Below are 57,671 nucleotides of genomic sequence, written 5' to 3'. Positions count from 1 at the left end.
CCTTGTCGCCGACCGCTAGGTCGCGGCGGGCCAGCTTGTGGCCGACACCGACGTCGGCGTCGGCAGGCACGGACCGGCCGTCGATGGTCAGGACCTGGCCCGCGCGCACCGGCGCGCTGAGCACCAGCACGTTGTCGTCGGGATGGAGCAGGATCAGGCTCATCGTGTCTCTCGGGGTGTCGGCGCGTCCGGATGCAACAGGTCCTGGGCGCGGAGGTCGTCCCACAGGGCGTCGGGGATGGGGTGCGCGGCCCAGGCCAGGGCCTGGCGCACCTGCGCCGGGCTGGACATTCCGGGGATCACGCTGACGACCTGCGGGTGGGCCAGCGGAAAGCGCAAGGCCGCCGCGGCCAGGGGCGTGGCGTGGGCCCGGCAGACGGCCTCCAGCCTGCGGACCCGGTCCAGGATCTCCGCAGAAGCCGGGCCGTAGTCGTAGTGGGCGCCGGCCCTCACGCCCTCGACCAGCACGCCGGAATTGAACGGGCCGCCGACGATGATCGACACGTCGCGGGCGGCGCAGCGCGGCAGGAAGCGGTCCAGCGCCGTCTGCTCCAGAAGGGTGTAGCGGCCGGCCAGCAGGAAGACGTCGAACTCGGCCTCGTCGAGCGCCGCGTCGCAGATCTCCCACTCGTTGACGCCCAGGCCGATGGCGTCGACGGCGCCGCCGTCGCGCAGGGCCCGCATGGCCTTGTAGCCGCCGTCGAAGAACTGGCGACGCCGCGCCGCGTCATCGACGCCGTGTGTGACCTGGCCCAGATCGTGGGCCAGCAGCACCTCGACATGGTCGCGATTCAGGCGCTCCAGGCTGGCCTCGAACGACCGCATGACCCCGTCGTAGGAATAGTCGAACACCGGCTCGAACGGGGCGGCGGCGACGAACCCGTGGCGTTCGGCGGCGGGATCGACGTCCGGCACCGGACACAGCACCCGACCCACCTTGGTGGAGACCTTGACCTTCGGCGGCAGGACCGCGCCCAGGCGGGTCTCGCTGAGGCCAAAGCCGTAGTGGGGCGCGGTGTCGAAATAGGCGAGGCCGCCGGCCAGGGCCGCCTCGATGGTCTCGCGCGCCGCGTCGTCGCTCATGGCGGCGTAGAGATTGCCGATCGCCGCCGCGCCGAAGCCCAGCGGCGGCAGGTTCAGCCGTTCGCGGGAGGCGGGCGGCCGCGCGGCGTCGGGTAAGGTCACTGGAACTGGCCTCCGAGTTCCCCGGAGATCTCGTCGGCCGCCGCCCGGATGGCGGCGATCGTGTCGATCACGCTGATCGCCGTGAGGGTTTCGACATAGGGCGAGGTCAGGGCGGCGGCCACGCCGTCGGGTCCGAAGATGGGCGCGGAGAGGTCGACGACCAGGCGGGTCACGTCGCTGGGCGCCAGGACGTGCTGGTCGGCCCGGGCCTTCTTCGCTCTGGCTTCGAAGGCGGTCCAGACGGCCGGGTCGACGGTCGGCTCCAGCCGCGCGCGCCACTCGGCCCGAACCGGCTCGGGCTGGAAGGCGTAGAGCACCAGGCCCGAGGTCGCCTCGACGATGGCCCGGTGATAGCCGACGCGCACCGAGAAGCCCTGGTTGCCGGGCGCCTCGATCCGCGCCACCACCACCATCTGGTCGGCGCTGGCCACCACCAGGTGACAGGACTGGCCGGTCGCCTCGGACAGGCGTCGCATCACGGGCAAGGCCGTCTCGAGCAGGGTCTTGGCGGGAGCCCGCGTCATGCCCAGCGAGAACAGCTTGTTGGTCAGGACCAGGCCGTCGCCCTCCGGGGTGTTGGCGACATAGCCCCGGTGCTCCAGGACCTGGACCATCCGGAACAGCTCGCTGACCGAGCGGTTCAGCGCCGCGGCGATCTGGACCATGCCCATCGGCGCGCCGCGCGCCGCCAGCAGTTCCAGCACGTCCAGGCCCTTTTCGAGGGCCGGGGCGCGGTATTTGGAGAGGGTTTCTTCGCGCTCGATCATCGCCCTAGATCCGATAGAAACGACGGCATGTCCCGCCGAACAGGGCCGCCAGATCGGCGGGATCGGTCAGGCCGCTCAGGGACTTGGCCAGGACCAGCCAGCCGCCGTAGTCGCCGGCCAGGTCGAGCACCGGCCAGTCGCTGCCCCACATCAGGCGGTCGGGTCCGAACGCCGAGACCAGCCGCCGCACATAGGGCGCCAGGGCGTCGGGCGCCTGGCTCGGCGAGGCCTCGGTCAGCAGTCCGGACAGCTTGCAGAACACCTGGGGCAGGGCGGCCAGGGCGTCGACGCCGCGCGTCCAGGCCTCGGCCTGCTCGCCGGTCGCGATCGGCGGCTTGGCGCCGTGGTCGATGACGATGGCCAGGTCCGGCCGACGCCGGGCCAGGGTCAGCAGATGCGGCAGGTGAGGCGTCAGGACCAGGGCGTCCAGCGACAGGCCGTGGGCGATCATCGCGTCGAGCGCGGGGTCCAGGCTGGGCCTGACGATCCAGGCGTCGTCGTCCAGGTTCTGCAGCATCGGCCGAAGACCGCGAAGCTTGGGGCGCCGCGCCAGCTCGGCGATGCGGGCCGGCGCGCCGGGCGCGCCTAGGTCGGCCCAGCCCACGACGCCCAGGACCAGCGGCTCGTCGGCGGCGAGCTCCAGCAGCCAGTCGGTGTCGCGGTCGTCGGCCTGGGACTGCACCAGCACCGAACCGGCCAGGCCAAGGCGGGCGCCGATCGCCTCAAGATCGGCGGGGCCGAAGTCGCGGTGGATCGCCGCCAGGTCGGGCGTGGGCCAGGCAAAGCCGTTCCGGCCGACCCGCCAGAAGTGCTGGTGGGCGTCGATCAGCACGACACGATCGCCTTGATGACGCCCGCCCGGGGCTCCATCCAGCCGGGCAGGACCTCGGGCAACTGAGCCAAGGTGGCGGCGTGGGTGTTCAGAGCCTTGGTCGGGACCTTGCCGGCCCGCATCGCCTCGACCACGGCGTCGAAGTCCTCGGGGGTGGCGTTGCGGCTGCCCAGCAGGGTCGTCTCGCGCTTGTGGAACTCTGGATCCGAAAAGGTGATGTCGGCGCCGACCACCGAGATCAGCACATAGGTCCCGCCGTGGCCGACATAGGCGAAGCCCGCCTCCATGGCCTTGGCGTTGCCCGTGGCGTCGAACACGACGTCGAAGAAGTCGCCGCCGGTGAGGTCGGACAAAGCCCGGCGGGTGTCGTCGTTCAGGGAGACGATATGATCCGCGCCGAGATGGTCACGGCAAAAGTCCAGTCGATCCTGGCGGCTGTCCAGCGCCGTGACCACGCCGCCCTGAAGCTTGGCGAACAGCGCGGCGGCGATGCCGATCGGCCCGGCACCGACCACCAGGACCGATTGTCCTGGCGCGATCCGCGCCCGACGCACGGCATGGGCGCCGATGGCCAGGAACTCGATCATGGCCGCCTCGTCCAGGCTGACGCCCTCGGCCTTGCGGACGAAGCCCTCGGGCACGGCCAGATATTCGGCCATGCCCCCGTCGCGGTGGACGCCCAGAACCTGGATGTTCATGCAGCAGTTGGGCTTGGCCTTGCGGCAGGCGGCGCAGGTTCCGCACGACATGTAGGGCATGACATAGACCGGATCGCCGGGCGCCAGGTCGCTGCCCGCCGGCGCCCGGGCCACCTCGCCGGCCAGCTCGTGGCCCATGACGCGCGGATAGGCCAGGAAGGGCTGGGTTCCCCGGAAGATGTGCATGTCGGTGCCGCAGACGCCCACGCGCCGCACCCGGATCAGCACCTCGTCGCCGGCCGGCGTCGGGATGGGGCGGCGTTCCAGGATCAGTCGGCCGGGCGCGGCGCAGATCAGGGCGTCCATCATGACCTAATGAGCTCCCGCGGGGGCGGCCTTGAGGTCCGCGCTGTTGGCGCGGCCGGCGGTGAAGCCGAACAGGCCCACCACGGCGAAGCAGGCGCAGGGCACCAGGATGGCGACATTGATGGCGCTGGCGTCCGAGATCGCGCCCATCAGCGTTGTCAGGATCGCGCCGCCGATGATGCTCATCACCAGGAAGGACGAGCCGGTCTTGGTCAGCGGACCCAGGCCCTTCAGCGAACTGGCGAAGATGGTCGGGAACATGATCGACATGAAGAAGCTGGTGGCGGCCAGGGCGTAGAGCCCGACCTTACCGCCGACCACGACCGCGACCAGGGTCAGACCGACATTGATCGCCGCGAACAGGCCCATCAGCCGCGAGGGGCTGACGCGGCTCATGGCGGCCGTGCCGATGAAGCGCCCGGCCATGAACCCGACCAGGGACCACGACAGATAGGCCGCCGCCGCCTTTTCACCCATGCCCGGCACCTCGTGCTGGGCGTAGCGGATCATGTAGCTCCAGACGCCGACCTGGGCGCCGACATAGAAGAACTGGGCCGCCACGCCGAACAGGAACCGGGGCCGCGCCAGCAGGGCGGGGATCGCCTGGGCGGCGGGCAGGCCGGCGTCGGCCTCATCGGGGTCGGGACGTCCCGCCTGATGGGGAAACCTGGTGAGGGCCACCAGCAGCGCCCAGGCCAGCACCACGGCGGCGATGATCAGGTAGGGAGCCTGGGTGGAATGGGCTTCCGTGGTCTGGAACGCCTGCAGCTGCGCCGGCGTCATGGCGGCGAACTGCGCCTTCGTCGGCTCGACGCCCGACAGGATGAACTGGCGTCCGACCACCACGGCGGTGATCGAGCCTAGCGGGTTGAAGGCCTGGGCGAAGTTGAGCCGCTGCTCGGCCTTGGCCGGGTCGCCCAGCACGGTGATCAGCGGATTGGCCGAGGTCTCCAGGAAGGCCAGGCCCGAGGCCAGCACGAACAGGGCGGCCAGGAACCAGGAATATTGCCGGACCTCGGCGGCGGGATAGAACAGCAGGGCGCCCAGGCCGAACAGCAGCAGGCCGACGATCACCGCGGCCTTGTAGCCGTAGCGGCGCATCACGACGCTGGCCGGCAGGGCCAGGAAGAAATAGCCCAGATAGAAGGCCATCTGCACCAGACCCGACTGCAGGTCATTGAGGAAGAAGGCCTTTTTCAAGTGCGGGATCAGGACGTCGTTGAGATTGTTGGCGACGCCCCAGAGAAAGAACAGGGCGACGATCAGAACCAGCGGTGCGAACGCCGTCCTTGCCGATGGGGTTTTTTCCAAGGTGCGTTCCTCCCTTGAGGCCGGTTGACCCGTCCCCGTTTGTCTGGAACGAAAGCATCACGTGTGACGTGTCGCGTCAAATATGAAAATAACAACGGCGCGGGAGAGGGAGCTTCCAATGCGGCATTGCCTGGCGCTGGACCTGCATGACGATCCCGAGACGATCGCCGCCTATGTGCGCTGGCATGCGCCTGGCGGACCGCCGCCGGCGGTGACCCGGTCGATCCGGGCGGCGGGGATACTGGAGATGCAGATCTGGCTGACCGGCTCGCGGCTGTTCATGATCATGGAGACCGGACCCGACTTCTCTCCGGAGGCCAAGGCCGCCGCGGACGCCGCCGATCCGGACGTGCAAGCCTGGGAGGCGATGATGGGCGCTCTCCAGAAGACCCTGCCCTGGGCCGCCCCGGGCGAGAAATGGACGCCGGCGGCCCGCATCTACGATCTGGCCGAGCATCTCGCCGACGCGGACCAACAGGGCTGATCCGCCGACCGGCCCGGCGCCCGGTGGATGACGAAGGGGGTTGGGTAGTTCACCGGATATCGCCTCCCGGGAGCGGAGGCATAGCCTCGCTGAGATCTTCGGCGAGGTTGAAGCAATGTCCGAACCGGCTGCGGTCAGTCGCCCCACTGGAAACACGACTGGGAACACCAAGCCCAATACGCCCCCGCCCGTCCCACCGAAGGGACCGGCCCCCCGGCCGAAGTCGCGGCGTCCGCTGCTGATCGGCGTGGCGGCGGTGGTGGTGATCGGCGCCGGAGTCTGGGCCTATATCTACCTGACGCGGCCGGACCTGCCGCCGGGCTTCGCCGGAGGCAACGGCCGGCTTGAGGCCAACGAGGTCTATGTCGCCAGCAAGTATTCCGGCCGGGTCAAGGACGTGTTGGTCGACGAGGGCGACACCGTCGAGATCGGTCAGGTGGTCGCCCGAATGGACACCTCGGCCCTCGAGGCCCAACTGCGCCAGGCCGAGGCCGAGATCGCCGCCGCCGAGGACGCCCGCCGCGTCGCGGTCGCCCAGGTGGCGGTGCGGCGCGCCGAGTACAACTTCGCCGCCTTGCAGAACACCCGCTCCAGGCAACTGGTCAAGAGCGGCGCGGTCAGCAGCCGCGAAGCCGAGACCGACACCGCCAGCATGCTCTCGGGTCAGGCTGAACTGACCGGCGCCCAGGCCCAGGTGGTGCAGGCGAGCTCGACGATCGACGCGGCGCGGGCCACGGCCGACCGGCTGCGGGCCGAGATCGCCGACGCGGTGCTGATCGCCCCGATCCGCGGGCGGGTCGAAACCCGCCTGGCCGAGCCTGGCGAGGTGCTGCCCGCGGGCGGACGGGCCTTGTCGCTGCTCGATCTGGCCGACGTCTACATGTACATCTTCCTGCCCGAGAAGGTCACCGGCAAGGTCCGCCTGGGCTCGGAGGCGCGCATCGTGCTCGACGCCGCCCAGCAGTATCCCATCCGGGCCGTCGTCTCCTATGTGTCGCCCGCCGCGCAGTTCACGCCCAAGACGGTGGAGACGGCCGAGGAGCGCCACAACCTGACCTTCCGGGTCAAGCTGCAGGTGCCCAAGGAGCGGCTGCGCCAGTACGAGCCGCTGGTGAAGTCGGGCCTGCCCGGCATGGGCTATGTGCGTTACGATGAAAAAGCTCCCTGGCCCGAACGGATCCAGGGAACCGCCGTGCCGCCGACCAACCTCTGGCAAAGCACGGGCGCGGCGCCGGCGGGCCAGAAATGAACGCCGCGGTTCTGGAACACGTCGCCAGCATCCGGAATCTCACTCACAAGTACGGCAAGGTGACGTCGCTGGACGGGGTCAGCCTCGACATCCCGGCCCAGAAGACCATCGGCCTGATCGGTCCGGACGGCGTGGGCAAGTCGACCCTGCTGGCGATCCTGGCCGGGGTTCGCAAGATGCAGTCCGGCGAGGTCGAGGTGCTGGGCGGCGACATCGACGACGCGCATTTCCGCAACAGCGTCGCGGCGCGGATCGCCTACCTGCCCCAGGGCCTGGGCAAGAACCTCTATCCGACCCTGTCCATCTACGAGAACATCGACTTCTTCGGCCGCCTGTTCGGCCAGTCCGCCGAGGAGCGGGCCTGGCGGATCGACGATCTGCTGTGGAGCACCGACCTGACCTCGTTCCGCGACCGGCCGGCGGGCAAGCTGTCGGGCGGGATGAAGCAGAAGCTGGGTCTGTGCTGCTCGCTGATCCACGACCCCGACCTGCTGATCCTGGACGAGCCGACGACGGGGGTCGATCCCCTGGCGCGCCGCCAGTTCTGGGAGCTGATCGAACGCATCCGCGGCCGCCGTCCGCAGATGAGCGTCATGGTGGCCACCGCCTATATGGACGAGGCCGAGGGTTTCGAATGGCTGGTGGCGATGAACGCCGGCCAGGTGATGGCCACCGGCACGGCCGAGGAGCTGCGCCAGCAGACCGGCCAGGACACCCTGGAGCGGGCCTTCGTCCGCCTGCTGCCCGAGGAACAGACGCGCGGCCACAAGGAGCCGGTGATCACCCCGTGGGTGTCCTCCGAAGGCCCGCCGGCCATCGAGTCCCACGGCCTGACCCAGAAGTTCGGGACCTTCACCGCCGTCGATCACGTCAATTTCCGCATCGAGCAGGGCGAGATCTTCGGATTCCTCGGCTCCAACGGCTGCGGCAAGACCACGACCATGAAGATGCTGACCGGCCTGTTGCCGCCCAGCGAGGGCGAGGCCCTGCTGTTCGGCAAGCCGGTGAAGGGCGGCGACATCGAGTCCCGCCGCCGCGTCGGCTTCATGTCGCAGGCCTTCTCGCTCTACACCGAGCTTACCGTGCGGCAGAACCTGATGCTGCACGCCCACCTGTTCGACCTGCCGCCGGACAAGGGCGAGGCGCGGGTCGCCGAACTGATCGACGACTTCGGGCTGGAGGACATGGCCGACACCCTGGCCGAGAGCCTGCCGCTGGGCATCCGCCAGCGCCTGTCCCTGGCGGTGGCGGTGCTGCACGAACCAGAGGTGCTGATCCTCGACGAGCCGACGTCCGGCGTCGATCCGGTCGCCCGCGACGGCTTCTGGGAGCTGCTGATCCGCCTGTCGCGCGAGCGCGGCGTGACCATCTTCCTGTCGACCCACTTCATGAACGAGGCCGAACGCTGCGACCGCATGTCGATGATGCACCGGGGCAAGGTGCTGGCCCAGGGTCGGCCCGCCGACCTGGTCGCCGAACGGGGCGCGCCCAATCTGGAAGCGGCGTTCATCGGCTATCTGGAGGAGGCCGCCGAGGATCTGGGCGGCGCGGCCGACGCCTCGGCCGGGCCGACCTCGGAGCCGCCGGCGGACCTTGGCCATTCGGTCCCGCCCAAGGGCTTCAGCGTCGGCCGGGTCTGGGCCTTCGCCCGCCGCGAGGCGATCGAGCTGCAGCATGACGCGGTGCGGCTGATCTTCGCCGTCGCTGGGCCGATCCTGCTGATGATCGTGTTCGGCTACGGCATCTCGCTGGATGTCGACAAGCTGGCCTTCTCGGTGCTCGACTACGACAACACCCCGGCCAGCCGGGCCTATGCGGACACCTATCGCGGCTCGGTCTATTTCGACGAGAAGGCGCCGCTCTACAGTTACGCCGAGCGCGACCGGCGGCTGCGCAACGGCGAGCTGCGCTTCGCCCTGGAGATCCCCTCGGGCTTCCAGCGCGACGTCCAGCAGGGACGCCAGCCGACCGTGCAGGCCCAGATCGACGCCGCCGTGCCGTTCCGCGCCGAGACCACGCGCGGCTACATCGAGGCCGCGCACAAGGCCCACGACGCCGAGGTGCGCAAGGACCGGGGCCTGCCCGCCGCCCAGAGCGCGGTGAAGATCAACGCCCGCGCCCTCTACAACCAGGCCTTCCTGAGCGTCTACGCCATGGTGCCCGGCGACATCATGCTGCTGATCATGCTGATCCCCAGCATGCTGACGGCCCTGGCCGTGGTGCGCGAGAAGGAGCTCGGCTCGATCGCCAACTTCTACGCCGCCCCCGCCAGCCGGACCGAATTCCTGCTGGGCAAGCAACTGCCCTATGTGGCGGTCTCGCTGGTCCAGTTCATCACGCTGGTGGGGCTGGCGGTCTTCCTGTTCGGGGTGCCGATCAAGGGCAGCATCGCCGTCCTGGCGCTGGGCGGCCTGCTCTATGTGCTGGCCAGCACCGGCTTTGGCCTGCTGATCTCGGTCTTCGCCGCCACCCAGACCGCCGCCATCTTCGCGGCCGCCATCATCACCATCCTGCCGGCGGTGCAGTTCTCGGGCATGTTCGTGCCGGTCTCGTCGCTGACCGGCGGGGCGGCCATCGCGGCCAAGATCTTCCCCTCGACCTATTTCCAGGCCGTCAGCGTCGGCACGTTCACCAAGGCCCTGGGCTTCGCCGCGCTCTGGCCCAACGTCCTGGCGCTGGGACTGATCGCCCTGATCTATTTCGGGCTGTCGGTTCTCCTCCTGAAGAAGCAGGAGGCCTGAGCGCCATGCGCAGCGTGGGTCACATCTTCCAGCTCGGCCTGAAGGAGCTGCTCAGCCTGGCGCGGGACCCGGTGCTGCTGTTCCTGATCGGCTACGTGTTCACCTTCTCGGTCTACACGCCGGCCAAGAGCGCGGTGATGGACGTGATCAACGCCTCGATCGCCATCGTCAACGAGGACGACTCCAAGACCTCGCGGCTGATCGGCGACGCCATGCTGCCGCCGCTGTTCCTGCCCGCCCAGGAGATCGGCTTCGGCGACATCAACCGCGTGATGGACCGCGGGCAATACACCTTCGTCGTCGACATCCCGCCCAACTTCGAGGCCGACATCGTCGCCAACAACCCGCCCACCGTCCAGGTGGTGACCGACGCCACCGCCATGAGCCAGGCGGGCCGGGGACCGTCCTACATCCAGCAGATCATCGAGGGGGCGGTGCAGAACCTGTGGCCCGGCCGCACCGATCCGGCCAACCAGCCGCTGGTCGGCCTGGAGACCCGGGCCCGCTTCAATCCCAACATGCAGCAAAGCTGGTTCGTCGCGGTCAACCAGGTGATCAACAACATCTCGGTGCTGGCCATCTTCCTGACCGGGGCGGCGGTTCTGCGCGAGCGCGAGCACGGCAATATCGAACACCTGCTGGTCATGCCGTTGCGGCCCTTCGAGCTGATGTTCGCCAAGATCTGGGCCAACGGCATGGTCGTGGTCCTGGCCGCCATGGCCTCGCTGTTCCTGGTCGTGAAGGGCGCGATCGGCGTGCCCATCGCCGGCTCGATCTCGCTCTTCGCCCTGGGCCTGTGCGTCTATCTGTTCTCGGTCACGGCGCTGGGCATCATGCTGGCGACGATCGTCAATTCGATGCCGCAGTTCGGGTTGCTGGCCTTCCCGGTCTTCATTGTCATGAGCCTGCTCTCGGGCGGACAGACGCCGCTCGAGAGCATGCCGGTGCTGCTGCAGAACATCATGCAGTTCGTGCCCTCGACCCATTTCGTCAGCTTCTCGCAGGCGGTGCTGTTTCGCGACGCGACGCCGGCGATGGTCTGGCCGGCGCTGCTGAAGATGTTCCTGATCGGCGGCGCCTACAGCATCTACACCCTGTCGCGGTTCAGAAAAATGCTGGCCGCGGTCAAGTGAGAAGGGTCTTCCCAAGATGAGCCCGCTCCGCAAAAGCGCAACCTTCGCCCTCGTCGCCGGCCTCCTGGCGACGACTGGATGCAAGACCGTGGGGCCCGACTATGTCCGGCCCGAGGTCAGCCTGCCGCCCGCCTATCGCGACGCGCCGGTCCAGACCTCCGCCTCGGTGGCCGACCTGCCCTGGTGGGCGGTGTTCGACGATCCCACCCTGCAGGGGCTGATCAGCCAGACCCTGGCCAACAACCTGGATCTGCAGGTCTCGGTCGCCCGCATCGCCCAGGCCCGGGCCCTGGTTGGCGTCTCGGCCTCCCAGAGCAGGCCGCAGGTGGGTTACCGCGGCAACGTCGGCGCGGAGTCCAGCTTCTCGCCGGACGACAACGGCGGGCCCGACACCGTCGGCCTGGGCAGCCTGGGCGCGGCCCTCGACTTCTCCTGGGAGTTCGACCTGTGGGGTCGGATCAAGCGCTCGAACGAGGCGGCCCAGGCCAGCCTGCTGCAACAGGAAGAGGTCCGGCGCGGGATCCTGCTGACCCTGACCAGCGACGTGGCGGAAGGCTATTTCCGCCTGCTGGAGCTGGACCGCGAGATCGCCATCGCCCAGGAGAGCACGCGGGTCTACGGCGCGACCTTCGACATCTTCAACCAGCGCTTCGAGGCGGGCCGCGACAGCCGTCTGCCGGTGGAGCGCACCCGCGCCAACCGCGACGCGTCCGAGGCGCGGATCGAGGAGATCCGGCGGCGGATCGCCGTGCAGGAGAACGCCCTCAGCGTCCTGATGGGCGCCCCGCCCGGACGGATTCCACGCGGCCGGGCGCTGGAGGCCCAGGCCCTGCCCGCCGCGCCGGTGGGCGCGACGACCGACCTTCTGCAGCGCCGTCCCGACATCCGGGCGGCCGAGCAGGGGATGATGCGGGCCAACGCCGAGATGGGCGTGGCGGTGGCCAACAAGTTCCCCAGGCTGGGGCTTTCGGCCCTGGCCGGCCTGCTCGGCGCCGACGTCAGCGGCGACAGCGGGGTCTTCGGCGTCGGCTCGGTGGGTCTTGGCCTGGCGGGCCCGATCTTCACCGGCGGCCGGCTGGAGGAGATCTATAACAACCGCAAGGCCTATTGGGACGAGACCGTCGCTCAGTATCGCCGGACCGCCCTGGTCGCCCTGGGCGAGACGGCCGACGCCCTGGCCGCCCAGACGACGCTCAGCGCCCGCCGCGCGGCGCTGGAGCGACAGGTGGTCTCGCTGCGCCGGTCGGTCGACCTGGCCCAGATCCGCTACGACACCGGCCGCGCCGGCTATTTCGAGGTCCTGGAGGCCCAGCAGCAGCTGTTCCCGGCCGAGGACGCCCTGGCCCAGACCCAGCGCGACCAGCTGATCGCCGTGGTCAATCTCTACAAGGCCCTCGGCGGCGGCTGGCAGCTGACCGACGACCAATGGATCACGCCACAGAGCGTCGCGGCGGCGACAGGGAGGTGAGATGTCGCGCGACGCCGCCGCCGAGCTGACCCAGGACCACGCCCGCCTGGGGCGCCGCTCGCGCGCCGAGGTCAAGGCCCTGATCACCGAGCAGTTCCTGCCGCTGGGTCTGGACGAGGAACGGGCGGTGGCGGCCATTCCGCGACTTCCGCCCGCCGCCTTCGAGGAACGGCATGCTATCCTCGAGACGTTGCACGCGGTGATCGACGCGCCCGGTCCTCTGTCGCCGGAGGCGCGGATCCGGCTCTCGCGCATCAACGCCCTGTTCGACGCCCCCAAGACCGCCCAGGAGACCGCTCGTGCCTGACACACTCGAAGCCCAGAAGGCCGAAGCCGGCGGCGGCCGCAAGCATGAGAAATTCGAGCGCCTGCTGGCCCGCGCCCAGCGGCATCCGCCCCTGGTCACCGCCGTGGTCCATCCCTGCGACCATGCCTCGCTGGACAGCGTGGTCGAGGCGGCGCGGCTGAAGCTGATCGCGCCGATCCTGGTGGGCCCCGCCGCGCGCATCAGGGATGTGGCCGCGGCCGGCAAGCTGGACATCACGCCGTTCGAGCTGGTCGACTCCGAGCACAGCCACGACAGCGCCGCCAAGGCCGTGGCCCTGGTCCGGGCCGGGCGCGCCGAGGCCCTGATGAAGGGCAGTCTGCATACGGACGAACTTATGGGAGCGGTGGTCGCCCGCGACACCGGGATCCGCACCGCCCGGCGGATCAGCCACTGCTTCATCATGGACGTGCCCGGCCATCCGACGCCGCTGGTGGTGACCGACGCGGCGGTGAACATCATCCCGACGCTCAAGGACAAGATCGACATCGTCCAGAACGCCATCGACATGACCCACATCCTGATCCAGCAGGAAGGCGACGGGCTGGTGCGGGTGGCGATCCTCAGCGCCATGGAGACGGTCAATCCCGACGTCCCGTCGACCCTGGAGGCGGCGGCCCTGTGCAAGATGGCCGATCGCGGCCAGATCAAGGGCGCCCTGCTCGAGGGCCCGCTGGCGCTGGACAACGCCATCAGCCCCGAAGCGGCCGCCATCAAGGGCATCGTCTCGCCGGTGGCCGGCCACGCCAACGTGTTGGTGGTGCCGGACCTGGAGGCGGGCAACATGCTGGCCAAGTGCATGTCCTTCCTGGCCGGCGCCGACGCGGCGGGGATCGTGCTGGGCGCGCGGGTGCCGATCATCCTGACCAGCCGCGCCGACGCCAAGCTGACGCGCCTGGCCTCCTGCGCCGTGGCCTCCCTGCTGGGGGCCGCGCGCCGGACCTCGGCCGGCATCGTCTGACGGGAGAAGCCTTTCGATGAGCGCCTGTCTCGCCGTCCTCAACGCCGGCTCGTCGAGCCTGAAGTTCGCCGTTTACGAGGCCGCGCCCGGCGAGCCCTTGCTGTTCAAGGGTCAGCTGGACGGGATCGGCGTGTCGCCGCGCCTGGTGCTGAAGGACGCCGAGGGGCAGCCGCTGGAGGAGCGAACCTGGCCGGCCGAGGGCTTCGACCACGCCGCCGCGACGCACGAGGTGCTCAACACCGTGATCCAGCGGATCGACGGCCGGCCGGTGCTGGGCGTCGGCCATCGGGTGGTGCACGGCGGCCGGACCTACGCCCAGCCGGTGCGGATCGACGCCTCGGTGATCGCCGCCCTGCGTGAACTGGAGCCCCTGGCGCCCTTGCACCAGCCGCACAACCTGGCGCCGATCGAGGCGATCGCGCAGGGGGCGCCCCACATCGCCCAAGTCGCCTGTTTCGACACCGCCTTCCACCGCGGCCAGCCGCCGATGGCCCAGATGTTCGCCCTGCCGCGCCGGTTCCACGAGGCGGGCGTCCAGCGCTACGGCTTTCACGGCCTGTCCTACGAATTCGTCGCGTCGCGCCTGCGCGAGCTGGCGCCCGAACTGGCCTCGGGCCGGGTGATCGTCGCCCATCTGGGCAACGGCGCCAGCCTGTGCGCGATCCAGGACGGGCGCAGCATGGCCAGCACCATGGGCTTCACCGCCGTGGACGGGCTGATGATGGGCACGCGGTCGGGAAGTCTCGACCCCGGCGTGCTGATCCACCTGATGGACGCCTACGGCATGGACGCGCGGGCCTTGGAGGATCTGGTCTACAAGCGCTCGGGCCTGCTGGGCGTCTCCGGCGTCTCGTCCGACATGCGCGCGCTCAGGTCTTCGCCCGACCCCCACGCGGCGGAGGCCGTCGGCCTGTTCCTCTATCGCGTGGTGCGCGAGATCGGCTCGATGGCCGCCGCCCTGGGCGGGATCGACGGGCTCGTGTTCACCGGCGGCATCGGCGAGAACGACGCCCAGGCGCGCGAGGACATCGTCCGAAGCTGCCGCTGGCTGGGGTTGGAGCTGGACGAGGCCGCCAACCGCCCCGGGGGCGCGGCGCGCCGGATCAGCCGCGACGGCTCGGCGGCGGTCGCCTGGGTGGTGCCGACCGACGAGGAGCGGATGATCGCCCGCCACACCGCGTCGCTGCTGAGCACGGCGCCGGCGTCGGCCTGACACCCCGTACGCATCGCTCCCGAGGGTTCGCCAAGGGCGATCTCGGGTCTTACCCGGATGGCATGGCCGCAAGCGCGGCCGGACACTGCCGCCGCACAAGACCAAGGACGGGCGCCTTCGACGCCCCCTGCGAAAGGGAAGACGATGGACAGGATGGCGGAGGGGGCGATCGTCCCCGAACTCGACATGCGCGAACCCCCGGCCGGATCGGACCGCCGCGCCTTCATGATGCGCAGCGCCATGGCGCTGTCGATCGGCGCCCTGACCGGCTGCAAGCCCAAGGACGTGTCCAACATCCCGGCTCAGTCGCCCGGCGCCAAGGGCGGCGCGCAGGCTCAGCTGGACCCCAATCTGAATGTGGTCAAGAAGTCCAAGGGCCCGGTGATGACCACGGCCGAGGAGTTCTACAAGGTCGGGCCCGGCCCGTCCTCGTCCCACACCATCGGCCCGATGCGGATCACCTACGACTTCTACAAGCGCGCCATCAAGCTGCCGGCCGAGCAACTGGCCACGGCCACCGCCCTGAAGGTCAACCTGTTCGGCAGCCTCAGCGCCACGGGCAAGGGCCACGGCACCGAACGGGCCTCCCTGGCCGGGCTGATCGGCATGGAGCCGGCAACGGTCGATCCGGCCTTCCTCGACGGCCTGGCGGCCAATCCCAACCAGACCTTCCCGGTGACGCTGGGCGCCAAGACCATCAACGTGTCGCTGAAGGACGTCATCTATGACGCCACCAAGGGCGACTTCCACCATCCCAACACCATGACCTGCAAGCTGCTGGCCGGCGACAAGGTGCTGCTGGAGCAGGAATATTATTCGGTCGGCGGCGGTTTCATCGAATGGAAGGGCTATACGCCGCCCAAGAAGAACCCGCCGAAATACCCCTATGCCCGGATCAGCGAGGCCCTGGCCCACTGCAAGCGCGACAACATCTCGCTGGCCCAGCTGGCCATGGCCAACGAGGTGGCCATCACCGGCAACAGCGAGGCCGAGGTCAACGCCTTCCTCGACAAGATCCTGGGAGCCATGGACGCCACGGTGAAGACCGGCCTGGCCGCCCCGACCTCGACCCTGCCCGGACCGATCAAGCTGAAGACCAAGGCCCACGACGTCTATGTCAGCGCCCAGGGCCAGGAAGGCACGGCGCGCCGGGCCATCGCCCTGGTCTCGGCCTACGCCCTGGCCGGCTCGGAGGAGAACGCCCGCGGCCACCTGGTCATCACCGCCCCGACCGGCGGCTCGGCCGGGGTCCTGCCGGCCGTGATCTACTCGCTGGGTCCGGCGGGGGCCAAGATGTCCAAGGACAAGCTGCGCGAGGCCCTGCTGGCCGGCCTGGTCATCGGCTATCTGTGCAAGCACAACGCCACCCTGGCGGCGGCCGAGGGCGGCTGCCAGGCCGAGATCGGCGTGGCCTCGGCCATGGGCGCGGCGGCCATCGCCCAGGCCTATGGCGACCCGCCCCAGGTGGCGGCCAACGCCGCCGAGGGCGCGCTGGAGCACCATCTGGGCATGACCTGCGACCCGCTGGCGGGCTTCGTCCAGGTGCCCTGCATCGAGCGCTGCGCGTTCGGGGCGGTCAAGGCCTGGACCGGCTACCTGATCGCCACCAACGAAGTGCCGGTCAACCGCCGCGTCGACTTCGACAGCACCGTGGACGCCATGGCCCTGACCGCCAAGGAGATGAACCCCAAGTACAAGGAGACCTCCGAAGGCGGTCTCGCCGTCTCCGTCACCCTCTGCTGAGGCGGCGATGGCGCGACGGATCGCCAGTTCGGGCGGCGTGGGCGGCGTGATCGTCGTCGCCTGGCTGGCGGCCTCGATCTTCTATTTCTACCAGTACATCCTGCGCTCGGCGCCGGCGGTGATGATGCCGCAGCTGTCCGACGCCCTGGGCCTGTCGACGGCGGGGCTCGCCACGCTGGTGGGCCTCTTCTACTACGGCTACGCGCCGTTCAGCCTGGTGGCCGGCGTGGCCATGGACCAGCTGGGCGCGCGCCGCGTGGTCCCGCTGGGCTGCGCGATCGTGGCGGTGGGCGCTCTGCTGTTCGCCACCGGCGACAGCAACCTGGCGGCGGTCGGACGGCTGCTGCAGGGGGTGGGCGGGGTCTTCGCCCTGATCGGCGCGGCCTATATCGCCACCACCAACTTCCCCGCCTCGCGCGCGGCGACCCTGATCGGCGTGACCCAGATGTTCGGCATGGCCGGCGGCTCGGCGGGTCAGTTCCTGGTGGGGCCGGCGATCGCCGGCGGCGTCCATTGGAGCTGGTTCTGGACGGCGATGGGCGCGGCGGGCGCGGCCATCGCCGTCGTGCTGTTCCTGGTGATGCCGCCCGGCCGCAAGTCCGGCAACCGCGACTGGGTCGGGGCGGCGGCCTCGGCCCTCTGGGCGGTGGCGTCCAACCCGCAGTCGATCCTGTGCGGCCTGATCTCCGGCCTGTTCTTCATCCCGACCACCATCTTCGACATGGTCTGGGGCGTGCGCTTCCTGCAGGAGGCGCACGACATGCCCTACGGCATGGCGGTCCTGCGCTCGGCCTCGGTGCCGTTCGGCTGGATCATCGGCTGCCCGCTGGTCGGCATGCTCTCGGACCGGATGGGACGCCGCAAGCCGGTGATCGTCGGTTCGGGCCTGCTGCTGGCCGCCTGCCTGGCGATGATCCTCTACGGACCCGCGGGCGTCTTCCCGCCCTTCGTGCTGGGGCTGGCCACGGGCATCGCCTCGGGCGCGGCCATGCTGCCCTACACGGTGATCAAGGAAGCCAATCGCCCCGAGCACAGCGGCACCGCCACGGGGGTGGTCAACTTCATCAACTTCTCGTTCTCGGCCCTGCTGGGGCCGGTGTTCGGCGGCCTGTTGCTCAAGGCCTCGGGCGGCGGTTCGCGACAGCTGGAACACTATCAGGCGGCCTTCTCGCCGCTGCTCTACGGCGTCGCCCTGGCGGTGCTGCTGGCCCTGCTTCTGAAGGAGACCGGGACCAGGGTCCGATCCGCGACGCCGCCGCCCGTCATTCCAAGCCACGCCTGATCCAGTTCCCCGGAGGAGCGCATGACCGAGTCCCGTTTGAAGCCCTCTCCCGCGACGACCGAACAGAAGCTGCCGCCCTTCGCGCCGGGCCTGTGGTCCCGCGAGATCGACGTGCGGGACTTCATCCAGCAGCACGTCACGCCCTACCATGGCGACGAAGCCTTCCTGGCGGGGCCGACCGAGCGCACCAACGCCCTCTGGGCCCATCTGCAGCTGCTGTTCGCCAAGGAGCGCGAGAAGGGCGTCCTCGATATCTCGCGGATCCCGAGCACGATCGTCGCCCATGACGCCGGCTATATCGACAAGGACCTGGAGGTCATCGTCGGCCTCCAGACCGAGGCGCCGCTGAAGCGGGCGATCATGCCCAACGGCGGCTTCCGCATGGTGCTGACCTCGCTGAAGACCTACGGCTACAAGCCGGACCCGGCGGTGGTCGAGACCTTCACCAAGTATCGCAAGACCCATAACGAGGGGGTGTTCGACGCCTATACCGACGCCGTCCGGCGCTGCCGGTCCTCGCACATCCTGACCGGCCTGCCGGACGCCTACGGGCGCGGGCGGATCATCGGCGACTACCGGCGCGTGGCGCTGTACGGCGTCGACCGGCTGATCGCGGCCAAGAAGGCGGAGAAGGCCGGCCTCGACGACGCCTGGTCCACCGACGAGATCATCCGCGACCGCGAGGAGCTGTCGGAGCAGATCCGCGCCCTGGGCGAACTGAAGGTGATGGCGGCCAAGTACGGCTATGACATCTCCGGCCCGGCGACCACCGCCCGCGAGGCGGTGCAGTGGCTGTATTTCGGCTATCTGGCGGGGGTGAAGGAGCAGAACGGCGCGGCCATGTCGCTGGGCCGCACCTCGACCTTCCTGGACATCTATTTCGAGCGCGACCTGGCGTCCGGCGCCCTGACCGAAAGCCAGGCCCAGGAGATCGTCGACGACTTCGTGATCAAGCTGCGGATCGTCCGCTTCCTGCGCACGCCGGAATATGACGACCTGTTTTCGGGCGATCCCACCTGGGTGACCGAGTCGATCGGCGGCCTGGGCGACGACGGGCGGTCGCTGGTCACCAAGACCAGCTTCCGCTTCCTGCAGACCCTCTACAACCTGGGTCCGGCGCCCGAGCCCAACCTGACCATCTGGTACTCGCCGCGCCTGCCCGAGGGGTTCCGCCGCTTCACCGCCAAGGTGGCGATCGACACCAGTTCGATCCAGTTCGAGAGCGACGAGATCATGCGTCGCGAGTGGGGCGACGACGGAGCCATCGCCTGCTGCGTCTCGCCCATGCGCATGGGCCGGCAGATGCAGTTCTTCGGCGCGCGCGCCAACCTCGCCAAGTGTCTGCTCTACGCGATCAACGGCGGCCGCGACGAGGTCAGCGGCGAGCAGATCGGCCCGCCCTTCGAGCCTGTCCAGGGCGACTATCTCGACTTCGACGACGTGCTGGACCGCTACGAGCGGATGATGGACTGGCTGGCCGAGACCTATGTCAGCGCCATGAACGTCATCCACTACATGCATGACAAATACGCCTACGAGCGGATCGAGATGGCGCTGCACGACTATGCGCCGTTCAGGACGATGGCGTTCGGCGTGGCCGGCATGTCGGTGGTCTCCGACAGCCTTTCGGCGATCAAGTACGCCAAGGTGAAGGTCGTCCGCGACGAGACCGGCCTGGTCGTCGATTATGTGACCGAGGGCGCGTTCCCGGTGTTCGGCAACAACGACAACCGCGTGGACCACCTGGCGGCCTGGCTGATCAGCACCTTCATGGAGAAGCTGCGCAAGCATCCGACCTACCGCAACGCCAAGCACACCCAGTCGGTGCTGACCATCACCTCGAACGTGGTCTACGGCCGGGCGACCGGCAACACGCCCGACGGACGGCGCCTGGGCGAGCCCTTCGCGCCAGGGGCCAATCCCATGCATGGGCGCGACAGCCACGGCATCCACGCCTCGGCGGCCTCGGTGGCCAAGATCCCCTACCGCGACGCCGAGGACGGCATCTCCCTGACCACCAGCATCGTGCCCGCCGGTCTGGGCCGGACGCGCGACGACCAGATCACCAATCTGACGGCGATCCTCGACGCCTTCTTCGGATCGACCGGGTACCACATGAACGTCAACGTCCTGAACCGCGACACGCTGATCGACGCCATGGACCATCCCGAGAAGTATCCCAGCCTGACGATCCGGGTCTCGGGCTACGCCGTGAACTTCGTCAGGCTGACGCGCGAGCAGCAACTGGACGTCATCAACCGCACCTTCCATGGAACCTGACATGACAGCGCCCGGCGATGCGGTCGGCCAGGACGGCGCGCCCGCCCTGGAGGCCAAGAACGAGTTCGAGTTGCGCGTCGGCCTCAGCCGGAACGTGCCGGAGATGACCATCCGCACGGGCCTGGCCACGGGCGAGATCGGCTTCCTGCACTCGTTCACCACCGGTTCGGCGGTGGACGGGCCCGGGATCCGGCTGGTGGCCTGGACGGCCGGCTGCATGTTCCGCTGCCGATTCTGCCACAACCCCGACACCTGGACGATGACCAACGGCCTGCCCGTGCCGTTCGAGCGGGCCGTGGAGGAGCTCAGGACCTACGCCCACGGCCTGAGGGTGATGGGCGGCGGGTTGACCCTGTCCGGCGGCGAGCCGCTGATGCAGGCGCGCTTCGCCGCCCGCCTGTTCGCCGCAGCCAAGGCGATGCGCGTGCACACGGCGATCGAGACGAACGGCTTCTACTCAGACCGCCTGTCCGACGCGGAGCTCCAGGACATCGACCTGGTCCTGCTGGACATGAAGGGCTTCACGCCGGAGCAGCACGAGCAGGTCAGCGGCGTGCGCGACAATCAACGCGTCATGGCTTTCGGTGAGCGTCTGGCCAGGCTGCGGCGGCCGATGTGGCTGCGCTTCGTGCTGGTTCCCGGCCTGACGGGCATTCCAGAGGAGATGGCCAAGCTGGCCGAATACGCCGCCGGCCTGGGCGTCGTTGAACGGGTCGAGGTGCTGCCCTTCCACCAGATGGGCGCCTACAAGTGGGCCCGGCTGGGGATCGACTACAGCCTGGAAGCGGCCCAGCCGCCCTCGGCCGAGCAGGTCGAGGCGGCGGTGAGCATCTTCCGCGCCGCGGGGCTGAACGCCTGCTAGCTCCCGCCCTCAGCCCGGCGTCTGGCCCGGCTTTTCGCGTTCGGCGGCGCAGGGACCGCTGGTCTTCTTCAGGCCCGAGGCGCCGACCGTCTTCCAGGACCCCTGGCCGCTGGGCCGATCGACGCGGAGCGTCAGGATCAGCGAGGCCGAGGTCATGACGCCCTCGAGCCGGTCGCGATCGGCCGTGCAGCTGAAGACCTCGCACAGATTGGGCCCGAACTGCTTGTCTGCCGGCCGCCATTCCTGCAGCAGGCGGGGCGCGACGCGAAAGGTCCGCACGGTCTGGGTCGTGGGGTCGATCTGGCAGCGCAGGATCCAGGTGTCGCTCTTCGGGGCCTCCGCGAGGCCGGGGGCCAGAAAGGCGATGAACAGGCCGGCCATGAGCATGGGAAACCTCCGAATTCGGCCCATCATGCGCCCCGTGAACCCGCTCGCCTCTTAGGTGATCGCCTGAGAAGGGCTGGATGTTTAGCCCGATGGCGCCCCAAGCCCTTCGGGTGTCTGCTGGCCCAATCGAAACGAGCAGTTGGGCGCTGTTTGGGGCGGGGCAAGTCCCTCGGACGGGGGGCGAACGATCAAGAAAAACCCTCGTCCTAGTCCAAGGGTTGGCGTTTGGGGGCCTGGTTGCCGAAGGCGACCGCGTAAGCGGACCTGTCCCCTGTCCCGCCGACGGTCGTGCACGGCCATGTCCGGGCTCGACGCGTGTCCACAGGGAGAGGGGCGAAATGCTGCGTATTCTGATTGCCGACGACCACGACATGGTCCGCCGGGGCGTTCGAAACGTCATCGAGGACCATCCGGGCTGGATGGTCTGCGCCGAAGCCTCCGACGGACAGCAGGCCCTGGAGATGGCCCTCCGCGAAAAGCCGGACGTCGCCATTCTGGACGTGTCGCTGCCGATCCTGAACGGCGTCGCCCTGACCCGTCTCCTGCAGAAGGAATGCCCGAAGATCCGCGTCCTGCTGTTCACGATGCACGACGACGACGAGACGGTCAGCAGCGCGCTGGCGGCGGGCGCCCGGGGCTACGTCCTGAAGTCCGACACCGGGACGAACCTGGAGGGGGCGATCTCTGCGCTGCACGTCAACCGGCTCTACTTCTCCTCGCCGGTTTCGGAGCTGCTGCTCTACGCCGCGCTCAACGAGCGCAAGAAGTCCCGGCTGGAAAGCTTCACGACCCGCGAACTCGAGGTCGCCCAGCTGATCGCCGAGGGCAAGGTCAATAAGGAGATCGCCCGACAGCTCAAGATCAGCATCAAGACCGTGGAGAGCCACCGGGCGGCGGGGATGCGCAAGGCCGGCGTGCGGACCGCGGCGGCGTTCGTCCGCTTCGCGATAAAGCACAAAATGATCCAGGCCTAGGTCGGGAACGTGGTCGGCTCCGGGTTCGGCCTGATACCCCCGCTGTCGCGATCCCGGAACACTCCGTGTGTTCGGAGGCCCGCGGTGACCAAGCAGATTTTCAAGCAAAGAGGCCAGAACACGACCCGAGCGGTCGCGGCCAACGTCTTTTCGCTCTGTTTTCCGCTGTTCCTGGTCGATGCGGTGCGGCGCGCCCATCCGATGGCGCTGCAGCAGTTCCACCTGCTGCCGCCGGACGGGGCGGACCTGGCGCCGGGCCTGCTGGAGGACGATCCCTGCATCGTCATCGCCAGCGCCTGGATCGACCTGACCGAAGGGCCCGTGGTGCTGCATCTGCCGCACACCCATGGGCGTCATTTCGACCTCACCCTGATCGACACCGCCGGCGAGCCGTTCGCCAGTCTCGGGACCCGCACCGACAACGACGGGGGCGTCGATGTCGCCGTCGTCGGGCCGCGCTGGAGCGGCGAGACCCCGCACACGCACCTGGCCCGCCGGTCGCCGAGCGACGCCTGCTGGGCGGTCAGCCGCATCCACGCCCATTCGCCGCTCGACCGCCCCGAGGCCTTGGCCATCGCCAAGAACCAGTGCCTCAGTTCGATGGGGCGGCGGCCCGATCTGCATCACACCGACCACGTCACCAGCCTGGAGCCGCCGGCCGTGTCGAGCCTGCGGCAGGTGATCGAGCTGGGCCCGGCCGTGTTCTTCCATCGGCTGGACGCGGTGCTGGACCGCGCGCCGATCAGTTTCGAGCGGTCGATGCGGCCGCTGCTGGACCAGTTCCGCCGCGACCTGGACGGACCGCCGCCGGCCGCCAACTGGTCGCCGGACCTGGCCGAGGCGCTGGAGCTGGGTTTCGCGGACGGCCTGGCGGCGATCCGGGCGGCCACGGCCGCGATTTCCGAAACCCGGGGCGTCGGCTGGCACGCGGTGGCCGTGCCGCAGCACGACGAGTCCGGCGCCTCGCTGGCCCAGGCGGGACGCGCCTATTCCAGCCTGGGGGCCCCCGCGCGCGAGGAGCTGCTGACCCTGGTCTGCGAGCATGACGGCCACGGCCGCCCGCTGCGCGGCGATCGCTGTTCGCGCCTTCGCTTCCCGGCCGACGGTCTGCCGCCGGTGCGCGGCTTCTGGCGCCTCTACACGCGGCCGACCGCCTCGGTGGACAAGCGGCACGGGATCGGCAACCGCAACGACCTGAGCCTCGACGACGACGGCTCGCTGGACCTGATCATCCACGACAGGCCGTTCGGCGGCGGCGACCTGGCCAACTGGCTGCCCGCGCCCCACGGCGAGATGTGTCTGGTCATGCGGCTCTACGCGCCCCGCGCCGCGGCCCTCTCCGGCGTCTGGCGCATGCCGGCGATCGAGATCGTGGATCTGGACGTCGAAGGCCCTAGGTCGCGTTCGGGATCTTCAGAAAGCAAGCCAAACAGGAGGACTCCGTCGTGAGACCACTGCCCCTCGTCGCCTGTTGCGTCCTCAACGTCGCGGCGGCCGCGACCTTCCCATCCCTAGCGCTGGCCCAGACCGCGCCCGCCGCGTCCACGGCGCCGGCGACCGCCCCCGGCGAGGGCCTCGTGGCCCCCATAGTGGAGCCCGAGGCCCGTCAGGCCCTGGAGCGGATGAGCGCTTATCTGGGCACGCTCAAGACCTTCGAGATCCGGACCCAGACCAGCCTGGACATCGTCACCGAGACCGGACAGCGGGTGCAGATCGACGGCACGGCCCACTACAAGGTGCGCAAGCCCGACGGCTTCGTCATCGAGGTCGTCACCGACCTGAAGAAGCGGACCTTCTTCTACGACGGCGAGAAGTTCACGGTGTTCTCGCCCGAGCACGAGTTCTACTCCACGGTCGAGGCGCCGCCGACCACGCTGAAGGTGCTGGACCTGCTGTGGTATCAATACGGCCTCGCCCTGCCGCTCGAGGACCTGTTCCGCTGGAACGAGCTCAAGAGCCGGCGTCCGGACGAGCTCACGGGCGCCTTCCTGGTGGGACCCGCCACGATCGACGGCGTGCTCACCAACCAGTACGCCTTCCGCCAGGGCGATGTGGACTGGTCGGTGTGGATCGAGCAGGGCGCGCGCCCGCTGCCGCGCAAGCTGATGATCGTCGATCGATCCCAACCCGAGCAGCCCGCCTATGTCGCGCGGCTGACCTGGACCCTGAACCCGACCTTCCCGGCCGACGCCTTCACCTTCCACGCCGGCCCCAAGGCCAAGTCCATCCGTATGAGTACGCTCGATCCCACCGGGAGCACGCCATGAAAGTCCGTATCCCCCACGTGATCGCCATCAGCGCCGGAGTCTTCGCGTCGATGGTCATCTATGTCGACTCCGTCGACGCCCAGCGAGGCGGCGGCCGCGGCGGCGGGGCCCGCGGCGGCGGCATGAGCAGCATGAGCCGGGGCGGCGGCGGCGGCTTCAGCAGCAGCCGCGGCTCCTCGATGGGCGGCAGCCGCTCCAGCTACAACCGCGGCTCGTCGAGCTTCAGCCGTCCGTCGACCCAGCCCAGCCGGCCTTCCACGGGCGGCGGCGGCTTGGGCGGCGGCGCATCCGCCAGTCGTCCCAGCGCCGGTACGGGCGCCGTCGGGGGCGGAGCTGGAGCCGGGGCCGGCGCGCGGCCCTCCGGCGGAGGCCGGGACACGGCCAGCACCCGGCCTTCCGGCGGCAATCGCGGAGACACCGGCAATCGTGGCGACGGAAGCCGGGGGGACGGAAACCGCGGCGATGGAAGCCGCGGCGACCGCGAGCGCAACACCAACATCAACAACAACACCAACATCAACATCGATGACGGCTGGGGCGGCTGGGACGATCACTTCCATCACCCGATCGCGGCCGGGATGGTGATCGGCGCCACCGCCGCCGTCACCGCGGCGGCCCTGAGCCCCTACTATTACGGGGCGGCCTACTATTCGCTGCCGACGGGGTGCGGAGGTTATCCGTACTACGGCTACTCCTACTACCGCTGCGACGGCTACTATCTGGAGCCGCGCTACGAGGGCGACACGATCGTCTACATCACCGTGCCGGATCCCGCCTCGGCGGAGGGGAAGGCGGCCGCCCAGCAGAAGGGCGCGACCTCCACGACGCCGGTCCCCTCCACGCCGCCGGCCGCGCCGGTCCCGACCACGCCGCCCCAGCCGTAAGGGGGAAGCGACCCAAAATTGTCATCCCGGATCTGCGCCCGGTTTGCGCCGACCCTGTCCGGGATGACAATCGATTTTGGGACGCAGGTGCGGACCCTAGCGGCGCGGGGCGATCGCCGGCGGCGATCCAAGGGGGTTGCTCAGCGAGAACTGGCCCAGCGACATCGTCGGGATGGCCAGCAGCAACTGCAGGCCGATCAGCCAGGTGACGATCGCCACGGCGGCGAGGGTGAAGCGCACCGAGATCTGGCGGAACACCTGTCCGATTCCGCCGAAGAACATCGCCGTGGCCAGCACGACGCCCGCGCGATTATAGGAATAGGAGGTGCGGCTGGCCTCCTCGCCCAGAGCGAACTGGGTCTCGGCCTCCCTCTCGGCCCGTTCGGCCTCGGCGAAGCCGGGAGGCGTATAGCCTTTCATGGCGAACGGGGTCGGGGGCGCCTTGGGATCGTCCAGTGGACGCGTGGCCAGCCAGGCCTCGAACGGGGCCTGGAAATTCTCCGGCATGCGGGTGCGGTAGAACTGGGCCAGCGTCTCATTTCCACGGCTCTTGGCCTCGATCCAGTCGCTGAACAGGTCGATCTGCACGGCGCGGACCATGTCGCCTTCGAACCTGGCCCGCGAGGCCGCGCCGCGTTCGAAGTTCGCGCGGCCGAAATGGACGGTCTGCATGCCGTTCCACATCGCGCCCTGATGGCTGGCCCAGGAGGCCATCAGTCCGGCGACGGACAGGACGACGGCGGTCACCGTCTCGATCAGGCTGGCCCTGGCCGCGGCGGCCGCGGCGGCCGCGCTGTCGTTGGCGTCGGTCCTACGGAACAATTCTTCCTCCGCGGGTTCCATTCAAAGAAGGGCCCCGCACGGATGCGGGGCCAGTCACGAAGGCCTGGAAACCTCCTAGTCCGCCGTCTGGGGGGAGGAGGGCGGACGATCCAAACTCGCGCCTAGCGACGGTCGCGGCGATCCGTGATTACCCTGACGTCGGGGACGGAGACGCCGGGGTTGGCCGGTCCGGGGCGACGAAGACGCCGGGCGGACGACGCCGGGCCCGACGGGCAGGGCGACCACGACGACCGTGCCGAGCCCGGGGCAGGAGATCTCGACCCGCCCCTTCAGCTGGGCCGCCCGGGTGCGCATGCCCGCGATGCCGACCCCGGATTCGAGGTTCGCCGGTTCACCTCTCAGCAGGGCCGCGACGCCCTTGCCGTCATCGCTCACCCGCGCGGTCAGGACGCCGCCCTCGCTGATCAGCTCCACATCCGCGCGCCGGGCGTCCGCGTGCCGGTAGACGTTGGAGAGCGCTTCCTGAACGATGCGGTAGGCCGCGTGCTGCACCTCCTGCGGCGCGGTGTCGACCGGACCGCGGGTCACGAAGCTGGTGGCTAGGCCGGTGCGGGCGCCGAAGCCGTTGACGAATCCGCGCACCACGCGCGTCAGTCCGTTCTGCTCCAGCCCGGCGGGCTTGATCAGGTAGGAGAGGACACGGATCTCCTTGATCACCTCGCCGATCGAGATCGACATGTCCGCGAGCACGTCATTGGCCTTGTCGCCCTCGACCAGCGGCCGCAGCCGCCCCATGGACAGGTTGAGCGCCGCCAGGTGCTGGCAGGTGGAATCATGCAGCTCCATGGCGATGCGCGCCCGCTCCTCCTCCTGGGCCTCCAGCAGATCGCAGGCCCGAGCGGCGGACGGCCGTCCCTTTCCGGTCGGCTTGGGCAGGTCGTCGTGCACCACCACGAACACGGGCCGGGGGCTGAGGGGCAGGGGGGTGATCCGCACGTGCCGCCGCTGCGACGGTTCGCTGTCGGCCACCGTATAGCGATGGACGAAGGACTCGCTGCGGCCGGCCAGCAGCTCCTGGACGCCATGGCGGAACGCCGGCCGTCCCAGGGCCGGATAGATCCGGGCGCAGAGGTCCACATAGGACTCGCCGAGCCCGGCGCGCCGCGACGTGCCCGCGCGCCGCGCGGCCGCCCGCCAGGCGGGATTGACGGCGATCACCACGCCGGCTTCGTTGATCAGGGCCGTTTCCTGCACGAGCGCCTTGGAGACGGCGGCCAGCAGCTTGGTGGCGGCGCGGCCAGCGGGCTTCAGAACGGGCGCCGGGACAAGGATCGCGTCCGACGGCGCGAGGGCCGACCGGGCCCGGCGGAGGATCCCGGCCACCGACGGGCCGAGGCCGGCGGGCAGCAGCGACGGCGTCGGTTCGCCGGGGTCGCCGAACAAGGGCAGGGCCCATGCCGGCGCCGTTAGAGTCTGGTCGAGCCGATGGGACATCTCGAACGTCCTTCTGCTGGCGTCTCCCGACAGAAAAGCAAACTTAGGGCCCACGACGGCGTTTGGGGCCCCGCAACACACAGGGAGGTTAGGGCGCGGTCCCCGCGAAACGCCCGGTGTCGTCGATCGGCGCGCGGGTCTTCAGCTCGTTGAGGCCGCGAATGCTCAGCTCGGCCCACCGCTCGACCAGCCGACGGAAGTCCATGCGGTTGGTGACGCGGTTGCGCTGCCCGACCGTATTGTCGCCCGCCAGGCGCCGGTCGACGGCGCGGCCCAGCAGGGCGCCGGTCAGAGAGTCCCGCACCTCCACGAAATAGGTCGCCTCGCCAGCGTCGTTGGCGAAGGTGTAGGTGCGGCCCGCCTCGAAGGTGTCCGGCGCCGAGACCCGGACGTCGAGCACGCCGGTTCGCAGCCACAGCACGTCGGGACCCGGCTCGGTCACCACAGGATAGCCGCCCTTGGTGAATTCCTCGACGAAGATGTTTCCGGCGGCGGCGACGCCCTCGGTGATGGCCTTCTTGACGTCCTTTTCCGAGATGTCGCGGGACACGCCCATGCCTTGCTGGTTGTAGTCGCGGCGCCAGTTCTTTTCGAAACTGATCTCCGTGGGGTCGAGCATGACCTTGGTGTAGCCGGTGAAGGTCGCACCCGGCGCCAGGTACACCAGGTCGAAGCGCTTGGACTTGACCTGCAGCAGGCCGTCCCAGGTGGTGGGGGGCTTGGCGGCCAAGGTCGGCGTCGCGGCCGTGGCTGCAAGGACAAGCGACAGGAGCGCCGCTCGGAAGAGCTGTCGATGATCCATTTTTTCCGGCCTCGATCTGCTGAGCTAAGCATCGCCATGCCGGCGAGGACCACCATCGGGGAAAACCCTCGACCGGCCGCCGTACACCCCGAGGTTGGAACGTCAGGTTCCGCCTACTAGAAGGAATAGCGGAGCCGCAGAGCCAGGATGTCCAGGGTTTGCCCGATCTGCACGCCGACCGGCGGGGTCAGCGGGGCCGGGCCGAAAGGCTCGGGATCGGCGGGACCGGCGGGGTTCAGGCGATCCACCTTCACATGCATGGCGTTCAGCATCAGGCGGATGCGGTCGGAGGGATACCAGTTCAGCGCCAGGTTCAGGATGGTCTGGTCGCCGCCGCGGACGCCGCCCGGCGGCGGGGGCGCGCCGAGGCGGCCGGCGTTGGAGTTGGCGTCCATCCGGCTGTAGCGGAAGGCCAGCTCCCAGGCACCCCAGCCGCCTTCGCGCAGCGGATGCCTGGTCAGGGGACGGCCGAACACGGCGCGCGTCTGGTCGAAGCGCCTCGCCTCGCCGGTGATGATCCAGCTGCCCTGCACATAGAAGCCGGAGAAGTGCGCGTCGCGCGGGGCCTCGCTCGCGGCGCGCTCCACCGCGAAATCGAAGGCCTCGGCCTGCAGGAACAGGTTGCGGCGACGGGCGGCGAACTCCAGGCCCAGCACCTTGGCGTGGTCGGCGATGAGGTCGCCGGTGTCGAGCAGGGGCGTGTCGTCGACCCGCACTTCCGGCGTGGCCATCAGCCGAAAGCCGAACCCCGGGGTCCGGCCGTCCTGGCTCTTGCCCGGGGACAGCACGTAGATCAGCGATCCGCCCACGTGGACGCTGGAGGTCTTGGACGGATAGAAGGCCCGCGAGGTTCGGGCGACGACCGCCGACCGGGGCGACGTCTCGTCGTCCTCGTGGAGGACGGGCCCGGTCAGGCTGATCGCGGTCATCCAGTTGCGGGTCGCGCGCCGCACGGTGATCCCCAACCGGCCGTCGCCGCCGCCCAGGCCCCGCGCCAGATTGGCCGCCGTCGCCCGTTCCAGGAACGGATTGGCGTCGGTGCTGGTGGCGTCCTCCATGTTGGCCAGCTGGGGATAGGCGCCGACGATCAGCACGTACGGCGCGAAGCGGCTGTAACGGGCCCAGACCTCGGCGATGCGGGCTTCGCCCTGCTCGTCGCGCCCGCCGATGTCGAACATGGCGCGATACGAGAGGTTCTCGCCCCACTGGCCCTCGCCGCCCAGGCGGGCCTTGCGGAGGTAGGAGCCGTCGGCCAGGGCCTGGGCGTCCAGGGTGTCGCCGCTGCCGATGGCGCCGCGCCGGAAGTCGGTCTCCGGCGGGCCGGCGGGCTCTTGCGTGTAGTCGGCGCCGTCGAACTGAATGTAGCCGCGAAAGGTCCACGGCCCGATGCTGAAGTCCTGGTCGAGCACCGAGAGCAGCTTCATGGGCACGAACAGCAGGGCGTTGGGCGCTTCCGCCTGATCCTCGGCCGGAGGCGCCTTCTGTTGGGGTTCGGCGGCGGGAGCGGGGGGCGTCGCGGCGGCGCCGCTGACCTGTGGGGTCGGCTCGGCCGGCGTCTCGGGCGGCGCATCGGTCGCAACGAGCGCCGCCGCGACGAGCAGCGCCAGGGTCAGCCGAAGTCTCCGGCCAGGTCTCTGGCGGCGGCCGCGGCGGCGAGGGTCCGGGCGTGGGTCATGGGCGGTCTCCGGGTTTGTCGCCAGCGTCGGGTGGGCCGCGGGCCGGGGCCATCCGGCGTATTCCCGAGCCGCCGGGGCGCCGACGCCCCAGCCTTGTCGCTTGGCGAAAGGCTTGGCCGGAGGCCGCCGGGCCCCGGGCAATCCACCTCGGGTCGTATCAGGCGCCCACCCGATACTTTCCCGGACGTGTCGGCTCCTAACCTGCCGAGGTTTCGCGTGCGTAGTGCGCGCCGGTCATCGCGAAAGACGAGAGCCGGACAACGGGTAAGGCGACAGGGGATTAAGATGCGAATTCCTTACGGGCGGCTCGCGCCGCATCTGCTGGTGGCGACCGCCATCACGGGTCTGGCCGGAGCGGCGCAGGCCGCCGACGAGCCGAAGTTCGAGGTCTACGGCTTCGCGCAGGTCGACTTCACCCAGGATTTCAACCGGGTCGACCCGCTTTGGGACGACGCCCTGAGGCCCTCGAAAATTCCGACCACCGAAGACACTTTCGGCGACAACGGCCAGACCTCGATCAGCGTCAAGCAGAGCCGGTTCGGCGTGAAGGCGCAGCAGGAGATCGCCGGCAAGCCCCTGTTCGTGAAGTTCGAGTTCGACCTGTTCGGGGTCGGCGGCGACGCGGGCCAGACGACGTTCCGCCTCCGCCACGCCTATGGCCAGTGGGGCCCGGTGCTGGCCGGCCAGACCAACAGCGTGTTCATGGACGGCGACATCTTCCCCAACACGATCGAGTACTGGGGACCGACGGGCATGGTGTTCGTGCGCACCCCGCAGATCCGCTATACTTTCGGGTCCGGCGCCGGCCGGTTCGCGATCGCGCTCGAAAAGCCCGGCAACGACATCGACCCGGGCAACGTCCGCATCGTCGATCCGACGTTGGGCTCCAACATCCAGGGCGACGAGGAACTGCCCGACCTGACCGGTCACTATCGCTATGCCGGAGACTGGGGGCACGTCCAGCTGGCGGGCATCCTGCGCCGCGTCGGCTATGAGACCAAGGGCGCCCCGAACAACGAGCCGTCGTCCCACAAGATGGGCTGGGGCCTGAACCTGACCTCCAACATCAAGGCCGGTCAGAAGGACGTCGTCCATCTGGGCGTCGTCTATGGCGAAGGCATCGCCAGCTACATGAACGACGGCGGCACCGACATGGGGCCCAAGGCCAAGCCCGGGATCTCGCAGCCGATCGTCGGCGCCCCTCCCGTGCCGCCTGGCTCGCTGTACGGCGACGTGCTGCCGCTGCTGGGCCTGACGGCCTATTACGACCACTACTGGAACGACCAGTGGAGCAGCTCCGTCGGCTGGAGCATGACCAAGGTCGACAACACCAACTTCCAGGCGGCGGACGCCTACCAGACGGGCCAGTACGCCTCGGCCAACGTCCTCTACACGCCCGACCCGCGGATCCTGATCGGCGGCGAGCTGCTGTGGGGCGAGCGCGAGGACTTCGACGGCAACAAGGGCGACGACACCCGGATCCAGGTGTCCTTCAAGTACAGCTTCTCGAGCAACGATTTCCGATAGCCAGCAGCCTGGAGCGCAATCCGATGATGCAATCAAACGCCTCGCGTCGGGACCTCGCCAGAGGCATCGCCGCCCTGGGGTTCGGCCTGACCGCCGGCGCCGGCCTGGTGGCCGCCCCGGCCTTCGCCCAGCCTAGCGCCGCCTCGGCGGACGCCGCGGTCAAGGCCGCCTACGACAAGTTCAAGGGCCTCAACGAAGGCAAGAACGCCGACTACATCCCCGCCCTGGCCAAGGTGCCGTCGAACTATTTCGGCATCGCCCTGGCCACGCCGCAGGGGGCGCTGTCGACCGCCGGCGACATCACGCCGACCTTCTCGATCCAGTCGATCTCCAAGGTGTTCACCCTGGCCCTGGTGTTCCAGGAATCCGGCGAGGACCTGATCGAGGACAGCATCGGCGTCGACGCCACGGGGCAGGTGTTCAACTCGATCGTCGCGATCGAGCAGTTCCGCGGCAAGGAGATGAACCCGCTGGTCAACCCCGGGGCCATCGCCACCACCGGCATGGTCAAGGGCACGCCCGACGAGGTGTGGAAGAAGATCCTGGCGCTGCATTCCGACTTCGCCGGCCGCCAGCTGTCGGTCGACCAGGAGGTCTACAAGTCCGAGGCCGACACCAACCAGCGCAACCGCGCCATCGGCGCCCTGATGTGGGCCTATGAGCGGTTCAAGAGCGATCCGGCCGTGGCCACCGACATCTACACGCGTCAGTGCGCGATCGCGGTCAACGCCAAGGACCTTGGCAACATGGCCGCCACCCTGGCCAACGGCGGCAAGAACCCGATCACCAAGAAGCAGGTGATCGATCCCAAACACGTGGCGCGACTGTTGGCCGTGATGGCCACCGCCGGCCTCTACGACGACAGCGGCAAGTGGCTGTTCCACGCCGGCCTGCCGGCCAAGAGCGGCGTGGGCGGCGGGCTGATCGCCGTGTCGCCGGGCAAGTTCGGGATCGGGACCTTCGCCCCGCCGCTCGACGCCGCCGGCAACAGCGTCCGGGGCCAGCGCGCGATCATCGACATCTCGCAAGCCCTGGGCGGCAATCCCTATGACGTGAAGCCGACCTGATCCGACCCCGACGGCTCTTCAGGTCATCGCCAAGGATCGGCGCCGGCCGAGGGTCGGCGTGATGCTCCCCTCGCTCGCGCCGCCGTCAGGTCGATCCTGGCGGCGGGTCCGGCGACCCCAGTAGGAAGATCACCATGCGCTCCGTTCATTCTGCCGGGATGATGGGCTGCACCAAGCGACCGCTCATCGCGCTCGCGCTATGGATGCTTGGCGCCGCGGCGCCATTCGCCGCCCAGGCGGCGGCGGCTCCGCCGACCGCCCCGCCGACCGCGACCGAGACCTACCTTTTCAACGACTCCCACTTCCATCTGACGAACTACATCCAGCAGGGCACCGACATCAGGAAGTACATGGAGATCATGGGCGACAAGGTCGGTCGCTCGACCCTGTTCGGCATCCCGCTTCAGCAGATGTGGTCCTACGCCAACTCGGGTGACTTCGCGCCGAACTACTACCTGCAGAGCGACGCGCCGCTCTACTACTACTCGTTCACCGACGCCTTCATCGCCACCAGCTACCTGTCGCTGCCGCCCAAGGATCGGGCCCGGCTGGATCCGATGATCACCGGCTTCAACCCTTCGGACATGTACGCCGTCGATCATATACGGCGGGTGCTGACGACCTATCCCGGCGTGTTCACCGGCATCGGCGAGTTCTCGATCCACAAGGAGTTCGTCTCGCCGAAGGTCGCCGGCGTGACCGCCAGCCTCACCGATCCGGCCGTCGACCGGATTCTCGACCTCGCCGGCGAGGTCGGCCTAGTGGTGATCATGCACAACGACATCGACATGCCTTTCGCCAAGACCGACGCGGAGCCGGTCTATCTTCAGCAGATGAAGGCCCTGCTGCGGCGTCATCCGAAGACGACCGTGATCTGGGCGCACACGGGCCTGGGGCGCGTCGTCCATCCCGCGCAGGTCTCGGCCAACGCCGAGGCCGGCACCGAGCGCAGTCCACGCCACTTCGAGATTCTCGAAGCCATGCTCGTCGATCCGACGCTGAAGCACGTCTACTTCGATATTTCCTGGGACGAGGTGGCCAAGTACGCGGTCGCGACGCCGGAAAGCGCCAAGGTCACGGCGGCGATGCTCAACAAATACCCCGACCGCTTCCTGTTCGGCACCGACAATGTGGCTCCGTCCAATCAGGCCGCCCAGCTGCGCGTGTTCCACCTCTGGGATCCGGTCTTCAAGGACCTGACGCCCGAAGCCAGCCTTGCCGTCCGAAAGGGCAATTATGAGCGTCTTTTCGACGCCGCCCGGGTCAAGGTGCGGACCTGGGAGAAGGCGAACGCCGGCCAATAGGAATCCGGCGGCCCAGCTTCGGGTATACTGAGGTCAAGGCTCAGGTCTACACCTGATAGGTCTTCTCGTCCCCGGCGCCATCCTCTCACCTGCGTTTGGCAAGAAGCTGGGAGACCCATCATGGGGCACTATCTATCGGGCGTCGCGGCCGCTGTTGTGGTCGCTAGCGGGCTGGCCTTGAGCGGCTGCGCCACGGAGTCTTATGTCGACGAGCATGTGGCCGCGGTCAATGCCCGCGTCGACGCCGTCGACGCCAGGGTCACGGCGCTGTCCGGGCGTGTCGACGAGGTGGACAAGACCGCCCAGGCGGCGAGCGCGAAGGCGGACGCCGCCCAACAGCACTTGGTCCGCACGGTGGTCAGCGACACCGACTCGATCACCTTCGAGACCGCCAAGTGGGACCTCTCCGACGAGGCCAAGGCGACGCTCACCGCTTTCGCCGACAAGCTGAAGGCCGACAACAAGCCGGTCTTCATCGAGATCGTCGGCGGCGCCGACACGCGTGGCGACACCGACAAGAACCGTGTCCTGGGCGCAAAGCGCGCCCTGGAAACCCGGCGATTCCTGTCGAGCCTGGGCATTCCGCTCTCCAACATGGAGACGGTCTCCTGGGGCGAGGAGCACCCGACCGCGGTCGGCACGCCCGAGGAAGACGCCTCCAGCCGTCGCGTGGTTCTGCGCGTCCTGCAATAGCGGCCCCGGCGGCGCGCGGATCACCGCGCGCCGCCTCCGGTCCCGTCCGCCCGCCCCTCAGGTCCGTACCGGATACCGAGGGGCGGGCGTTACGCGGAAGCCTTGTCCTCCCGATCGAATCCCCTGGAGGACAAGTTGTATGCGTAAGTTCGAGTTCATCGCCGTCGCCCTTGGCGCGGCCGGCTTTGTCTGCCTGGGCGCCGGCGCCGCCGCCGCGCAGGACGGGCCGTGGAACGGCTATTACGTCGGCGGCAACATCGGCGCTTCCAAGGCCGACACCACCCTGACCATGAAGGCGGCGTCCGGCTCGGGCGGCGCCGTCATCCCGCCGGGCGACATCGGCCTGATCAACGCCCCCGTCTCGGAGGACGACAACAATGACGTCGGTTTCACCGGCGGGTTCCAGGCCGGCTACAACTACTGGTCGGGGGGCTGGATGATCGGGTTGGAGACCGACATCAACTATTACAATCTCGGCGAGGACCGGAAGAAGACCTACCGGTCGGGCCTGGCGATCGCTCCGCCGATCGATTTCACGATCGAGCAGAAGATGAAGACCGACTGGATGTGGACCCTGCGTCCCCGGGTCGGCTACGCGACGGACACCTGGCTGTTCTACGCGACGGCCGGCGTGGCCGCCTCGGACATCAAGCTGACGACCAAATACTACGACACCCGCAGCCCGCCGATCACCGGCAACAACGAGGAGTCCGACGTCAAGTTCGGCTGGACCGCCGGCCTGGGCGCGGCCTTCGCGCTGAGCGAATACACCTCGGTGCGGGGCGAGTGGCTGTATTCCGACTTCGGCACGATCAAGTCGCAGGGCACGGTGGGCAGCAACTACGCCACCCTCAGCTCCGAGGCGGACGCCCGGGGCAACCTGTTCCGCATCGGCTTCGACTACACGTTCTAAGTCAGGCTGACGCCCAAAAAGAAAGGGCCCCTTGCGGGGCCCTTTTGAGGTGACGAGCCGGCTGGGGCGCCGGCTCGCCGAGGGGTTATGTCTAGAACTTCCAGGAACCGCCGGCGCGGATGGCTTGGGCTTCGAAGCCGCCGCCGTAGGCCGCGTCGTAGGTGACGCCGAAACGGGCCCGGTCGCCGGAGAACAGATCGGCTCCCAGCTGCAGGGCCACGCCGCCGGCCGAGGCCTTGGCGCCGGTCACCACGAAGCGGTTCACGCCGCCGGCGAAGGCGTTGGAGGTCTCGCCGGCCAGGTCGCCGGTGGTCATGCGCCAGGCGATCGAGGCGTGCGGACGCAGCACGCCGTCGGTCCCGAAGCCGGTCTCGGTCTTCAGCTTGACGCCCAGATCGATCACGCCCAGCTCGCGCTTGACGCCCTGGACGTCCAGCCGCGCGAAGCCGCCGGTCTCGACCGCGTCGTCGGTCTTGACGGTCAGATAGGCGCCCGAGGCGAACGGCTCGACCACCGCCGCGCCGTAGGTCATCGGAACCGAGACCTGGGCGAACAGCTGGGCGGTCTTGGCGTCGTACTTGCCTTGCACCCGATCCTGGGCGCCGGGGAAGGAGACGGTCCGCGCGGTGTCGACCGACGACCAGGCATAGCCGCCGCCGACATTGGCGCGCAGGGGACCGAAGGCCGAGGCCGCGTAGACGGCCAGTTGGCCGCTGGTGGCGTCGGCCTGGCTGCTGCGGCCCGAGACCGTGGCGCGGCCGTCGTCATAGGCGGCCGCGACGCCGATGCGGGTCGCGCCCACCACGGTGTCGCCGCCGACCACGAGGCCGGAGCTGGCGGTCTTGACGCCCGCCGCGCCGGCGCCCGCGTTGACCTTGCTCCAGCCGGCCAGGACGTCGCCCCAGCCGCCGACCGCGTCGGCCGGCGCCGAGGCGCGGTTCTGGACCGCGTCGCGCAGACGACCGGCGTCGCCCAGCAGCAGGGTCGAGACGTCGGCATGGATCTGGCCGTCCAGGGCGTCGTAGCCCTGGGCCGCGCCCGTCGCGCTCTGGGTGACCAGGGCGTCGTAGATCACCGAACCGTAGCCCTGGGCTTCGGCGGCCCGCGCCGTCTCGGCCTGGTTGCGGGTGGTCGCCAGGCTGGCGAAGCGGATGTCGTTGCGCAGCAGGTTCAGGCGCACGGCGTTGGCGGTGTAGCTCAGGCTCGGCGTCAGGAACGCCAGGTTGCTGGTCACCCCCGCGAACGTGCCGACCACGCCGCCGGCCGACTGGACGATGCCGTACTGCGACAGGCGGGCGTATTGCGACGTCGGACCGCCGGCCAGGACCTGGACCGTGACGCCGCTCTGGATCGTGGTCACGCCCGTCGCGTCGATCAGGTCATGCTCGCCGGTCGGCAGGACTTCGGCCTGGTAGACCGAGCCCGTGGCGAAGGTGAAGTCGCCGGCCACATGCAGGGTCCCGGGCGAGTTGCCCGGGGTCACCTGACCGCCGTTCTGGACCAGCACGTCGCCGGTGATCGTGCCCGAACCGCCCAGCAGGCCGGCCGAGCCGACCGTGACGTCCGAGGTGACCGAGCCGTTGACCTTCAGCTTGCCGACATTGACCGTGGTGTCGCCGGTGTAGGTGTTGGCCCCGGCCAGGTCGATGACGCCGCCGCCGGTGATCGTGAACGAGCCCGAGCCGGTGATCGCGCCCGAGAAGGTGGTCGTCTCGGCCTGGTTCACGGTCAGGGCGCCGCCCTCGATCGAGATCTGGCCGTTCGAACCGCCGCTCAGATTGGTGACGGTCTGGGTCAGGCCGCTGAGGTCGAGCAGGCCGTTGTCGACCTGGACCTCGGCGGTTTGCGGCAGGTGGAGGATGCGCACGGTGCCGCCCTGCACCGTGGTGGTGCCGGTGAAGCCGTAGTCGCCCGACAGCACCAGGCGCTGGCCGCCTTGCTTGATCAGTTCGCCCGTGCCGGTGATGTCGCCGGCGTAGTCGTACTCGTCCGAGCGGTTGAAGATCGCCGTGCCGTTCAACACCAGGTCGCCGGTCAGCGAACCGGTCGCGCCGCCGGCGCCGATCTGCAGCGTGCCGCCGGCCCCGACCGTGACCGGGCTGGTCAGGTCGGCGGTGGTGATCAGCTTGCCGCCGGTGATGGTGGTGGTCTCGAAGCTGGTGTTCTGGGTCAGGGTGAACTGGCCCGACTGCACCAGGGCGGTCTCGAAGCCGATCACGCCGGCCAGGGTCTGGGCGTTGACCTGGCCCGCGCCCTTCAGGGTCAGGGTGTCCAGACCCGCGCCGGCGTCGACGGCGCCGCCGAAGCTGGCGCCGGCCAGGACGGTTAGGGTGTCATTTCCGCCGCCGAACAGAACCGCCCGCGCGCCCGCGCCGCCGCCGATATAGCCGGCGGTGGTCAGGTCCGCGCCGTAGCCGGCGGTGACGCCGGTGACCGGCGAACCGCTGATGGCGGTGGTCTTGAACACCAGGCCTTCGCCGGTGGTCGAGGTGACCGAGGCGCCGGCCGCGACGGTCGCGTTCGAGCGGTTCAGGGCCGAGATCGAAGCGCCGACCAGGCTGCCCGAGGTCTCGCCCGTGATGGTCACGACGGCGTCGTGGCTGGCGCGGACGTCAAGGCCGCGACCGTTGTCGCCGTTGACGACGGCCCGGCCCGAGGTCACGACGGCGTCGCCGTTCTTGGCGATCGCCTGGATCGCCACCGAGCCGGCGCCGGTGATCTCGGCGTCCTGGCTGGTGACCGCGACGCTGTCGCCCTGGGCCAGGATGGCCAGTGTCCCGTCGCTGGAGGCTCGGGCCTTGCCGCTGTCGATCACCACCCTGCCGCCGGTCGAGACGCCGTAGACCGCCGAGGCGTAGGTGCCGACCGCCGAGGCGTCGACGCTCTTGATGGTGATCAGGCCGCCGCTCGACGAGGCGCCGACCGCGTCGGCGGTCCAGCCATTGTTCATGCCGAGGTTGGTGGTGTGGGTCACGCCGGCGTCGATGGTGATCGCGCCGGTCGTGCTGACGGCGTAGATGCCCATGTCGCCCTTGGCGCCGACCGTGATCTCGCCGCTCTTGACGTTGATCGGGCCGTCCTGGGTGTAGGCGAACAGGCCGCCGTAGGCGCCGGTGATCTTGTCGGACGTGATGTCGATCCCGTCCTTGCCATAGACATTGATGCCCGAGGCGTCGGCGGCGGTGATCTCGCCGCTGTCGACGGTCACCTTGCCGGCGTTCTCGACCCAGATGCCGACGGCGTTGCCCTTGGCGGTGCTGATCGTGTCGCTGACGATATGAACCGTCCCGGTCCCGCCCGCGGGCGTGTGCGGCGAGCCGTAGACGAGGCCGCTCTCGGTCTGGGTGACGCGGATGCCGACGGCGCCGAAGCCCTCGGTGGCGATCGAGCCGCTGGTGATGTCGACCGAGCCGGCGGCGCTGGTGGCGAAGATGCCGCTGGCCGCGCGGTCGAGGCCGCCCGCGACGGCGGCCTTGTCGCCCTTGGTGCTGATCGCGCCGCTGACGATGGTCACGCCTTCGCCGCCGATGGCGCGGATGCCCGCCGCGCCGTGGCCGGCGGTCGAGATCTCGTCGCTGACGATCGAGACCGGGCCGACGGTTTCCACCTGGATGCCGCTGGCGGTGAAGCCGGCGGTGGTGATCTTGCCGCTGTCGACGGTGACGTCGTCGCCGCCGAACGCCACGATGCCGTAGCCGTTCGTGCCCTTGGTGCTGATCGTGTCGCTGGCGACGGCGATGACGCCCCGGCGGTCGATGGCGATGCCGGCGCCGTTGTCGCCCAGGGTCGCGATCGAGCCGCTCTTGATGCTCAGGGCGCCCGTGCCGGCGGCCGCGGCGTGGTCGGTGTAGTCGGCGTTGCCGTCCAGATCGACCAGGATGCCTTGCGAATTGAGGCCGGCGGTGGAGATGACGCCGCTGTCGATCGCGATGTCGCCTTCGGTGGTCCAGGTGTAGACGCCGCGCGCCCACGTGCCCGTCGTCGTGGCCGTGCCGCTGGTGATGTCGATGTTGGCCTTCTTGCTGAAGGTCAACGCCATGATCGCATCGACGGTGTTGTTCAGGTAGTTGCCCGCGGTCGAGGCCGTGCCGCTGACGATCTTCACGCCGCCGCCGCCGTTGGCGTAGATCGCCCGGCTGCCGTTACCCAGCGCCGAGGCGTTGGTGCTGTTGATGTTGATCGCGCCGTTGGCGGCCGAGGCGTAGATCGCCCACGAGCCCGCGCCGGCCGTGCTGGCCGCGCCGCTGACGATGTCGATGCCGCCGGCGGTGCTCAGGGCGCTGATGGCGTTGGCGAAGGTCTGGACGCCGTTCAGGACGGCCACGCCGCCGGTCGCCGTGGCCGTGCCGCTCTTGATCGAGATCGAACCCGCGCCGTTGGCGTAGATGGCGCTGGCGCCGTCGCCCTTGGTCGAGGCCGTGCCGCTGTCGACGATCATCGCCGTGCCGCCGCTGACCTGGATGGCGTTGGCGAAGCGGTTGGCGCCGTTCTCGTAGATCGAGGCGCCCTGGGTGCTGGTGGTGGCCGCCGTCACCTTGACCGTCTTGCCGGCGGTGGCCGTGATCCCGTAGGCGCCGTCGCCGGTGGTGGTCACCGTGTCGCTGGTGAAGGTCACGTCGCCGGCCGCGGCGGTCAGGCTGACACCATAGTCGCGCTTGCCCGTGGTGGCGACCGTCTGGCTCGTGCCGACGATGTCGCCGGCGTAGCTGCGGACTAGGAGGCCCGCGCCGTAGAAGGTCGAGCCGTACTCGGAGACGTTGGGACCGCCCGTCGAGGTGATCGAGCCGCTGGTGAAGTTGACGGTCTTCAGACCGAACAGGGCCACGGCGCCGCTGCCGTGGGTGGCCGTGATGTTGTTCAGCGTCGCGGTCACCGCGCCGCCGATGGTGACCGTGCCGCCGACCGGGGCGTTGGTGTAGGCGAAGGCGCCGACCGTCTGGCCGCCGACGCCGGTGCTGCTGGCGCCGTCGATGTCGAGCGTGATGTCGCCCGATCCGGAGGTCGAGGTGACGGCCGAGCTGTAGGTGCCGACGGTCGAGAGATGCTTGCCGGTGATCGAGATATTGCCGCTGTCGCTCAGGGCGGTCAGGGCGTCGTTGGTGCGGTCGGCAGTCCCGTTGTAGGTCAGGGCGGTGGTCTTGACGTCGTCGGCGTTGAGGCTGATCGCGCCGGTCGTGGTGGTGATCAGAACGCCCAGGCCGCCTTGGCCGCCCGCGCCGTTACCGGTCACGCCGTTGGCGTTGACCGTGACCGCGCCCGTCGAGCCCGCGACCTTGACCGCGGGGGCGTCGGTGTTGCTGACCGTCGCGTCGGCGGGAATGTTCAGGGTCAGTCCGTCCGGACCGGCCACGTAGCTGACGCCGGTGGTGATCGCGCCGGCGGGGCAGGTCACCACGCCCGAAACGGCCGCGCCGCAGGCGTCGGCGGCGACCGCCGGCTGCACCAGCAGCGAAAGCCCCAGGGCCGTGCCCGTCAGCAGCATCGCCCGGCCGACCGGCGCACGGGCGCCCTTGGTTTTGAATTGGTGGTTACTCGACATGTCTAGCCCCCGAAAAACAAACTCGCCGAAGGCGCGCCACGCGCATTCTTTCGGCCGAGCTGCGGAAGGGGTCGCAAAAACATTTCCAATTTACTGTTGAAGTCGAGGGTTCAGGCGACTTGGGACGCAGGGGAAAGAAATAATCTTCCAATATAGCTCAAGCGTGAGACGCCTGGGCCTTGCGTGGTCAAGCTTGCCCGTCCGGCGGCGATTTCGCGCATCTCGATGCATCGGCGGTCTGTCCGCGCGGCGCCGACCGGATCTGGGCGTTCGATCGGTTGACGATGGGGGCGCCGTCTGCCCTCTTGTCGCGACAAATCACCGAGCGTCAGTATGTCTGAGTCTGTTGTCGAGCTGCCGCGCTCTGAACGACCCCAGGGCCGGGCGCTCGGCGTGGACGCGCCAACACCGTCTTCGGTCTAGCGGGATCCGGGGGCGGACATGACGGAAACGAAAGCGGCGTCGCGCGCGGCAAGGTGGGGCTGGACGACGGGCGCGCCGCTGGGCCTGCTGGCGCTGACCCATTTCCTGATGCAGGCCGACCGCAACCTGCCGGCCCTGATCCTGCCCCTGCTCAAGCAGCGGTTTCTGCTCAGCGACACGGCCCTGGGCCTGCTGCAGGGCCCGGCCTTCGTGCTGTTCTTCGTGGTCTCGACCCTGGCCGTCGGTCACCTGGTCGACCGGGCGCCGCCGTTGAGGGTGCTGGCCGGCAGCCTGCTGCTGTGGACCCTGGCCAGCATCGGTTTCGGCCTGGCTCGGAGCCTGGAGCAACTGGTGTTGAGCCGGCTGCTGCTGGGCCTCTGCCAGGCCCTGGTCCAGCCGACCGCCCTGTCGCTGATCGTGGCCCGGACGCCCGCCCAGGATGTCGGCCGCTCGATCTCGGTGTTCACCACCGGCTCGGCCCTGGGCCGCAGCGGCGCCATGCTGCTGGGCGGCGCGCTGCTGGCCTGGAGCGCCTCGCCGCTGGTGCGGGCGGTGTTCCCGGGGCTGGAGGCCTGGCGCGTGCTGTTCTTCCTCAGCGCCCTGCCCAACCTGATGGTCGCCGCCGGGCTGCTGTTCGTCGACGCCCGCGAGGCGGCGAGCCCAACGACGCCCCCGGTCTCAAGCCGGCGGCCCTCCCTGCTGCCCGTCCTCGAGCAGATGCGGGCCCGGCCGACGACGTTCGGCGTCCACCTGCTGGCGGCCGGCTGCGTCATCGTGCTGATCCAGGCGGCCAGCGCCTGGCTGCCCACGCTGCTGCAGCGCGAGCTGGCCCTGTCGCCGGCCCGCAGCGGCGTGTTCAGCGGACTGATCGTCTTGGTCGGCGCGCCTTTGGGCCATCTGAGCGGCGGGGCCCTGACCGACCTTTGCCGCCGCGCGGGACGCGCGCCCAGCCTGGTCATCGCCGCGTCCATGGCGCTGTGCGGGGTCGGGGCGGGCCTGCTGTGCGTCACGCCGACCCTGGCCGCGGTCGGCGCCGGCTTCTTCATGCTGACCGTGTTCGGCGGCGGCGCGGCGGTGGTGTTCCTGGCCATGTACCAGCCGATGCTGTCCACCGCCCACGGCGCCTCCAACGCCGTCTTCTTCGCCGCCACCACCCTGATCGGCGTCGGCCTGGGCCCGCCGGTCATCGGCCTGCTCAGCGACCGGGTTTTCGGACCCGGCCAGCTGGGCAAGGCGCTGTTCTGCACCACCCTGGCGGCCGGCCTGGCCGCCTCGCTGCTGGCCTGGGGCGGCCGCCGGGCGTGGGCGCGCGTTGTTCAATCGGCGGAAGCGACGACGAGGCTTGATGGCTGAGCAGTTCCTGCAGTTCGCGTCCGAGACCGACGGGGTCGGACTGGACGTCTATCGCGAGCTCTACGCGTCCGGCGCCGACGTGACGGGCCTGGACGGCGCGTTCTTCGCCGAGGTCGCGGGCTGGCGGCTGGCCGGAATCCTGCTGTTCGACCGGCGGTTGGCCGGCGTCGCCCACGAGCGCTCGGCCGAGCGCGTGCGCCGCGACCAGTTCGATCACTTCACGGTCCAACTGGTCGTCGAAGGCCGGTTCGAGGTCGACGGCGGCGAGGGCTTCGTGGAGATCGCGCCGGGCCAGATCGTCCTGCTGGACATGACCCGTCCGATGCGCAACCGGGCGGTCACGACCCGGGTCGTCACCGCCAGCGTCTCGCGCGAGGTGCTGCAGGCGGCCCTGGGCTCGACCGCGGGCCTGCACGGCCGGGTCGTCGACCAGGACAAGGCCCTGCTGCTGGCCGACTACATGACCTCGCTGGCCGCCCGCGCGTCCGAGATCGGCGAGGCTGATCTGCCGGCGGTGTCGCGGGCCTTCATCGACCTGTTGACCGTCGCGGCCGGCAGCGTCGAGCTCAGCCGCGGCGCCGACCTGCGCCGCCTGGAGTTCGCCCGCCGGGAGTCGGTCAAGCGCTTCATCGAGGCCAATCTGGCGTCGGACCTGACGGCGGACGCGATCTGCGACGCCACCGGCGTCTCGCGCGCCACCCTCTACCGCATCTTCCAGCCGGACGGCGGGATCGGCGGCGTCATCCAGACCCGCCGCCTGGTGCGGCTGCGCGCGGCGCTGGGCGATCCGGCCGACGACCGCCCGCTGGCCGACATCGCCCAGGCCTGCGGCTTCAAGTCCGAGAGCCACATGGGCCGGCTGTTCCGCAAGGCCTTCGCGACCAGCCCGGGCGACTACCGCCGCCAGATCCGCGCCGCCACCTCGGTCTCGGCGCGGGCCGAGCTGTCGCGGCGGCGCTGGGACGCGCTGATGGGCGAGATCACCTGACTCTCGACGCGGCGGGCGTGCGAACGGCCTTGCGGCGAAGGCGAAGGACGGCATAATTGTTACCGTTATCATTCGCCAAGGAATGAAACGGGAGGACGCATGGACATCGAGGGTCGCAAGGGCGCCGCGCGACGCGCGCGGGCGGGGCTTTGGGCGCGCCGGATCGCGCCGCTGGTCTTCGCCGCCGCGGCGGGCGCCGGCCACGCCGCCACGCCGGTGAAGATGGCCCTGACCTTCGACGACCTGCCCACCCACAGCGCCCTGCCGCCGGGCGTCAGCCGCATCGACGTCGCGGGCCGGCTGCTGGCCGCTTTCCACGACGCGGGGACGGGGCCGGTCTATGGCTTCATCAACGGCGTGGGCGAGGAGCGCGAGCCGGATTCGGTGGGCGTGCTGTCGCTGTGGCGCGCGGCGGGCCATCCGCTGGCCAACCACACCTGGTCGCATATGAACCTCAACACCAACAGCCTGGCCGACTGGGAGGCCGATCTCGTCCGCGACGAGCCGCTGCTGGAAAAGCACATGGCCGGCCAGGACTGGCGCTGGCTGCGCTATCCGTTCCTCAGCGAGGGAGAGACGCCGGACAAGCGCGTCGCCGCCCGCGAGGCGCTCAAGGCCCGTGGCTACCGCATCGCCAGCGTCACCATGAGCTTCGGCGACTATGCCTGGAACGAGCCCTACGCCCGCTGCATGACCAAGGGCGACGCGGCGGCGGTGGCGGTGCTGGAGGCCAGCTATCTTAAGGCCGCCAAGGACAGCCTGGACTATTCGCGCGGCCTGTCGGCCGCCCTCTACGGCCGCGACATTCCCTATGTGCTGCTGATGCACGCCGGGGCCTTCGACGCGCGGATGGCGCCCCGCCTGCTGAAACTGTACCGGGACAACGGCGTCACCTTCGTCAGCCTGGAGGAGGCCGAGCGCGACAAGTTCTACGCCCCCGACTTCAAGACCCAGGCGACCAGCGCGCCCACCACCCTGGAAGAGGCCATGAAGGCCAAGGGACTGGCGGTTCCCAAGTTGGACCTGCCGTTCGCCGATCTCGACAAGATGTGCCGATAGGGGCGCTCCGTCGGTTTCCGTCCCGGCTTCTCCGACCAAGGTCGGGATCCAGGTGGAGCCCGGAGTCGCCCAGGATGGCCGCGACCTTCGCCGGAAGACGGTCGATTGAAACAGGAGTTGCTCATGACGCCCCTCATCCGCGACACCGGCATGGATCGCCGCCGCTTGCTGGCCGGCGGCGCGGCGATCGCCGGGACCCTGGCGATCCCGATGGCGGCCTGCGCGGCCGACGCCCCCTCCGAGGCCGTGGAGATCCAGGTCGCCGAGGGTCGGCTGCGCGGCGTGCGGACGGGCGGCGTCGACGCCTATAAGGGCGTGCCGTACGGGGCCAGCGTCTCGGGCGCGGCCCGCTTCAAGCCGGCCAGGCCGGCCGCGCCCTGGACGGGCGTGTTCGACGCCACCAAGCTGGGCACGTCGTCGCTGCAGGATCCGAGCACCGTCTACGGCCTGAACGAGCCGCCCCCGGGCGAGGACTGCCTGGTGCTGAACCTCTGGACTCCGGCCGGGGGCGGCCCAGGGCGTTCTGGGGGCAAGCCGGTGATGTTCTATAGTCACGGCGGCGGCTACACGACCGGCTCGGGCGGCAGCACGGCCCAGGACGGCTCGACCCTGGCCCGCGAGCACGACGTGGTGGTGGTGGCGACCAACCATCGCCTGGGCGTGCTGGGCTATCTCTATCTGGGCGAACTGGGCGGGGCCGAATACGCCGGCTCGGGCAACCAGGGCCTGTCGGACATCGTGCTGGCCCTGAAGTGGGTCCAGCGCAACATCGCCGCGTTCGGCGGCGATCCGGGGAACGTGACGATCTTCGGCGAGTCCGGCGGCGGGGCCAAGACCTCGTGCCTCTACGCCATGCCGTCGGTCGCGCCGCTGTTCTCCAAGGCCATCATCCAGAGCGGTCCGGTGGTGCGGGTGACGACCCCGGACGTCGCCGCCCAGACGACGCGGATGTTCCTGGAGCAGCTGGGGATCGCACCGGCCGACTGGCGCAAGGTGCTGGACGTTCCCGCCCCGCAGATCCTGGCCGCGCAGAAGGCGTTGAACGCCAAGGTGAAGAGCGACGGCGGCGGCTGGCGGGGCATCCAGTCGCTGACGCCCGGCACGTACGGCCCGATCGTCGACGGCGATTTGCTGCCGCGTCACCCGTTCGACCCGGCCGCCCCGGCCAGCGCCGCCGACAAGCCGCTGATGATCGGCTGGCTGGACCACGAGGCGGCGTTCTTCGCCTGGCAGAACAAGGACGTCGAGGCCTTCAGGCTGGACGAGGCGGGGCTGAAGGCGCGGTTGTCGGTCCGGCTGGGCGACAAGACTCAGACGGCGATCGACACCCTGCGGTCCGATCGCCCCGGCGCGACCCCCAGCGACCTCTATCTGGCGGCCCTCAGCTACTATTCGATGGGCGCGGGCTCGGTGGTCACCGCCGAGCGCAAGGCCGCGCAGGGGGCGGCGCCGGTCTATGTCTACAACATCGCCTACCGCTCGAACCGCAAGATGGACGGCACCGACATCGAGCTGGGGGCCATGCACGCCAGCGACATCCCGCTGGTGTTCAACACCGTCGCCTCGCCCAAGACCCTAGCCGGCGACCGCGCCGACCGCTTCGAGGCGGCGCGCAACATCAGCGCCATGTGGGCCAATTTCGCGCGGACCGGACGGCCGAGCGCGCCGGGCCAGCCGGCGTGGCCCGCCTATGACCTGAAGACGCGTGAGACCATGGTGCTGGACGTGGCCTGCAAGGTCGTTCCGGACCGGTTCGGGGCCGAGCGGAAGCTGTGGGCGCAGCTGGATCCGCCGACGGCGGGGTGAGGGCGTATCAAAACGCTGTCGTCCCGGACGAGCGCGTAGCGCGAAGATCCGGGACCGCCATGGGGCGCTGAGCTCAGGCGTCGGTCCCGGGTCTTCGCTTCGCTACGCCCGGGATGACAGGCGTTGTTGCGAGCGTGGAAGCGAACGAGCCCCTACCGCCCCTTCTCCTTGCTCAGCGCCGCCGCCGCGTTGACCAGCTGGATGTACGCCGCCCCCACATTGATCACGTACTCGTTCTCGCCCCAGAAGAACGGCCAGTCCTCCTTGTTCTCGGGGAAGTCCGGCTTGACGATCAGTTCGCCGGGCACGACGCCGCCGGCGATGAAGCTGAAGTCGGCGCGGTTGTTGCCGTAGGCCACCTCCTTGGACACCGTGCCGACCGCCGAGACCAACGAGATGTCCGAGCCCGGATGGGTTCCGTACAGATAGTTCAGGGAACGGAAGACCGCCTCGCCGTCGATGATCTCCGGGAAGGCCTTGTGCAGGGCCCAGTGGGTCAGGCCGAACTCGGCGACGCCGCCGCTGCCGGCCCAGCCGCCCATGGCGATTGGCACCCCGAACGGGGTCTCGGCGGCGATCTTGTCGCTGGCCGCCTTGTAGGCCCGGACCGCGGGCTCCATCCGCGTCCTGAAGGCCGGCGGCATGAACGGCACCGCCCGGGCGGCCAGGTCGGCGTTCTGGATGAAGCGCGCCTCGACCTGGGGCCAGAGCGCGTCGATCCGCGCGGCGTACTTCGGGTCCTTCGTGGCGATCAGCAGCTCGACGGCGGCGCTGAACTCCTCGTCGACGATGTCGCCGCCGGTGGTGTTGCCGTGGTGGAAGAGGTCGGGAGCGTGGGAATGCTCCTCGTCCCAGACCCGCTGGGCCGTCGCCAGGCTGTCGTCGGCCAGGGCGTCGCGATAGCCGCGCAGAGCCCGGCTGGCCGCCGCCAGGGCGGCGATCGAACCGTAGTTCAGGGGCGTGGACTTGCTGGTGAAGGCCCAGCGGTCGTCCTTGACCCCGCTGCGGCCGTCCTTGGCCTCGTCGGGGCCGAGGCTGGCGTCATAGACCAGGCCGTCGGTCTTGGTCACTGCGTCGCCCAGGTGGGTGTACTGGCCGACGTCCGGCTCGACGATGCCGTTGATCGCGTGGCCGACGGCCTTGTGTTGGGCCAGCAGCTGCAGGGTCCCGTGCTCGATCTGCTGCAGCAGGTCGGGCGTCCCGTCGGGAACGTGGATCTCGACGTGCCGCCGCTTCTGGTCGACCGAGGTCTCGTCGCGGGTCAGGTGGAACTGCTCCCAGGTGTCGACCAGGCTGCGCACGACCGCGTAGTGGGTCTGGGTGCGGATGTCGAAGTCGCCCGCGTCGAACCAGCCGCCGACGTTCAGGCCGGGGATGTGCTCCATCGGCTTGAACGGCGTGTCGGTGGTCGAGCCCTGACGGTAGAGGTCGATGTGCTCGTGGTTCAGCGGCGCCTGCAGGGCGTCGTCGCGGTGGCTGTCGCCGTGCCAGACCCGATAGGCCTCGTTGACGAACATGTGGTCCATGGCGACCGGGAAATAGACGTCCAGGGTCGGATGCCAGGCGTCGTCATAGAGCGCCGGATCGATGCGGAACGGCGCGGTGCGCCGGCCGGCGTATTCGACCACATAGAGCCCCGGCGTCTTCACGGATGAAAAATCGAACGGGGCGTAGGCGTAGCGCAGCCAGGGCGTCCAGGTCCCGAGCGGGGCGGCCAGCACCGGGGCGAAGGCGCCGGTCTCGTCCACCTTCAGCAGCCGCGCCTGGGCCTTGGGCGGATCGGCCGGGTCTCGCTCGACGATCGCCACCTTCTTCTGGCTGGGCGTGTAACCAAGCTGCGAGTGAGCGATGGAAGGCGGACGGACCCAGTTGGGCAGGGCGTTGGCCGAGACGGTCCACTCGACCACCCGGCCGGTCTTGCCGGCGGGAATGGGCGCGCGCAGCACGTACCAGCCGTTCTGGGCCTGGTTGCGGCCGTCATACAGCGAGACCGGCCCGCCGATCGCGCTGGTGATCGTGATTCGCCGCGCCGGGTCTTCCGGGGCCAGCACGAAGCGGCCGGCCGTGACCAGGGGCAGGGGCTCGGCTCGGCCCCCAAGGTCATTGGCGGGACCGGTCGCCGCCGCCATCGGGCCGCTGGGATAGAGCGGGAAGCCGCCCGGCCTGCCGTCGGCCAGGAAGGTCTTGCGGAAATAGGCCGAGGGCAGGACCTCGAGATTGAAGCCGGCCTTGCCCTCCAGGGCGGCGGGCAGGGGCTTGTCGAGAATGACCGTCAGCGTGAAGGCGGCGCCGTCCGGCTTGACCTGGATCTGGTAGCGGAAGGCGTAGTCGGTGAACTCCAGGGTGGCGGTGATCACGCCGGTGGCCGGATCGACCTTGCGCTCGATCAGCTTGGCCATCGGGTCCCACTGGCCGGGCGTGGGGCTCAGCCGCACGTCGCCGTTGGTGACGGTGCGCACCCCATGCTGGATCAGTTCGACCCCGCTCATCTTGGCGTCGTTGAACAGGTCTTCCGAGCCGTTGCTGAAGACCAGGACGTTCAGGCCGCGGGTCTCGAAATAGCCTTTGGCGTTGAGCTTGAGAGCGGCCGGAGCCGGCGGGGAAGCCGTCTTCTGGGAAGCCGTCTGGGCCAGGGCGGCGGGCGCGACGCCGGCCATCAGGACCGCGGCCAGCGCGACAGCCCCCAATGGTCGCCTCAGCGACCGCGACAGAACTTTCATGAATGCTCCTCCCGTCCCGGATGTCTCTCCAGGCTCGAAGGGCAGCTTTCCCGTCCCGCGGTCGAGCGTCAATGAACTTCTGGTACCGGTCCCATATTTCGCGCCGCGGATACTTCCACGACCCATGCGAAAAAAAACGGGGCCGCCATTCAGGATGCCGGCCCCGTTGAGGGATCCACGGGCGGATTGAGCAAGCGAATTAAGAGCGCCGGCTCTCAAAGCCAAGATAGCGGTAACATTCTTCCGGGTTGCGTCAACGGGGTTTCTCTCGTCCCGCCTCGCCGGGCGACGGCGGTCCCGCCCAAAGACGGGGCCGACCGCCCGCCAGGGTGGAGCGTGAATCAAGGCTGGAACGGGGCTTGTCGGGCGGGCTGCTGTGTCCGGACTGCAACAATAGGCAGGCCTTGCGAAAAAGGCGTTTGCGTCAAAAAAACGGCATTCGCCTTATCTGCCTCGGGTTTGCTCCATTTGTATGAGAATTGAACACAAAACAGCGCTGTCAAAATCAGTTTTCGGCCGCTTGACCGATTTGACGGACTGATGTTACCGCTAACGTAGCTGTCGACGTCCGGTTGTTTTTAGCAAAAATGCAAAAACGGCCGGCGAACCTATCGGCGCTGAAACAAAAAAGAACCAAGCCCTTTCGGGGCCACTTGCGGGGAAACGGCTATGAAGCGACACCGTCGTCTGAACACCTCTGCGTCTTTGCTGGCGCTGTCCGTGGCGATCTTCGCCGCCGGCCAAGTCCAGGCTCAGACCAACAACGACACCAGCACGGTCGATGAGATCGTCGTCACCGGGATCCGCGCCTCGCTCGAGCGCGCGATCGAGATCAAGCGCTCCAACAGCGGCGTCGTCGACGCGATCTCGGCCGAAGACATCGGCAAGTTCCCCGACACCAACCTGGCGGAATCCCTGCAGCGCATCACCGGCGTGTCGATCGACCGCACCAACGGCGAAGGCTCGCAGGTCACGGTCCGCGGCTTCGGCGGCGGCTTCAACCTGGTGACCCTGAACGGCCGCACCATGCCGTCGGCCGACGTCGCCACCGTCGGCGGCGACCAATCGGTGGACTTCGCGGCCGGCACCAGCCGCTCGTTCGACTTCTCGAACCTGGCGTCCGAAGGCGTCTCGACCATGGAGGTCTACAAGACCGGTCGGGCCGGCATCCCGTCGGGCGGCATCGGCGCCACGATCAACATCAAGACCCGCCGTCCGTTCGAGGCCCGCGAGAGCGGCCTGAGCGGCAGCATCGGCGTCAAGGCGGTCTACGACACCAGCATGGACGAGCGTCTCGAGGACGAGTCCAAGGTCACGCCGGAAATCTCGGGCCTGCTGAACTGGACCGACGCGGAAGAAACCTTCGGCGTCACGCTGTTCGGCAGCTACCAGAAGCGCAACTTCACCAGCCGCAGCGCCACCTCGAACGACTGGAACATCCGCACCTATTCCGACTTCATCAATCCGGCCAACGGCTTCGTCCGCAACGGCGGCGCGACCCAGATCACCAACGCGCCGTCCAACGGCAACATGCTGGTCGCGATCCCCAACGACAGCCGCTACCACTTCTCGCAAGGCCAGCGCGAACGCCTGAACGGCCAGGCGAGCCTGCAATGGCGTCCGATGGAAAACGTCACCATCACGGCCGATGCGCTCTACGTCGACAACAAGTCCTATGAGCGGCGCAACGACCAGACCAACTGGTTCAACCGTCCGTTCGACAAGGTGACCTTCGACGACAACCCCACGGTCGCCACCGCCGTCTTCCTGCAGGAAACCCTGAGCGGCGTGAAGGACACGGGCTTCGAGCAGCAGTATCGCGCCAACGAGGACAAGCTGTCGTCGTTCGGCCTGAACGGCGCCTGGGACGTCAGCGACCGCTTCCACCTCGCGGTGGACGGCCACATTTCGAAGGCCGAGAGCAACCCCGACGCGCCGAACGGCACCAGCTCGACCTCGGTCAGCATCGGCGCGCCGATCATCTCGTCGCACTCGGTGGACTACAGCGGCAAGGTTCCGATCCAGGCCGTGACGATCAACGACGCCGCGCCCCGCGGCAACGGCAACGGCGTGCTCGACATCGGCGACCTGGGCAGCCAGGTGGCCCGCACCTCGGCCCAGCGCCAGGAGCAGGAAATCAAGGAAATCCGCTTCGACGGCAGCTACGATCTCGACGATAACGGCAGCAAGTTCGACTTCGGCGTCGACTACCGCACCACCAAGATGGTCCAGTCGACCATCAACACCCAGCAAGACCTGGGCAGCTGGGGCATCTCGAACCCGGGCGATGTGAAGCAGTACGCCGGCAACCTGGTCCACCAGTTCTGCCAATCCTGCCGGTTCGACGACTTCGATCTGAAGCAGAGCGGCACGGGCCTGATCTCCTTCCGGGCCGACGCGATCGATCTCTATAACGCCCTGTCGCCCCACTATGTCGCGGCCGGCAACCCCGTGGCGGTGACCAGCCAGAACAACAACCGCGTCGACGAGGACATCCTGGCCGGCTACTTCCAACTGACCTGGAAGGGCGAAATCGCGGGCCACAACGCCAGCATGGTGGCCGGCGCGCGCTACGAGCAGACCAAGACCACCTCGGTCTCGAAGATCCGCACGCCGCAGGCCATCGTCTGGACCGCCGACAACGACTTCCGGGTCGACACCGGCACCACCTACGAGCCCATCGAAGGCAGCGGCAAGTACAACAACCTGCTGCCCGCCTTGGACTTCCAGATGGAACTGCGCGAGAACCTGATCGGTCGCTTCTCGTTCAGCCGCACGATCGCCCGGCCCGACTACGGCAACCTGTTCGCCGCTGTTACGGCCGGGGCGCCCAACCGGCCGGTCGCCAACGGCGCGATCCCCCTGGGCACCAGCGGCAACCCCGATCTGGAGCCGCTGATCTCGGACAACTTCGACACGTCTCTGGAGTGGTACTACAAGCCCAGCAGCTATGTTTCGATCGGGTTCTTCGAGAAGCGCGTGAACAACTTCGTCGGAACGGGCACCGTGACGCGGAACCTGTTCGGTCTGCGTGACGCCAGCTCCGGCGCCGCCGGAACGCGGTCGGGCGCGGCCAAGGCCCAGCTGACGGCGATCGGGGCGGACCAGACCGACGTCAACCTGTTCACCCTGACGTCGCTGATCCAGACCACCGGTTCGGTGGCGGCCGCCACGGCGCAGTTCCAGGCCAATCGCCTGCCGAACGGCGACCTCAACCAGGCTTTCGTCGACCAGATCCTGTCGACCACCGACGTCTCGCCTGTCGCCGGCGATCCGCTGTTCAACTTCCAGGTCTCGCAGCCGATCAACAACAAGACCGGCAAGATCCATGGCTTCGAAATCGCCGCTCAACACTTCTTCGGCGACAGCGGCTTCGGTGTTTCCGGCGCCTACACCATGGTGGAGGGCGATATCGGCTTCGACATCGGCGCCAACCCCAACGAGGACCAGTTCGCTCTTCTGGGTCTCAGCGACACGGCCAACGCCACCCTGATCTACGACAAGAACGGGCTCTCGGCGCGGCTGACCTACAACTGGCGCGACAAGTTCCTGCAAGCCACCAACCGCGGCGGCTCGCGCAACCCGGTGTTCGTCGCGCCGTTCGCTCAGGTGGACTTCAACGTCAGCTACGACGTGACGCCCAAGCTGGCGGTCTCGCTGGAAGGCATCAACCTGCTGAACGAGAGCCTGCGCACCTACGCTCGCGACGAAAACGAGCTGTGGTACGCCCAGGAACTGGACCGTCGCTTCCTGCTCGGAGCGCGCTATCGCTTCTAGAGGAAGCGCAGCGATGGTCGGGTCCTCGGACCCGACCTAGGTCGGGGGAAAGGGCCGCTGTTCGCAGCGGCCCTTTCTTCTCTAGAGTACCCGGACATCGAATCCTGGGCGCGCGCCCGAGGGCGCGCATGACGGGGCCGGAAGGCGGACATGACCAACAGAGTGCTGCTTAACAACGTCGACCATGGCGATCTGCGCGTCGCCACGGGGCACGGGCCCGCGTTCGGCGACAACATCAACCAGGTGCTGATCTTCCCCACCGAGTTCGAGGCGGTTCAGCGCGAATATCCGATCTTCTTCCGCAAGGACGCCGACGGCGCGTTCCAATCGGTGGCCCTGCTGGGCCTGGATCGGGACGAGAACCTGTTCCTCGACGACGCCAGCCAAGGGAGCGGCTGGAACGCCCGCTATGTCCCGGCCATCCAGCAGCGGGGGCCGTTCTCGATCGCCGTGCGGGAGCGGGGCGGCGAGCCGATGATCCACGTGGATCTCGACCATCCCCGCGTCGCCGCCGCGAAAGCCGAAGGCGAGGGCGAGCCGGTGTTCCTGCCGGCGGGGGGCAATTCCCCTTATCTGCAGCATGTCGCCCGCCTGCTGGGCGCCATCTACGACGGACTGGAGATCAGCAAGGCGATGTTCGCGGCCTTCGAAGCCGTGGATCTGATCGAGCCGGTGGACGTGGAGATCAAACTGGACGACCACGCCCAGTACGACTTGCCGGGCCTCTACACGATCTCGCAGGAGCGGTTCGCCGGACTGGGCGGCGCGGCCCTGGAGGGGCTGCATCGGTCCGGAGCCCTGGCCGCCGCCCAATGGGTCTTGTCGTCCCTGGGCAATGTCGGGTTCCTGGTCGAGCTGAAGAACCGCAAGCGCGCCCGCACCTGAGCGCCGGCCAGATCGAGGGAGCGAACATCCGATGATCGACATCGCTCGCAAGACCCCGGTGGTCGAAGGGCTGACGCCCGACCAGATCCCGTTCGACGACATCCTGGCCCAGCAGCGGCCGACGATCTTCCGCGGCATGGCTCGCGACTGGCCGCTGGTGCAGGCGGGTCTTCACGCGCCGCGCACGGCCATGGACTATCTGCTGGACCACGATCGCGGCGAGCGCTTCGTCGGCTATACCGGCGCGCCCGAGATCAAGGGGCGCTTCGGCTATGACGAGAGCGTCACGCGCCTGAACTTCCAGACCGAGCGCACGCCCCTTCGAGCCTTCTTGGAGCGGATCGAGCAGGAGCTCGAGGTCGTGGGCGGGCCGTCGCTCTATATCGGCTCCAGCGACATCGACGCCTACCTGCCGGGCCTGCGCGCCGAGAACGACCTGGGGCTGGACCTGGTGGCCCTGGGCGACGACACGCCGCTGGCCAGCATCTGGATCGGCAACCGCACGGTCGCCGCGGCCCATTACGACATGTCCAACAACATCGCCTGCTGCGTGGTCGGCCGGCGGCGCTTCACGCTGTTCCCGCCCGATCAGGTCGACAACCTCTATCCGGGTCCGCTGGATCCGACGCCGGGCGGCCAGGCGGTCAGCATGGTGAATTTCGACGCGCCGGACTTCGAGCGCTTTCCCCGGTTCCGGGACGCCCTTGCCGCCGCCCAGGTGGCGGATCTGGAGCCCGGCGACGTGCTGGTCTACCCGGCGCTGTGGTGGCACCAGGTCGAGGCGCTGGAACCGTTCAACGTGCTGATAAACTACTGGTGGAACGCCGCGCCCGGCTTCATGGACACCCCCATGACCACCCTGCTGCACGGCCTGCTCAGCCTGCGCGACCGTCCCGATTTCGAGAAGCAGGCCTGGAAAAAGCTGTTCGACTACTACGTCTTCGGCCCCGCCGACCGGGCGGGCGCCCACCTGCCCGAGGGCGCGCGCGGCGACCTTGGTCCGATGGACGAACGCAAGGCCCGGCGGCTGCGGGCCTATCTGCTCAATCGCTTGAACCGCTGACCACAAAGACCGGAGGACCCCCGTGCAAGAACAGGTCGTGAAGAGGGTGGTCGTCGCCGGGGGCGGCACGGCCGGCTGGATGGCTGCGGCGGCGCTGGCCAAGCAACTGGGACCGCTGCTCGAGATCAGCCTGATCGAGTCCGACGAGATCGGCACGGTGGGCGTGGGCGAGTCGACCATCCCCACGGCCCGCACCTTCAACGCCCTGCTGAACATCGACGAGCCGGCGTTCATGCGCGCCACCCAGGCGACTTTCAAGCTGGGCATCTCGTTCGAGAACTGGGGCCAGGTCGGCGACCGCTACATCCACTCGTTCGGCCAGGTCGGAAAGTCGAACTGGATGGGAAGCTTCCATCACTTCTGGCTGCAGGCCAAGGCGGCCGGATTCGGCGGCGAACTGGGCGACTATTGCTTCGAGCTGAAGGCGGCGCTGGCCGACAAGTTCTCGGTCGGCGAGGGGCCGGAGCTGAACTACGCCTATCACCTGGACGCCACGCTCTATGGCCGCTTCCTGCGCCAGATGAGCGAGGGCCTGGGCGTCAAGCGGATCGAGGGCAAGATCAGCCAGGTCCAGCAGAACGCCGAGACCGGCTTCATCGAGGCTCTGGTCATGGAGAACGGCGACCGGGTCGAGGGCGACCTGTTCATCGACTGCACGGGATTCAGGGGCCTGCTGATCGAGCAGACGCTGAAGGCAGGATACGAGGATTGGGGCCAATGGCTGCCGACCAACACCGCCCTGGCCGTGCAGACCAAGTCCACCGGCCCGGCCGTCCCCTACACCCGCGCCATCGCCCATAAGGCCGGCTGGCGCTGGAAGATCCCGCTGCAGCACCGGGTCGGCAACGGGCTGGTCTACTGCAGCGACTACATGTCGGACGACGAGGCGCGCGAGACCCTGCTGAGCGCGTTGGACGGCGAGCGGCTGATCGAGCCGCGGCTCATCCGCTACGCCACCGGCCGCCGGCGGAAGACCTGGCACAAGAACTGCGTCGCCCTGGGCCTGGCCAGCGGCTTCGTCGAGCCGCTGGAATCGACCTCGATCCACCTGATCATGATCGGGGTCACGCGGCTGATGCAGCTGTTCCCGTTCAACGGCGTCAGCGACGCCCTGGTCGACCGCTACAACCAACAGGCCGTCGACGAGCTGGAGAAGATCCGCGACTTCATCATCCTGCACTACAAGCTGACCGAGCGGACCGACAGCCCGTTCTGGGATCATTGCCGGACGATGACCGTCCCCGACAGCCTGGCCCAGCGCATCGAACTGTTCCGCGACAGCGCCCAGGCCTATCAGGCGCCCGGCGAGCTGTTCCAGGTCGATTCCTGGCTGCAGGTCATGCTGGGCCAGCGGCTGCAGCCGACCGGCTATCACCAGATGGGCCGCCTGATGCCGCCCGAACAGCTGCGCGGGGCGCTGGCCGACCTGAGCGGCAACATCGCCCGCGCCGTGGGCGCCCTGCCGGGGCACCAGGCTTTCCTGGATCGTTACTGCGGCATCCCGGCGTCCTGAGCCGACAGGCGTTCGAGCGACACCTTCAAGCTGCGCCTTTTCAAGCTTCCACCAATGCGCGATAGTTCGCGCATCGGTGGTTGTTAGCGCGAATCGCAATCCTTGGTGTGCCCGCGCCGCGCGGGCGGGATCGCGACGCCGCCAGGAAGGTGCACATCATGAAGCCTCACGCCCGCACGCGCTCCGTCGCCCTGGTCGGCGTCTCGCTGGCCGCCATGGCCCTGGCCGCCACGCCGTCGCCCAGCCTCGCCCGGCCCCAAGCAGCGACAGCCGTGTCCCAGGCGCTTGAGAACGTCTTCGCCAACCCGCCCGCCGCCGTGCCGGAAGCCGAGCCGGCGCCGCCCAGGCTGTCCGCGCCCAAGGTCCTCGAAGCGCTGCCGCCCAAGGCCCAGGCGGCCGACAGCTATGTCGATCCGCGCCAGAACATTCTCTACAAGTTCTCGATCGAGTTCACCGAGGGCACGGTCCGCAACCCGTGGACGCTGAGCCAGGACAAGGTCCTGCTGCGGTCCTACCACGGCTCGTCGATCGATCCGAACACGCCCTTCCTGGCCCCGACCATCACCATGCGCCCGGGCCAGACGGTGCGGATCAGCCTGGCCAACAACCTGTTCGAGATGAAGGACGGCAAGCGCCTGCCGGCCGAGAAGTGCAAGGCGCCGGACGGGGGGGTGAACATCCCCCACTGCTTCAACGACACCAACCTGCACGCCCACGGCCTGTGGGTTTCGCCGGCCGGCAACAGCGACAACGTCCTGATCTCGATCAATCCGGGCGTCACCTTCGAGTACGAGTACAACGTCCCGTCCGACCACCCGGCCGGCACCTTCTGGTACCATCCGCACAAGCACGGCTCGACCGCCCTGCAGGTGTCCAGCGGCATGGCCGGCGCCCTGATCATCAAGGACGACCGCGCCCCGACCGCCGACGATCC

At 69.0% G+C, this 57,671-nt stretch carries 43 protein-coding genes (2 of these 43 cut by a window edge); 30 read left to right on the top strand and 13 right to left on the bottom strand.

Going from position 1 to position 57,671, the window contains the following annotated elements; translation table 11 throughout:
• The 6 genes in view from ASD21_RS00400 to fucP are tightly spaced (at most 4 nt apart) and all read right to left on the bottom strand, a layout consistent with a single transcriptional unit that may run on beyond the window.
• Positions 1–163: the 5' portion of a UxaA family hydrolase gene (locus tag ASD21_RS00400; protein WP_056435114.1), read on the bottom strand. The gene continues 134 nt to the left of window position 1, outside the view; only the first 163 of its 297 coding nucleotides appear in the window; it begins with the start codon at positions 161–163; its stop codon lies off the left edge, out of view.
• Positions 160–1,185: an aldo/keto reductase gene (locus ASD21_RS00395; RefSeq protein ID WP_056435112.1), complete on the bottom strand. Its 1,026-nt coding sequence runs from the start codon at positions 1,183–1,185 to the stop codon at positions 160–162. The genes ASD21_RS00400 and ASD21_RS00395 overlap by 4 nt, the downstream gene beginning before the upstream one ends.
• Positions 1,182–1,952 (bottom strand): IclR family transcriptional regulator, encoded by a 771-nt coding sequence (locus tag ASD21_RS00390; RefSeq protein ID WP_056435110.1) that lies wholly within the window; start codon positions 1,950–1,952, stop codon positions 1,182–1,184. The genes ASD21_RS00395 and ASD21_RS00390 overlap by 4 nt, the downstream gene beginning before the upstream one ends.
• A 4-nt stretch (positions 1,953–1,956) precedes the next feature.
• Entirely contained in the window at positions 1,957–2,784 is an 828-nt protein-coding gene (locus ASD21_RS00385; RefSeq protein WP_056435108.1) for an amidohydrolase family protein, read from the bottom strand.
• Complete coding sequence (locus tag ASD21_RS00380) at positions 2,778–3,791, bottom strand: zinc-binding alcohol dehydrogenase family protein (protein ID WP_200941377.1); 1,014 nt, start codon at positions 3,789–3,791, stop codon at positions 2,778–2,780. The genes ASD21_RS00385 and ASD21_RS00380 overlap by 7 nt, the downstream gene beginning before the upstream one ends.
• A 3-nt stretch (positions 3,792–3,794) precedes the next feature.
• Positions 3,795–5,099 carry an L-fucose:H+ symporter permease gene (gene fucP / locus ASD21_RS00375; protein ID WP_056435105.1) on the bottom strand — a complete coding sequence of 435 codons (1,305 nt, stop codon included), beginning with the start codon at positions 5,097–5,099 and terminating at the stop codon, positions 3,795–3,797.
• A gap of 118 nt (positions 5,100–5,217) precedes the next feature.
• On the opposite strand from fucP, the gene ASD21_RS00370 reads away from it, so the two are divergent.
• The 12 genes from ASD21_RS00370 (at position 5,218) to pflA (ending at position 20,840) form a co-directional block, all read left to right on the top strand.
• Positions 5,218–5,583, top strand: coding sequence for an L-rhamnose mutarotase (locus ASD21_RS00370; RefSeq protein ID WP_056435103.1), 366 nt, complete (start codon positions 5,218–5,220; stop codon positions 5,581–5,583).
• A 115-nt stretch (positions 5,584–5,698) separates the two neighbouring features.
• Positions 5,699–6,832, top strand: a complete 1,134-nt coding sequence (locus ASD21_RS00365) for an HlyD family secretion protein (protein WP_082554571.1) — start codon at positions 5,699–5,701, stop codon at positions 6,830–6,832.
• Positions 6,829–9,573: a ribosome-associated ATPase/putative transporter RbbA gene (gene rbbA, locus ASD21_RS00360; protein ID WP_056435099.1), complete on the top strand. Its 2,745-nt coding sequence runs from the start codon at positions 6,829–6,831 to the stop codon at positions 9,571–9,573. The genes ASD21_RS00365 and rbbA overlap by 4 nt, the downstream gene beginning before the upstream one ends.
• 5 nt (positions 9,574–9,578) lie before the next feature.
• Positions 9,579–10,706, top strand: a complete 1,128-nt coding sequence (locus ASD21_RS00355) for an ABC transporter permease (protein ID WP_056435097.1) — start codon at positions 9,579–9,581, stop codon at positions 10,704–10,706.
• A gap of 16 nt (positions 10,707–10,722) precedes the next feature.
• Positions 10,723–12,174 carry an efflux transporter outer membrane subunit gene (locus ASD21_RS00350; RefSeq protein ID WP_056435095.1) on the top strand — a complete coding sequence of 484 codons (1,452 nt, stop codon included), beginning with the start codon at positions 10,723–10,725 and terminating at the stop codon, positions 12,172–12,174.
• A gap of 1 nt (position 12,175) precedes the next feature.
• Entirely contained in the window at positions 12,176–12,481 is a 306-nt protein-coding gene (locus ASD21_RS00345) for a hypothetical protein (RefSeq protein ID WP_056435093.1), read from the top strand.
• Complete coding sequence (locus tag ASD21_RS00340; protein WP_056435091.1) at positions 12,474–13,460, top strand: phosphate acetyltransferase; 987 nt, start codon at positions 12,474–12,476, stop codon at positions 13,458–13,460. Before ASD21_RS00345 ends, ASD21_RS00340 begins: the two co-directional genes overlap by 8 nt.
• 16 nt (positions 13,461–13,476) lie before the next feature.
• Positions 13,477–14,673: an acetate/propionate family kinase gene (locus ASD21_RS00335; protein ID WP_056435088.1), complete on the top strand. Its 1,197-nt coding sequence runs from the start codon at positions 13,477–13,479 to the stop codon at positions 14,671–14,673.
• 144 nt (positions 14,674–14,817) lie between these two features.
• Complete coding sequence (locus ASD21_RS00330) at positions 14,818–16,416, top strand: L-serine ammonia-lyase (RefSeq protein WP_056435086.1); 1,599 nt, start codon at positions 14,818–14,820, stop codon at positions 16,414–16,416.
• 7 nt (positions 16,417–16,423) lie between these two features.
• Positions 16,424–17,698: an MFS transporter gene (locus ASD21_RS00325; RefSeq protein ID WP_056435085.1), complete on the top strand. Its 1,275-nt coding sequence runs from the start codon at positions 16,424–16,426 to the stop codon at positions 17,696–17,698.
• 21 nt (positions 17,699–17,719) lie between these two features.
• Positions 17,720–19,978, top strand: coding sequence for a formate C-acetyltransferase (gene pflB, locus ASD21_RS00320; protein WP_056435083.1), 2,259 nt, complete (start codon positions 17,720–17,722; stop codon positions 19,976–19,978).
• 1 nt (position 19,979) lies between these two features.
• The gene (gene pflA / locus ASD21_RS00315) at positions 19,980–20,840 is read left to right on the top strand and encodes a pyruvate formate-lyase-activating protein (RefSeq protein ID WP_200941376.1); all 861 of its coding nucleotides are present in this window, start codon (positions 19,980–19,982) and stop codon (positions 20,838–20,840) included.
• 9 nt (positions 20,841–20,849) lie between these two features.
• Here the strand turns inward: pflA and ASD21_RS00310 are convergent, their stop codons facing one another.
• Entirely contained in the window at positions 20,850–21,227 is a 378-nt protein-coding gene (locus ASD21_RS00310; protein ID WP_056435081.1) for a hypothetical protein, read from the bottom strand.
• A 338-nt stretch (positions 21,228–21,565) separates the two neighbouring features.
• Between ASD21_RS00310 and ASD21_RS00305 the strand changes: the two genes are divergently transcribed.
• From ASD21_RS00305 to ASD21_RS00290, 4 genes are all read left to right on the top strand, one after another.
• Positions 21,566–22,201, top strand: a complete 636-nt coding sequence (locus ASD21_RS00305) for a response regulator (protein WP_056435079.1) — start codon at positions 21,566–21,568, stop codon at positions 22,199–22,201.
• Between the two features lie 84 nt (positions 22,202–22,285).
• Positions 22,286–23,650, top strand: a complete 1,365-nt coding sequence (locus ASD21_RS00300) for a DUF1254 domain-containing protein (protein ID WP_056435077.1) — start codon at positions 22,286–22,288, stop codon at positions 23,648–23,650.
• Positions 23,647–24,468 (top strand): DUF2092 domain-containing protein, encoded by an 822-nt coding sequence (locus ASD21_RS00295; protein WP_156398236.1) that lies wholly within the window; start codon positions 23,647–23,649, stop codon positions 24,466–24,468. Before ASD21_RS00300 ends, ASD21_RS00295 begins: the two co-directional genes overlap by 4 nt.
• Positions 24,465–25,352, top strand: coding sequence for a hypothetical protein (locus tag ASD21_RS00290; RefSeq protein ID WP_156390567.1), 888 nt, complete (start codon positions 24,465–24,467; stop codon positions 25,350–25,352). The genes ASD21_RS00295 and ASD21_RS00290 overlap by 4 nt, the downstream gene beginning before the upstream one ends.
• A 96-nt stretch (positions 25,353–25,448) precedes the next feature.
• Here ASD21_RS00290 and ASD21_RS00285 read toward each other — a convergent pair whose 3' ends face one another.
• The 4 genes from ASD21_RS00285 to ASD21_RS00270 all read right to left on the bottom strand — a co-directional run bounded on the left by ASD21_RS00285 (position 25,449) and on the right by ASD21_RS00270 (position 30,248).
• Entirely contained in the window at positions 25,449–26,174 is a 726-nt protein-coding gene (locus ASD21_RS00285) for a hypothetical protein (RefSeq protein WP_056435071.1), read from the bottom strand.
• A 75-nt stretch (positions 26,175–26,249) separates the two neighbouring features.
• Complete coding sequence (locus ASD21_RS00280) at positions 26,250–27,629, bottom strand: sensor histidine kinase (protein WP_082554570.1); 1,380 nt, start codon at positions 27,627–27,629, stop codon at positions 26,250–26,252.
• An 88-nt stretch (positions 27,630–27,717) separates the two neighbouring features.
• Complete coding sequence (locus ASD21_RS00275) at positions 27,718–28,359, bottom strand: DUF3313 family protein (RefSeq protein ID WP_200941375.1); 642 nt, start codon at positions 28,357–28,359, stop codon at positions 27,718–27,720.
• Positions 28,360–28,547: 188 nt separating this feature from the next.
• Entirely contained in the window at positions 28,548–30,248 is a 1,701-nt protein-coding gene (locus ASD21_RS00270; RefSeq protein WP_156390568.1) for an OprO/OprP family phosphate-selective porin, read from the bottom strand.
• Positions 30,249–30,392: 144 nt separating this feature from the next.
• On the opposite strand from ASD21_RS00270, the gene ASD21_RS00265 reads away from it, so the two are divergent.
• From ASD21_RS00265 to ASD21_RS00245, 5 genes are all read left to right on the top strand, one after another.
• The gene (locus tag ASD21_RS00265) at positions 30,393–31,634 is read left to right on the top strand and encodes a DcaP family trimeric outer membrane transporter (RefSeq protein WP_156390569.1); all 1,242 of its coding nucleotides are present in this window, start codon (positions 30,393–30,395) and stop codon (positions 31,632–31,634) included.
• 23 nt (positions 31,635–31,657) lie between these two features.
• Positions 31,658–32,701 (top strand): glutaminase A, encoded by a 1,044-nt coding sequence (gene glsA / locus ASD21_RS00260; protein WP_200941374.1) that lies wholly within the window; start codon positions 31,658–31,660, stop codon positions 32,699–32,701.
• A 203-nt stretch (positions 32,702–32,904) separates the two neighbouring features.
• A complete protein-coding gene (locus tag ASD21_RS00255) occupies positions 32,905–34,005 on the top strand; it encodes an amidohydrolase family protein (protein WP_056436209.1) in 1,101 nt (366 codons plus the stop codon).
• A gap of 120 nt (positions 34,006–34,125) precedes the next feature.
• On the top strand, positions 34,126–34,698 hold the full coding sequence (locus ASD21_RS00250) for an OmpA family protein (RefSeq protein ID WP_056435062.1): 573 nt from the start codon (positions 34,126–34,128) through the stop codon (positions 34,696–34,698).
• A 139-nt stretch (positions 34,699–34,837) separates the two neighbouring features.
• Positions 34,838–35,611, top strand: coding sequence for an outer membrane protein (locus tag ASD21_RS00245; RefSeq protein WP_056435060.1), 774 nt, complete (start codon positions 34,838–34,840; stop codon positions 35,609–35,611).
• Between the two features lie 91 nt (positions 35,612–35,702).
• On the opposite strand, the gene ASD21_RS00240 is transcribed toward ASD21_RS00245, so the two are convergent.
• A complete protein-coding gene (locus ASD21_RS00240) occupies positions 35,703–41,150 on the bottom strand; it encodes an autotransporter domain-containing protein (RefSeq protein WP_156398235.1) in 5,448 nt (1,815 codons plus the stop codon).
• 441 nt (positions 41,151–41,591) lie between these two features.
• Between ASD21_RS00240 and ASD21_RS00235 the strand changes: the two genes are divergently transcribed.
• The 4 genes from ASD21_RS00235 (at position 41,592) to ASD21_RS00220 (ending at position 46,779) form a co-directional block, all read left to right on the top strand.
• Positions 41,592–42,926: an MFS transporter gene (locus tag ASD21_RS00235; RefSeq protein ID WP_056435056.1), complete on the top strand. Its 1,335-nt coding sequence runs from the start codon at positions 41,592–41,594 to the stop codon at positions 42,924–42,926.
• The gene (locus tag ASD21_RS00230) at positions 42,919–43,914 is read left to right on the top strand and encodes a helix-turn-helix domain-containing protein (protein WP_056435054.1); all 996 of its coding nucleotides are present in this window, start codon (positions 42,919–42,921) and stop codon (positions 43,912–43,914) included. The genes ASD21_RS00235 and ASD21_RS00230 overlap by 8 nt, the downstream gene beginning before the upstream one ends.
• A gap of 99 nt (positions 43,915–44,013) precedes the next feature.
• Positions 44,014–44,973, top strand: a complete 960-nt coding sequence (locus ASD21_RS00225; protein WP_082554569.1) for a polysaccharide deacetylase family protein — start codon at positions 44,014–44,016, stop codon at positions 44,971–44,973.
• A 123-nt stretch (positions 44,974–45,096) separates the two neighbouring features.
• A complete protein-coding gene (locus tag ASD21_RS00220) occupies positions 45,097–46,779 on the top strand; it encodes a carboxylesterase/lipase family protein (RefSeq protein ID WP_056435052.1) in 1,683 nt (560 codons plus the stop codon).
• Between the two features lie 152 nt (positions 46,780–46,931).
• Here ASD21_RS00220 and ASD21_RS00215 read toward each other — a convergent pair whose 3' ends face one another.
• Positions 46,932–49,499 carry a glycoside hydrolase family 9 protein gene (locus ASD21_RS00215; protein ID WP_082554568.1) on the bottom strand — a complete coding sequence of 856 codons (2,568 nt, stop codon included), beginning with the start codon at positions 49,497–49,499 and terminating at the stop codon, positions 46,932–46,934.
• A gap of 669 nt (positions 49,500–50,168) precedes the next feature.
• Between ASD21_RS00215 and ASD21_RS00210 the strand changes: the two genes are divergently transcribed.
• The 5 genes from ASD21_RS00210 to ASD21_RS00190 form a co-directional block, all read left to right on the top strand.
• Positions 50,169–53,276 carry a TonB-dependent receptor gene (locus ASD21_RS00210; protein WP_056435049.1) on the top strand — a complete coding sequence of 1,036 codons (3,108 nt, stop codon included), beginning with the start codon at positions 50,169–50,171 and terminating at the stop codon, positions 53,274–53,276.
• A gap of 150 nt (positions 53,277–53,426) precedes the next feature.
• On the top strand, positions 53,427–54,161 hold the full coding sequence (locus ASD21_RS00205; RefSeq protein WP_056435047.1) for a SapC family protein: 735 nt from the start codon (positions 53,427–53,429) through the stop codon (positions 54,159–54,161).
• Positions 54,162–54,192: 31 nt separating this feature from the next.
• Positions 54,193–55,224, top strand: a complete 1,032-nt coding sequence (locus tag ASD21_RS00200) for a cupin-like domain-containing protein (protein ID WP_056435044.1) — start codon at positions 54,193–54,195, stop codon at positions 55,222–55,224.
• A 22-nt stretch (positions 55,225–55,246) separates the two neighbouring features.
• Complete coding sequence (locus ASD21_RS00195) at positions 55,247–56,737, top strand: tryptophan halogenase family protein (RefSeq protein ID WP_056435041.1); 1,491 nt, start codon at positions 55,247–55,249, stop codon at positions 56,735–56,737.
• Positions 56,738–56,895: 158 nt separating this feature from the next.
• Positions 56,896–57,671 carry the 5' end (the start) of a multicopper oxidase family protein gene (locus ASD21_RS00190; RefSeq protein ID WP_056435039.1) on the top strand. It continues 1,348 nt past the right edge of the window, so the window shows 776 of its 2,124 coding nt (coding positions 1–776); its start codon is at positions 56,896–56,898; its stop codon lies off the right edge, out of view.

It is taken from the genome of Caulobacter sp. Root1455, assembly GCF_001426905.1.
Classification (GTDB): Bacteria; Pseudomonadota; Alphaproteobacteria; order Caulobacterales; family Caulobacteraceae; genus Caulobacter.
The sequence above is the reverse complement of the archived record's forward strand: the minus strand, read 5'-3'. Positions and strand labels throughout refer to the sequence as shown.

Bases quoted from the DNA above. Each gene is read 5' to 3' on its own strand.
- ASD21_RS00265 (WP_156390569.1), top strand. From the start codon at position 30,393: ATGCGAATTCCTTACGGGCGGCTCGCGCCGCATCTGCTGGTGGCGACC.
- ASD21_RS00380 (WP_200941377.1), bottom strand. From the start codon at position 3,791: ATGATGGACGCCCTGATCTGCGCCGCGCCCGGCCGACTGATCCTGGAA.
- ASD21_RS00215 (WP_082554568.1), bottom strand. From the start codon at position 49,499: ATGAAAGTTCTGTCGCGGTCGCTGAGGCGACCATTGGGGGCTGTCGCG.
- rbbA (WP_056435099.1), top strand. From the start codon at position 6,829: ATGAACGCCGCGGTTCTGGAACACGTCGCCAGCATCCGGAATCTCACT.
- ASD21_RS00290 (WP_156390567.1), top strand. From the start codon at position 24,465: ATGAAAGTCCGTATCCCCCACGTGATCGCCATCAGCGCCGGAGTCTTC.
- glsA (WP_200941374.1), top strand. From the start codon at position 31,658: ATGATGCAATCAAACGCCTCGCGTCGGGACCTCGCCAGAGGCATCGCC.
- ASD21_RS00335 (WP_056435088.1), top strand. From the start codon at position 13,477: ATGAGCGCCTGTCTCGCCGTCCTCAACGCCGGCTCGTCGAGCCTGAAG.
- ASD21_RS00230 (WP_056435054.1), top strand. From the start codon at position 42,919: ATGGCTGAGCAGTTCCTGCAGTTCGCGTCCGAGACCGACGGGGTCGGA.
- ASD21_RS00245 (WP_056435060.1), top strand. From the start codon at position 34,838: ATGCGTAAGTTCGAGTTCATCGCCGTCGCCCTTGGCGCGGCCGGCTTT.
- ASD21_RS00235 (WP_056435056.1), top strand. From the start codon at position 41,592: ATGACGGAAACGAAAGCGGCGTCGCGCGCGGCAAGGTGGGGCTGGACG.
- ASD21_RS00330 (WP_056435086.1), top strand. From the start codon at position 14,818: ATGGACAGGATGGCGGAGGGGGCGATCGTCCCCGAACTCGACATGCGC.
- ASD21_RS00250 (WP_056435062.1), top strand. From the start codon at position 34,126: ATGGGGCACTATCTATCGGGCGTCGCGGCCGCTGTTGTGGTCGCTAGC.
- ASD21_RS00255 (WP_056436209.1), top strand. From the start codon at position 32,905: ATGCTTGGCGCCGCGGCGCCATTCGCCGCCCAGGCGGCGGCGGCTCCG.
- ASD21_RS00210 (WP_056435049.1), top strand. From the start codon at position 50,169: ATGAAGCGACACCGTCGTCTGAACACCTCTGCGTCTTTGCTGGCGCTG.
- ASD21_RS00355 (WP_056435097.1), top strand. From the start codon at position 9,579: ATGCGCAGCGTGGGTCACATCTTCCAGCTCGGCCTGAAGGAGCTGCTC.
- ASD21_RS00205 (WP_056435047.1), top strand. From the start codon at position 53,427: ATGACCAACAGAGTGCTGCTTAACAACGTCGACCATGGCGATCTGCGC.
- ASD21_RS00390 (WP_056435110.1), bottom strand. From the start codon at position 1,952: ATGATCGAGCGCGAAGAAACCCTCTCCAAATACCGCGCCCCGGCCCTC.
- ASD21_RS00220 (WP_056435052.1), top strand. From the start codon at position 45,097: ATGACGCCCCTCATCCGCGACACCGGCATGGATCGCCGCCGCTTGCTG.
- ASD21_RS00280 (WP_082554570.1), bottom strand. From the start codon at position 27,629: ATGTCCCATCGGCTCGACCAGACTCTAACGGCGCCGGCATGGGCCCTG.
- ASD21_RS00225 (WP_082554569.1), top strand. From the start codon at position 44,014: ATGGACATCGAGGGTCGCAAGGGCGCCGCGCGACGCGCGCGGGCGGGG.
- ASD21_RS00200 (WP_056435044.1), top strand. From the start codon at position 54,193: ATGATCGACATCGCTCGCAAGACCCCGGTGGTCGAAGGGCTGACGCCC.
- ASD21_RS00370 (WP_056435103.1), top strand. From the start codon at position 5,218: ATGCGGCATTGCCTGGCGCTGGACCTGCATGACGATCCCGAGACGATC.
- ASD21_RS00365 (WP_082554571.1), top strand. From the start codon at position 5,699: ATGTCCGAACCGGCTGCGGTCAGTCGCCCCACTGGAAACACGACTGGG.
- ASD21_RS00305 (WP_056435079.1), top strand. From the start codon at position 21,566: ATGCTGCGTATTCTGATTGCCGACGACCACGACATGGTCCGCCGGGGC.
- ASD21_RS00345 (WP_056435093.1), top strand. From the start codon at position 12,176: ATGTCGCGCGACGCCGCCGCCGAGCTGACCCAGGACCACGCCCGCCTG.
- ASD21_RS00240 (WP_156398235.1), bottom strand. From the start codon at position 41,150: ATGTCGAGTAACCACCAATTCAAAACCAAGGGCGCCCGTGCGCCGGTC.
- pflA (WP_200941376.1), top strand. From the start codon at position 19,980: ATGACAGCGCCCGGCGATGCGGTCGGCCAGGACGGCGCGCCCGCCCTG.
- ASD21_RS00325 (WP_056435085.1), top strand. From the start codon at position 16,424: ATGGCGCGACGGATCGCCAGTTCGGGCGGCGTGGGCGGCGTGATCGTC.
- ASD21_RS00310 (WP_056435081.1), bottom strand. From the start codon at position 21,227: ATGCTCATGGCCGGCCTGTTCATCGCCTTTCTGGCCCCCGGCCTCGCG.
- ASD21_RS00350 (WP_056435095.1), top strand. From the start codon at position 10,723: ATGAGCCCGCTCCGCAAAAGCGCAACCTTCGCCCTCGTCGCCGGCCTC.
- pflB (WP_056435083.1), top strand. From the start codon at position 17,720: ATGACCGAGTCCCGTTTGAAGCCCTCTCCCGCGACGACCGAACAGAAG.